Raw genomic sequence first — 57,671 nt, 5'->3', positions numbered from 1 at the left:
CTCTCGCACTGTCAGCCAGGTGGCACTGGATTATAGGGCGAAAGTGGTTGGCTTATACCGGAGTTTGGGCTTTGAAGCTGATGAATTGGCAGTGCTTTCTGCGTTGACGGTGGGGGATAAAGAGGAACTGAGTGATGATATTGTGGAGACCTACTCCGTTTCGGGAGCCAGCCATGTACTGGCACTTTCGGGGTTGCACATAGGTTTTCTGTATGCTTTGCTCTTGTTTGTGCTTCGTCCTTTGTGGAGGCGATGGCGGCGGTTGAAACCTTTGTTGCTTTTGCTTCTGGTCCTTTTCTTGGTGAGTTTTGCTTTTTTCACGGGATTGTCCTCCTCGGTGGTGCGGTCGGTTGTCATGTTCTCTTTGTTGGCGTTTGCCGGTTTGCAGCCGGAAAAGCCGCTGACTCTGAATACGCTGGCGGCAACTGCTTTCCTGATGCTGCTGTGCAAGCCGGCCTGGTTGTTTGATGTCGGTTTTCAGTTGTCATTCTCGGCGGTTACAGCTATTGTACTTGTACAGCCTAAGTTGTATGCCCTTTGGAAGGTTGACAATTGTTTCCTGCGATATTTGTGGGGACTTATGACAGTGTCTGTGGCAGCTCAGCTGGGTACGGCCCCTTTGGTCATTGTCTATTTCTCCCGTTTTTCCACTCATTTTCTGTTGACTAATCTTTGGGTAATTCCCATGGTGTCACTCGTTCTGTATTCGGCGGTCTTTCTGTTGATGCTTACGCCGCTGCCTTTTGTACAACATCTGTTTGCAAGGGTAGTAGAGGCATTGGTACATGTCCAGAATGAAGTGCTTCGCTGGATAGAGCATCTTCCCGGCGCTGCTGTCGATAATATTTGGTTGGATATATGGGGCGTTCTGCTCGTCTATCTGTTCTTGGGGATGGCATATTATGGCTTTCTACGCCTTACGGTACGTAGAGTCTGCTTTGCGTTGCTGGCATTGTTGGCAGTGGTTTCCTGGCATTCCCTTTCCATCATGTCCAATGCTCCCCGGCAGGGGATTGCTTTTTATAGCGTGAGAGGTTGTCCCGTTGTCCATTGTATGGCAGACAACCGTCATTCTTGGTTGGCATGTACCGATAGCTTGCCGGATATGCCGCGTTTGTGCCGTGCCCTTTCTCCGCATTGGAACCGCCTGCATCTGGAGACTCCCCGACTGGTTACCGGAGATTATATAACTCCCGGCTTATCCATGCGCAACCAGATTGTCTCTTATGCCGGTAAGTGCATCTGTCTTCTTTCCGACAACCGTTGGAGAAACAAGAACTCTTCCCGTCCCCTTTTAGTTGATTATCTGTATGTCTCCAAGGGGTATCAAGGTGGGATAGAGGAACTTACTTCGCTCTTTTCCATAGGGATGGTGGTACTTGACGCTTCTCTTTCAGACTATTATCAGAATAAGATTGCCAATAATTGCGTTCGCTTAGGTATTCCCTATCTTCTTCTTTCTCAAAAAGGTTCTTACCGCATATTGTTATAAATCACAAACTTTTCGTACTTTTGCCCCTTCAATTTGTTATAAACGCCAAATAGTAAATAGTCAATCGTCAAATAGTAAATAAAAATATGTTGACCAAAGTAATAGAACAATCCAAGATAGACCATTTCACCAAATGGTTTGACCGTGCAGACAAGATAGTAATCGTTTCACATGTAGGTCCCGACGGGGACGCCATCGGCTCTTCTCTGGGCTTGTGGCACTTCTTCAGTTCGCAGGGAAAGACGGCGAATGTTATTGTGCCGAACGCTTTCCCCGACTTCTTGAAATGGATGCCCGGGAGCAAGGACATCCTTCTGTACGACCGCTACAAGGAGTTTGCCGACAAGCTGATTGCCGAGGCGGATGTCATTTGTTGTCTGGATTTTAATGCTATCCATCGTATAGATGCCATGGGTGACGCTGTTCTTGCATCCCCGGCAAGAAAAATACTGATAGACCATCATCTCCATCCAGAGGATTTCTGCAAGATTATCATCTCCCATCCGGAGATATCTTCCACTTCGGAACTGGTTTTCCGCCTGATTTGCCGTATGGGCTATTTCAGTGACATTTCAAGGGAAGGTGCGGAATGTATCTATACGGGCATGATGACCGATACCGGCGGGTTCACCTATAATTCCAATAATCGGGAAATCTATTTCATCATCAGCGAACTGTTGTCGAAAGGTATTGATAAGGACGAGATTTACCGCAGAGTGTTCAATACTTATTCAGAAAGCCGTCTGCGCCTGATGGGATATGTCTTGTCACAAATGAAGGTCTATCCGGACTATCATGCAGCCTTAATTTCCTTGACTAAAGCCGAACAAAGCCAATTTGACTATGTGCGTGGAGATAGTGAAGGGTTTGTGAACATTCCTTTGAGCATCAAAGGGGTGATTTTCTCTTGTTTCCTGCGTGAAGATACGGAGAAGCCGATGATAAAGATTTCTTTACGTTCGGTCGGTACGTTCCCTTGCAATCAGCTGGCTGCCGAGTTCTTTGGCGGCGGTGGTCATTTGAATGCTTCCGGCGGTGAATTTTATGGAACGATGGATGAGGCCCGCAAGGTCTTTGAGCAGGCTTTGGAGAAATACAAACCGCTGCTGAATGCCAAAGGATAAAAAAAGTTCAGTTGTAAAGGTTAAAAGTTACGAACTTTCTATCCGCAGCTTTCAACTTTCAAGGAAATCAGATACTTTTGTACGAAATTACTAAATAACAGAAATGAAGAAACTTACTTTATTCTTTTTTGCCTTACTTGCAGTTTGTTTAGCCTTCCAGGCATGCGATAATTCTAAAACTTATGCCGAAATGCTTGAGGAAGAAAAAGATGCCATCAAAGCGTTTATCAAAGACAGTAGTATTGTCGTTATTTCTCAAAGTGAATTCTATGCGCAAGATTCGACAACGGATGTAAGCAGGAATGAGTATGTGCAGCTGGCAAGCGGGGTGTATATGCAGATTGTGGATAAAGGTTCGACGAATCCTGCAGATACAGTTAAACCGAATGATTTGGTTTTGGTGCGTTATGAAGAATATGGATTGATAGAAAAGGCGGTGACTTCATCTAATTTGAATAATCCGACAGTTGTGGATGAATTCAGATATACGGTTACTTCTTCATCTATAGCCGGACTTTTTACACAAGGATATATGCTTGCATATTATGGATCGTCCGTGCCTGCCGGTTGGTTGGTCGCTTTGAATTATGTACGTGATGGGGCGCATGTGAAACTGATTGTACCATCTAAGATGGGGCAACAGACTGCCATGCAACAAGTGTATCCTTATTATTACGATATACATAAATTCCAAATTTGGAACTAACCTATAAATTTTAAATCATTAACCTATGACTCTAATCAAATCTATTTCTGGAATCCGCGGAACCATTGGCGGTGGTGCCGGCGAGGGATTGAATCCGCTCGACATTGTGAAGTTCACTTCAGCTTATGCTACCCTGATTCGTAAGACGTGTACTGTAAAAAGTAACAAAATCGTGGTAGGGCGTGATGCCCGCATCTCTGGCGAGATGGTCAAGAACGTAGTAGTCGGTACCTTGATGGGTATGGGCTGGGATGTAGTGGACATTGATTTGGCTTCTACTCCGACTACCGAGCTGGCTGTAACCATGGAAGGTGCCAGTGGAGGTATTATCCTGACTGCCTCACACAATCCCAAGCAGTGGAATGCGTTGAAACTGTTGAATGAAAAGGGCGAATTTCTGAACGCTGCTGAAGGTCAGGAAGTACTCCGCATTGCAGCTGCCGAAGAATTCGATTATGCCGAAGTGGACCAACTCGGCTCGTACCGTCAGGATTTAAGCTACAACCAGAAACATATCGACAGCGTATTGGCGCTTGACCTTGTAGACGTGGAAGCTATCCGAAAGGCAAACTTCCGTGTAGCCATCGATTGTGTAAACTCTGTAGGTGGTATTATTCTGCCGCAACTACTTGAACAACTAGGTGTTCAGCACGTAGAGAAGCTCTATTGCGAACCGACCGGTAACTTCCAGCATAATCCCGAGCCTCTGGAAAAGAACTTGGGTGACATCATGAACCTGATGAAAGGAGGGAAGGCAGATGTTGCATTTGTTGTAGACCCTGATGTAGACCGCCTGGCAATGATTTGCGAAGACGGCAAGATGTACGGTGAAGAATATACACTGGTTACTGTTGCCGACTACGTATTGAAACATACTCCGGGCAATACGGTATCCAATTTGAGTTCGACCCGTGCCTTGCGCGATGTAACTCGCAAGTATGGGCAAGGATATTACGCTTCCGCCGTAGGTGAAGTGAATGTAACTACCAAAATGAAGGAGGTAGGTGCCGTTATCGGTGGCGAAGGAAACGGTGGGGTAATTTATCCGGCCAGCCACTATGGACGTGATGCCTTGGTAGGTATTGCCTTGTTCTTGAGCCATCTGGCACACGAAGGCAAGAAGGTGAGCGAACTCCGTGCATCCTATCCTGCATACTTCATGGCAAAGAATCGTGTAGACTTGACTCCTGAAACAGATGTAGATGCTATTCTTGCCAAGGTGAAGGAGCTGTATAAGAATGAAGAAATCAATGATATAGACGGTGTGAAGATTGACTTCCCCGACAAATGGGTTCATCTGCGTAAAAGCAATACGGAACCGATTATCCGCGTTTATAGTGAGGCCGGTACACCAGAAGCTGCCGAGGAAATCGGTCAGCAGATTATGAAGGTGATTGAAGACCTGGCAAAATAAGACTGATTGTAATGACTGTTATATGTCCCACTTTTCTTTTGGAGAGTGGGACTTTTTTTAGGGAGTATTTATTGCTGCTACAATTCGATGACTTTCTCTATCTCTTCTTCAAAGTTTGGAGTAAAGACTTCCTTGCCTATGCTTTTTTTGATTTCATCAATGCTCCAGAAACGTCCTCCGTCCAGCTCGTCACTGGGATGTATTTCACCGTCGTAGACCGTTTTGTGTACGAAGACCAGTTCCTTTTCGCGGGCAGACTCGAAGACATAATGCAAGACGGTTTCGGGAACAAAGTCGGTAATGCCGAGTTCTTCGCGTACCTCGCGTTTCAGCGCCATCTCTACACTTTCACCTAAATCGACGTGTCCGCCTACGGAGGTGTCCCACTTCCCCGGTTGTATGTCTTTCCATTCGGGACGTTTCTGCAGATACAGCTCACCTTTGGAATTGAATACATGAAGATGGATTACCGGATGCAGCAGTTTGCTACCGTTATGGCATTCGCCACGGGTGGCGGCACCTATGATGTTGCCTTGTTCGTCGACAAGGGGGAACATCTCTTGATTGTTATCGTGGTTCATTGTGTTTAGGGTATTAATAATGATGAATCTCCATAGCTCAGAAAGCGGAAATCATGTGCCAGTGCATAGTTATAAATCTTCTGCCAGTCGCCGTGTACGAAAGCTGATACGAGCAGCAGCAAGGTGCTTTGCGGTTGGTGGAAATTAGTCACCATAGCCTTCACGATTTTGTATTCATATCCCGGGGCGATGATGATTTGAGTGCTGGTATGCAGAGTCTCCATACTATGCTTGTCAAGATAGGCGACAATGGCTTGCAGGGCTTTTACTGCAGGGGTGGTGGCAGCCTTGGCAGACATTTCATAAGGTTGCCATTGGTGGACGTGCAAGTCTTCCTCCGTGGCTTCGGGATTATTCAGTAAGGTGGCTCCGATGTGATAAAGGCTTTCCAATGTGCGCACCGAAGTTGTCCCTACGGCCACTGCCTTGCCGTCGTGCGCTATGAGTTTTTCCAATGTGTTGCGCGAGACGGAGATGTATTCCGTATGCATTTCATGCCCTTCTATTTCTTCACTTTTCACCGGTTTGAAGGTTCCGGCTCCCACATGGAGTGTCAGTTCTTCCAATTCTACTCCTTTATTGCGCAATGCGTCCAATACGCGTGGGGTGAAATGCAGTCCCGCTGTAGGGGCAGCCACCGAACCTTTGATTTTGGAATAGACAGTCTGGTAAGTCTCCTTGTCACTTTCCTGGGTTTCCCGGTTCAAGTAGGGAGGGATGGGCAATTCACCGAAGACCTCGAGAATGTCGGCAAAAGTCACTTCCGGATTATTCCAGCGGAAGTTTACCCAATGGCTGGTTCCGTGGCATTCGCCCCGTTCGGCGGTCAGGGTGAGTGGCTTGCCTTTCACGGTCATCTCACGTCTTAGCATGCCTTCTTTCCATTTTTTCAGGTTGCCGACCATGCAGAGCCAAGCGGTATGCTCGGTTTGCTGGAAGTTGAGGGCATAGTCGTTCGGCTGTATAGGTTCTAGGCAGAATACTTCAATCAGTGCTCCCGTTTCTTTCCGGAAATGCAGGCGTGCTTGGATGACTTTGGTATTGTTGAATATCATCAGGCTTCCCGATGGCAGATACTCCGGCAGTGAAGTGAATCTGTCTTCTGAAACTTCTCCGTGGCGATACAATAACAGTTTGGACTGGTCACGTACGGACAATGGGAACTTTGCAATGCGTTCGTCCGGCAATGGGTAGTTGAATTCGCTGATTCTGATATGTCTGGGGTCTTCTTTCATGATGGCTTTCTCTTTATTATATCGGCTGCAAAGGTACGGATATTTGGGAAGATTTAAAGAATAAGGGAAATAATTCCTAACTTTGCAGGAAGAAAGTAGGAAAAGACAAACTAAAAGATACGTTACTATGAAGATAGGAGATAAAGTTCGTTTCCTCAGCGAAGTTGGGGGTGGTGTTGTGACAGGATTTCAAGGGAAAAACATCGTGTTGGTGGAAGATGCCGACGGTTTTGACATACCGATGCCCATAAACGAATGTGTGGTGATAGAGACCGATGATTATAATATCCCCACTCCGGCAGCCAAAGCGGCTGCCAAGAAGAAGCGGGAAGAAGAGCAACAATTGCGTACGACTGCTACTGCGGCAAGGCCGTCTGCTATGGAGTCTCAGGTTTCAGAGCCTCAAACGGTCCGTTTGGAGAAACCGCAGATATCTGTTTATCGTCAGCCCGAGATGAAAGGCGGAGATATCCTGAATGTTTTTCTGGCTTTTGTTCCGGAGGATATCAAGGCTGTCAGCACTACACCTTTCGAGGCATATTTGGTGAACGACAGTAATTATTATATGTATTATACCTATTCGAGTGCTGAAGGAAAGTCCTGGACAGTCCGTTCGCATGGTTTGATAGAGCCGAATACGAAACTTCTGCTGGAGGAGTTCGAAAAGTCCGAGTTGAACGACCGTGAACGTGTGATGGTACAGCTGGTGGCATTCAAAGATAACCGTGCGTTCACAATGAAACCGGCTGTCAGTGTGGAAGTCCGCATAGATATGGTAAAGTTCTATAAACTGCATACATTCCAGCAGACGGTTTTCTTTGAAACACCGGCCTTGGTGTATGATATTGTCCGGAATGACCAGCCTGCCAAGCAGGTGTATGTTTCGGCAGAGGAACTGAAGGAGGCTTTGCTACAGAAAAAAACGGCAGATACTCCATCCAAACCGCAGACGGTCATCAAACGTGGGGGCAAGAATGGGATTGTCGAGATTGACCTGCATATCGGCGAGTTGCTGGATGACACCTGCGGCATGAGCAACAGTGAAATATTGAATTACCAACTGGACAAGTTTCGTGAAGTGATGGAACAATACAAGAAAAAGCGCGAACAACGCATCGTCTTTATTCATGGCAAGGGGGATGGTGTACTTCGTAAAGCGCTATTGGATGAGTTGAAACGTAAATATTCCAATTGCCGCCACCAGGATGCTTCGTTCCAGGAGTACGGATTTGGGGCGACGATGGTGACGATTAAATAAAATCAAGTATTTGAATAGTGAATAGGGCAGTTCAAACGTTGGAATGCCCTATTCATTATTTTTGATGGCTTATTAGCTAAATATTGTACTATGATGTGATTTTTTGTTTCGTTTTAATAAAGCGGTAACGTATGCTCTTTTATGGCTGAGAAATACGCCTTATACTTGACGGCATTTCGCAAAAATATTTTAAGTTTGTAGATGTATTGAATAAATAATCTAATTACGGGAAACATGGGAGAGAGGATGGATAAGCGAATTCGATTTTACATTTATTGGATATTAGTGCTTGTGTTTCTAGGGGCTTGTGCGCCCGGAGATGAAGAGGACGTATACACAGAGATGAGAGCTTTTGAGGATTTTTCCCGTATAAATGGAGACTCTGTGGCCATTGTGCCCCGAAAGGTGAGGTTGAAGGCTCTTCAAAAGATGGAAGAGGCAAAGGATAGCTTGGTCAAATATAATTATCTGGCAATGACACTGAAAACATATTTGATTACTTCACAGCTTGATTCGGCGCAAATCGTAATCCAGCAGATACATGACTTTATTGAAAGGCAGCATAGTTCTTCTCAAATGGCAGATTTGGAGTCTGAATGTTTCAATATGAAGGGAAATATCTTTGCACGCGTTGGGAATATGGATTCTGCCGAAATTTGCTTCCGGAAGGCTTATGAATTACGGATGAGAGGGACTAGGATTGAAGTGGTGCCGGATATTTTGATGAATCTTGCTGATGCGAATAACCGTTTAGGAAAATTGGATATAGGGGCAGCTTGGTATAGGAGAGCTTTGTTGATGTGCGACTCTTTGCATATGGCTTCTACCAAGAAACCTCCCATTTATTATGGTTTGGCACAAGTATATGTTACCATGCGTGATTTTGAACAGTGTGATTACTATTACAATCTTGCAGGGGAAAGCTATGACAATATGCTGCCTTATGAAAAATATATTTATTTGAATAATAGAGGGACTTCTTACTATTATAGGGAGGATTACCAGACAGCGATAAAATATTTCCAAAAGGTTATTGATTTAGTCGAAGGATATGATGATATGAGTTTTGAACTTAATCTGGGGAGGTTGAATTTAGGAGACTGTTATCTTCAACTGAATATGGTTGATTTGGCTGTTAAATATATAAATGAATGCCAACCTTTTTTTGAGGAAATGGGGGTGAGTACTGCACTATATTATATCGATACGCAGAAAATAGAATTAGCCCTGCTTCAGAAAGACTTTCAAGAAGCACGCCGTTTATTGTCCGAGAGTGTAGTTCCTCCGGGCATCGACCCTGATATGGTACATATCCGTAATAAATACCTTCAGCAGTTTTACGAGGAAACCGGCAACTACAAGAGGGCTTATCACTATCTGCAGAGGAACAACCTGCTTGATGATTCTATCAGGAATGAGCGTGTCCGGATGCGTACGGCAGACTTGACTTTGCGTTATCAGCAGGATTCTACCTTGATGGCACATCGGGTTTTGCTTCAGGAGCAGAAAAACGAGGTGCTGGTGCTGAGGCAGACACAGTTTGTCGTGTTTGCTGTAGCTGTTGTATCTATATTGACGGCGGTTTTTCTTTATCTGTACAGCAAAAAGAAACGTGCTTTGTTGCTTGCACGGAATCATCGCACAGTCTCTACACTTCGTCAGGAGAATATCCGTAACCGCTTGTCCCCTCATTTCATCTTCAATGTGCTGAACTGGGAGATGGCGGAGCGGAATGTAGAAGAAAAGCAAGAGCTTTCGTCGCTGGTAAAACTGATGCGTCGCAATCTGGAATTGGCGGAACAACTGTGTGTAACCTTGGCAGAGGAGCTGGATTTTGTGAAAACATATATTAATCTGGAACGCCGTTCTTTAGGTCCGGATTTTCATTCGGAACTGAAGATAGAAAAGGATGTGCAGCCGGAGCAAATAAGGATTCCGTCTATGATGATTCAAATTCCGGTTGAAAATGCAGTGAAGCATGCGTTGCGCGAGAAGGAAGGTGAACGTAATCTTTGGGTTTCGGTCTGTCGCCGGGGAAACGGTATCTGTATAAAGATAACGGATAATGGTGGCGGTTATCGTCCAGACAGTCGGAACCGGGGCACGGGGACGGGAATGAAAGTCATTATGCAGACCATTCAGATTCTCAACAATAAGAATAAGGAGGCCATTGATGTTTCAGTGCACAATGTCTCTCTACAGAGTGGTGAGATGGGATGTGAGGTGACTTTCTGGTTGCCAGACAACTACGATTACAGGATTTAAAAGAACCGTTTAATCTCGTTTTTTGCAAGGATAGGCATATTTACGGATAAATAGTCCGTAAATGGCTTCTTGTTGCTTTGTATGGGAGCAGGATTATGTATATATTCGCGAAAAGAAAAACATAAAAGAAACATGGATAAATATAAGGTTGCAATAGTTGACGACGATGAGGTGGCTCTTGAGAATCTGAGTTTTGAATTGGGAAAGGATGCACGCTTTTCTTTGAAGGGAACTGCCCGTAATGGCAAGCAAGGGAAAAAACTCATTGCCAAGGTACAGCCGGATTTGTTGTTCTTGGATGTGGAAATGCCGGATATGACAGGAATGGAACTACTGCAGGAAATACGTGGCAGTGTTTCATGGAACATGCGGATTGTTTTCTATACGGCTTATGATAAGTATATGGTTCAGGCTATCCGGGAGGCTGCGTTCGACTATCTGTTGAAACCTTTTGAAGAGCAGGAGTTTCGGGATATTCTTGCACGTTTTGTAGAGCAGGCAGAAGCTGGGCAGAGAATGTCATATCCCATTGGTGCGCCGTTGCATGCCGGACAGACATTTATCGTATTTACGCCAACCAATGATATGCGTGCATTGCGTCCGGCTGAAATCGGTTTTTTTCGCTATTGCTCCGAGCGTAAGCAGTGGGAGGTGATACTAAACAACCAGCCGCCATTGGTGCTGCGTCGCGGAATGACTGCTGAGCAGATTACTCAATATTCATCCAGTTTCGTGCAGATACATCAATCATATATTATCAATATTGATTATCTGATGATTATAAAGGATAGCAAATGTATGCTTTATCCACCATTTGACAAAGTGACGGAACTGCTGGTTTCCAGAAAGTATAAGAAAGAACTGCAAGACAGATTCTGCTTGTAAAGTGATAAGAATTATTTGGTTAGGGAGTTGACGCCGCAGACTTTGGTGGCGTTGACGTAAAGAAAAGGCATTGAACCTTTAAAGTCCAATGCCTTTTTATTTATCAAATACAATTTTCGTATTCATCAGAAGCGAAGCTTATTTCACTTCGATACCTTTGTTCTGCAGTGTGACATTTAATACTCTGGCATAATCGGCATACTGCTTTTCATTCAGAGTCTTTTTCATCAACTTCAGATTACCATAAACTGCATTACGGAGTAACTTCTCCTGATTCTTCTTGGAATTTGTAGCGCGTTCCATCTGTTCTGTAAAATATTCGCAGATGTTTGCCACTTCTTCATGCTGGTTGGAATCCAGATTCAAATACTTGCTCAACTTTGTTATGTTGATGTTACCTTCCCATTTTGCAGTTGTAGGCTGGTTTTCTGCTGCAAATGTTGTAGCAGTCAGGCAGACTGCTGCCACTAATGTTAATCCTAAACGTTTCATAATACCTACTTTTTAATTGTTATTCCTAAAAACTAATTTCAATCTAATACCTATTGAAAACTCTCTAAGCGCTTAGCTTTTTCTTTTACCTATGCAAATGTAGGTATATGTTTTATAACACAAAAATGAATAAGGGAAAAAGTGTAGTTTATACCTTCATTTCTTGACTTAAATCAATTTTATAGTGTGAAAATGCTTTGTTTAGATGCTTTTTGTAATACGAATGTAATGTGGACTAACTGAATTTATATTTGTAGTAATGGATAAAAGGATTTTTATTAGTCAAAATGTTATTGCCAAATAGTTTCGGGTAATTCTATGATTACTCTGCTTTCAGAGCAGACTCCCACAAAGCCTAATCCGCCTATGACGTTGCAAGGCAGACTGATAGGTTCCATTAAAGCATCGTCGTAATCCCCATCATCCAGGCAGTTTAAGGCTTTTAGATAGCGGTATTCGGCTTCAGTGATGCTAAGCAACCGTACGGTGATGGTTTGTTTGCGGGATATATGGTCGTAGTAGTGTCCCTCTATCGGATAATAATCTTGGTAGAGAGGGGTGTATACTTTCAATGTGGCATAAGAGTTACGGAAAGTGTTATCATTGAATATGTTGTATTTGTTATTTATGGTGGGAAACAATTCATTTTCTTCATCATCATAGTTGCTGGGGTGGCCGTCAGTCAGTATAACATCTTCCCGGTTGATGATTTCGTTCTGCCGGGGAGCAAGGATGGTAGTGTCTCTAGGTATGGAGGCCCAATGCCAAGAGCCGTCCTCGTCTTCCACTTTGATGAGGCTGCCGTTTTCATCCTCCAGATATTCTTTCCATTTGCAATAGTAACTACGGTCGTTCCAAATGTCCAGCCGGTAGTAGTTCTTCTCGTTGGGGCGGTCTTGCAATGTAATTTTGTATTGGCGGTAAAGGGTTTTCCCGCTGTACTCGCGCAGGTAGGCCAGGCAAGTATCCACGTGCAGGCTCTCTATCGGTTGTGGCACGGTGACTTCGGCACTGGCATGGTATTTTCCGTTTTCGGCAGTGGCTTCCAGACGTATGTTGTCACCGGGATGCAGTGTGCTGGTCAGACGATATTTCTTGAAACGTATACTTTTCAGTAATGATTCATAAACGTCCTTATCAAGTTCTCCTTCCAGATGCCCATAAATTTCTTCCGGGGAAACCGCTTTCGGAGTTTCTGCTATTTTGCCATTGATGTAGAGGGAAAGAGTTGCTTCGTTCAAATGTTCAATGCTATAGCCCTCGCCTAAGTGGAGATAGACATCATTCTCAGCTTGTCCGGTTTCGAGCAAGGCGTTCATGATGATTTGCGGATCTTGTTGTCCGGGATTGTAAGGAATTTCGTTTTCGCAGGCTGTTAGGAAGCTTACAATAGTTATATATATAATAAGGTGTAATTTCATTTTTGTTTTCATATGCCGGATTTGTTTTTAAAATCTATAAGTATAGGTAACAGAAGGAATACAAGGCAGTATTGTTATTTTCTTGATGACAGTTTGAGCTTTCTTCTGTCCGGTATTTCCATGATAAATACTTTCGTAGAAATCATCGTAGTATACGTTGTATCTATTTTGGTATTTGCTGTAAACGATATTCGGATTCATGGCATTGTATGCATTGTAGATACTGATATTCCAGGTACGAATACCATGTTTGGTCTTCTTGTTGAAGTTGACGCCGAGATTCAAACGATGGCTGGCGGGAAGGCGGTAATTGTTACGCCGGGAGATGTAGCCGGTTTCCTCAATAGAGCCATCGGGTTTGATGATGATTGTTGCCTTTTCGGGGATAGTGATACATCCACCGGTATTGAATATCCAGGAAGCTCCTGCATCAATGCGGTCACTGAACTTATGGCTGAGATTGAGGCTGATGCTGTGGCGGCGGTCATATTTGTAGGGGAACCATCGGCCTTGGTTGATGGTACCGTTCTTAAAACGGTGATCGGTCTTGGATAGGGTATATGCGAGCCAGCCGGTAGTCTTACCCAATGTTTTCTGTGCCATCAGTTCCAGACCGAAGGAGCGGCCTTCGCCCATTTCTACTTTTTCCTCCCAGTTGGTAGAGGTGCCGAAGAAGGATACACCGTCTTGATATTCAAGTATGTGTTTCATCTGTTTATAATATCCCTCGACGGAGAACTCCCAACCCGGCAGTCCGGAATAGTAGCCTCCTATGGAGAACTGGTTGGCATACATCGGACTGATGTCTTTGGTAATGGGTACCCAGAGGTCGGTAGGCATAGACAGCGGAGTAGAGGACAGCAGATGCACATACTGTGCCATGCACGTATAGGATGCTTTGGCAGAATATCCTTGTCCGAGGTCATAGCGGGCGGAAAGGCGGGGCTGCAACGAATAGTAGCTTTTCCCTTGTGTGTGGAACAGCGATGTGCGTACACCTGCATTCAGACTGAGCCTGGCGTTTACATTGAAATTGTCTTCGGCGTAAAGGGAGATTTCTTGTCCGCGCATGGCATGGCTGTTGCTGGTATTGTAAACCGTATCTTCCTGGAGGGCGCCATTATCTATATCTTGTATTTTCGAGGTAGCTATTCCCGGACGGAACGTATGGTGGATGTACTCTGCACCGAACTTGATGTGGTGCTGTGGCATGGGGGTGTAGTCAAAGTCCATACGCGCACTCCAGTCACGGATACCGGAGTTGAACTTGGAGGAGTAATAGTATCTGTCTTGTACTTTATTGGCGACAGTATAGGTATCTTCTATGTTTCCGTCCAGCCCCATCTCATATTTGTTGTATGAGACGGTGGTGTTGCAAAACAGCTTGCTGTTGAATACATAGTTCCAGCGGCCGTAGGCGATGGTGTTTCCCCAATTCAGATGGCTGTTGTCCTTGGAATAATTCTTAATGCTGTTGTCGTAATTGTCACCGTGGTAGTAACTGTCATAATGATAGTGGTCCTTCCCCTTGTAGAAACTGAGGAAGATGCGGCTACGGTCGCTGAATTTATGGTTGACCTTTGCATTGACGTCGTAAAAATAGTAGTTGTATTTGTCGGAATAGGTGTCGTCTTTGTCTACAATGAGATTTTTGAAGAATAGGGTGGGGATGGCTCGTGCGCTGAAACTGAAGGAGGTCCGTTCTTTCCAGATAGGGCCTTCGATATGCAGTTTGTCCGTCAACAGGCCTATGCTGAATGCGCCGTGGTATTTATGCATGTCTCCGTCGTTGGTCCGTACATCTACTATAGACGAAAGACGCCCGCCGTAGCGGGCAGGAAAAGAACTTTTGAAGAGTGTGGTGTTCTTTACCGCTTCGGGCGTAAAGATGGAGAATACTCCCAACAGGTGGTCTGCGTTGTAAACTGGAATTCCGTCCAGCATAACCAGGTTTTGGTCGGGACCTCCCCCTCGCACATACATGCCAGCAAAACCTTCCATGCCGGCTTGCACACCCGGCATCAGCTGAATGGTCTTCAGCAGGTCGGCTTCTCCCAATATGGACGGGGTATGCCTGATTTGTGTCATCGGTATCTCATGCGCTCCCATGGCTGTGCTTTCTATGCCGGCCTCCCGCTTGTCCGAGAGCACTACGACCTCTGCCAGCTGGTTATTACTGTCCAATCTGACGTTGAGCAAGGTGTCTTTCGTCAGCTCGAACCGGCTATGCCGGCTTTCGTAGCCCAGGTAGGAGAAAACCAGTTCCGTTTCCCCTTCCGGCAAGGTGAGGGAATAGAAACCGAAAGGATTGGTGGCAGTACCTGTGGAACGACGACTCTCAAGGATATTGGCACCAATCAGCGTCTCGGAAGACGCTCCGTCGGTCACGTATCCGCTGATGGTGAACTTACGGCTAACGGGTTTCTGCGGCACGGGCCGCTTATGGAGTAGAATGTGCTTTCCGGATATTTCGAACGTGATGGGTTCGTTTTCAAAGGCACGTTGCAATATCTCACTGATGTTCTTTTGTTTCATCTTCAGTGTGATGCGGTGCGTGAGCTTTACTTCTTCCCCATAGATGAAGGAGAATCCGGTTGCATTTTCCAGTTGCTTCACGAAACTCTCTAAAGTTGCGTTACGGATATTCAGGTTTATACGTGTTTCCTTGTTTTGTGCTGGTGCATGGAGTGAGGAGCTTAAAAGAACCACACACATCAGAAGTACGGTTCTGATGCGGTGGTGCGAACAGATAGTAGAGCTGGTCATTGTCAGTTAAGTTTAGTAGTAAGGATAATGGTGTTGTTTTCTTTTTTATAGGTAAAGTTACCGGCTTCCTTCAGTAGGTCGAGGATTTCTGTAAGACTCTCCCCTTCGCGGAAGGTAGCTGTCATGTGATAGTTCTTCAGGCTGTCTCCTTCGATACGTATATCGGTACGGAACGTTTCGGAAAGTTGACGGACGATTTCCTGCAAGGGTTGCTGATCGAATGTCAGTACGCTATGGATTACTTGGGTTTCCTCGGTAGTATGTACGGCTTCTGTGGGAATGGCTTCCCGTTGCGGTGCTACGTATAAGAACTGATAGGCTGCCCAGCTCGTTACACAGAGCAGGACTACGGCTGCGGCACTGGCTGTACGCATCCAGAACCGCTTCATGCTGCGGCGCTTTAACAAACGGCTTTCCAGCAGCTTCCAGCTGTTTTCTGCCGTAAAGCGTCCTCGTGGGGAACGGGTAGAAGCAACCAGTTTGTTCAGTACCTTGTCGAAATTCTCGTTATTCACTTTCATTTTTGGCAATTTATTAAGAGCCTATGACTCCTTTCCTGCATGTAAAGACAGCTGCTTTTCAGGAATTCCCTATGCCTATATCCTGAAATAATGTTAATCTAAAGCTCTTTGTCCGTGAAAGTCCGTCCTGCTTACGTGTGACTTCCTTGCTTCTCTGTTTCAATCAATAGGGAAAGTCTGCATGAGATGTGCATCTCATACATACATACGCGGCTTCTTGCGAGGAAGATAAAGCAGAGTTCACTCCGTCAGCAATGCTTCCTTGAGTCTTGTGAGTGCTTTTTGCAGTTGCGCGTCTACTGTCTTAGTGCTGATGTTCAGCTCCTCCGCCACTTGTGCATAGCTTTGTTTCTCTTCGCGCAGGCGGATGAATACTTCACGGCAACGCTCCGGCAGGCGGTCGAGCGCCTTGACATATCGGGCAAACAGTTCTTCGCTGATAAGAGTGTCTTCGGGGGAATCGGCTTGGTCTGAAAGTTCGGGAAGCTGTTCGGACGAAAGTGTAGGGTGCCGGTTCTCTTTTTCCAGGTAATTGAGGGAGGCGTTTTTGGTAAGGATAAAGCAGTAATCCTCTATGTTGTTCACTTCCGGCAACCGGGCGCGTTGTTCCCAAAGCTTCATGAAGACGTCGAGCACAATTTCTTGCGCCCACTCTTCGTACTTCACGAAATAGCAGGCAATACGGAACAAACGGTCGTAGCACAGATTGTAGAAACTGTGAAAAGCCCGTTCCGAGTCTTCTTCCTTCATTTGGCGCAAGTAGCGTCTGACTTCTTGTTCGGTCATGCAGTCTCCCGGTTTTGCTGTTAATCAATGAACATCAGGTCGCTTATTATGCCGTCCGAAACAAAGATGCCTTCCCGGGTCAGGCGCAGGCGGTCTGCCTGCATCTCCAGTTTGTGGCTTTGGAGGTATGGAGCCGCTATTTTCATGCAATATTGGCATAATTCCGTGCCGAAGGCTTCTTCCGTATATGTCAGGGAGACTCCCCACATGGTACGCAGGGAAGTCATGATGTATTCATTGTAACGGGTCACTTTATCCAGGATTTCTGTTTCGGAGGAACGCTGTCCCTCTTCAATGGACTTTATGTATCTTTCCAGAGAAGCTGTGTTCCATTCCCTTGTCTCCGCATTGAAGGAGTGGGCGGAAGGGCCGCAGCCCAAATACGGAATGCCTTTCCAGTAAGCGGTGTTGTGGCGTGAGTACATGCCGGGCTTGCAGAAGTTGGATATTTCATAATGCTCATACCCCGCGGCTCCCAGGGTGTCCATGAGCGCCGAGAAGAAGCGCAGGCTACTCTCTTCATCTACTTCGCTGATGCGGTGGCTTTGCAGCATTTCGTAGATGCGGGTGCCTTTTTCGTAAGTCAGATGATAAGCGGAGATATGCTCCACATCAAGGCCGACGGCTTGTTGCAGGTCGCATTCCCACCGTTGGTCTGTTTCATCCGGCAGTCCATAGATAAGGTCGATGCTGATATTCCGGAAGCCGGCTTGGCGGAGGCGGTGTACGGCTGCGATGGCTTGCGTGGCATTATGCCGGCGGTTCAACAGTTTCAGGGTGGGGTCGTCGAATGTCTGTATTCCCATGCTTATGCGGTTGAAGGGGAGGGTACGCAGCATGGACACATATTCTTCCGTCAGGTCGTCGGGATTGGCCTCGAGGGTAATTTCTTCGGCATGTTCTGTTCCATACACCTCTTTGATAGTCCGGAATATCTGCTCGAAATCTTCGTGGGCGAGCTGTGAGGGAGTTCCTCCGCCAAAGTAGATGGTCTCTATCGGTTCTTCCTTCAGATAACCCTTGCGGGTTTTCAGTTCAGTGCACAAGGCATGGATGTACTGCAGCTTCAATTCGCTGCGAGTGGTGGAATAGAAATCGCAATAGATACAGCGTGTCTTGCAAAAAGGTATATGAATATAGATGCCTGCCATGGTATGCTTATGGATATTTATTGCAAAAATAGTCTTTTGGCAGGAGAATATATCGGTTTTCGGGACATTTAATGTAATATGGAAGGAGTCAGTGTCTTGGTGTGTATTCTCAGTTTTGTCTGTAATCCGGAAAAATAGAACATTTTTTGAGTCGTATGGAAATTCATTATTCCGAATAAATTCCTTTTCTTTGTTATCAGAAAAAGGAATAGGTGTCTATTAAAATAATGGGTAATATGTTTGAAGGACTTGACTTTTGGTTTGAACAGATTATAGCTTATTGTATTGCCTTTGTACTGGTGCAGTTCATGCAGAAACAAATATAACGGTAAATACTTTAGTCATTTCCGTCGTGGAATGATTTAATCTTGGGCTTTTTTCTTGTGATTTCTGAGTTTCTGGGGCACTAATGACCGATATTTACCCCTTTTTGAAACAATAGTGCCCCCGAAATTACCGGGGATGGGGTAATTTGCAGTATTGAAAAACAAACTTAAATAATATCATGAGAAAAAGTAACTACTTATGGCTGCTGCTGGTGGCAGTTTTATTGCTGCCCGTTCAGGAAATGGCTGCCAAGAAGAAAAAAGAGAAGGAAGTGACAGACCGCGAACTTTGGGTCGGGGTGTTGTATCAAATGGCTGCTCCGGACTGAGCAATATGAGTGAAGGGAAGCTCTAGGAAAATATGCAGGTGGAGCTTAGCCCCACTTGGGATGGACGCGACAAACGGGTGACCTATATGGAATGCTTCGGCCGTTTGATGGCGGGGTTGGCGCCCTGGTTCTCTTTGCCGGACGATGACACTGCCGAAGGCAAACAGCGCAGGCAACTTCGCGAGTGGGCATTGAAAAGTTATGCGCAGGCGGTAGACCCTGAAAGCCAGGATTACCTGCTTTGGTGGAAAGAGGGGCAGCTGCTGGTCGATGCCGCTTATATTGCTGAAAGCTTCCTGCGAGGATACGATGCTTTGTGGGTGCCTCTGGATAGTTTGACTAAACGGCGTTACATTGAAGAGTTCACCCGGTTGCGCCGTGTGAACCCTCCTTATACCAACTGGCTGCTGTTCTCGTCTACGGTAGAATGCTTCCTGCGCAAGGCTGGGGCTAAGAGTGAGGCTTACCGTATTGTCTCCGCTCTGCGCAAGGTGGAAGAGTGGTATGTAGGTGCCTTGCCCCTGGGCTTGTCCGCTGACCATCCGTTCTGGACAGATGCTCCGCAGGCATGGACCTAGAAAAAGGCGTGGAATTATCTGACTACTGTAGCCTTGCAGCCCGATGGTCGCATAGGGTATGTACAGCCGATTGGCGAGAAAGCCATTCACGGACAAGTGGTTGATGCCCACTCTACTGCTAACTTTGGGGTAGGGGTATTTCTGCTGGCAGCTTGTGAGATGGTGCGTTTTTTGAATGCCGACTGATTTGAGAGAGTAAATAAGTGTATATGTTACACAACATATACACTTTCTTTGTATTATAATGTATATAGTGTTAATTTTACACCCGTTAAAAGGTTTAATATAAAAAGATTATGATTGTACGGATGAAAAACACTTTCCGGATGCTTTTGGCGGCAATGCTATTGTCGTTGTTTGCACTTCCGGGATATTCCTGGCAAAAATCCTTTCCCCAAAAAGATTATGTAGCTTATTTCACTGGGAATAGTGGCGATGAAGAAGCTGTCCGCTATGCTGTAAGCATGGACGGTTATACCTACTGGGCATTAAATGATAATGAACCGGTAATCGATTCGAAAGTCATCAGCTCCACCGGGGGAGTCCGCGACCCGCATATCTTCCGTTGCGAGGATGGCAAGACTTTCTATACAAAACCCCATTCAGAACTTTGCTTTGGCGCCCAATAACCTGACGGATGCTCCGCAAATCTGCCTCGACTTTATGAAACAAGTGCCCACTACTTGGGACGAGACCCGTTTCATTGACGGCTATCCAGGGAGACATATTGTTCTTGCCCGTTGTCATGGCAACACGTGGTACATAGCCGCTGTCAATGCAACGACGGAACCTCTGAAACTGAAACTTGACCTTCTTATGCTGGCAGGACAAGAGGTATCTCTGTATAGTGATGACAAGAAGATGCAGCCTCAATTAAAGCTGCAGAAGATAAAGACTGATGGTTCTCTGCAACTCACGGTTCGGCCGCAGGGAGGGGCGGTAATCGTGAAATAAAGAAGGCATGGAGCAACCCTTGTTTTGTAATGATATATTATGACGGATTACTTATTTTTTAAATATTTGATTATCAAGTGTCTATAATTGGCCTAATTCAGCCGTATACTGAATGGCATTCACTATACGACTGAACCCTATTCACTATACGACTGAATGGCATTCAGAATACGGCTGATTGTGACTATCGAACTAAATGTAAATGATTAATACCTACTTAATACCATGAATAGATTCTTGAAATTATTGTCCTTGTGTCTGTTCTTGACACTGACTGTTCCTTTGTGGGCTGTGATGAACGGAGTGGCGAATGAACCCGATTCAGTCTACCTCTTTTCCTACTCCCATGCCGACGGCAGTGGCGGTTTGAAACTAGCCTGGAGTCCCGATGGCAACCGATGGTTCAGTGTGGCAGACGGCAACTCCTTTGTCAACTCCGACTTCGGTCCCTGGGGGCTGGATCTGATAGAGTATGCCAATGGCGATGCGCGCCGCACCGTGTGGGGAGGAGGAACTGGGTGTGCCCATGGTAGACGAACACTATTACGTGGACCCGGGTTGGATGATTCACAATCAGGACTATTAGGGAAAGTAAGGATAAAGGATTAAGGATTAGAGATTAGAAATTCTGTGCTTTTGTGGCTCTGTGTTGAAATTAAAAAATCCGTGTAATTCCGTGCCTGAAAACATAATAACTCAATACCTTAAAAGATATGAAGCAATTATTGACATTGGCATTTGTTGCAGCCATAGCCGGCAATGCATCGGCACAAAAGCAGCAGTCTTTGCATTCGGGTTATCCCATCGACCCGGTGCCTTTCACTTCGGTCAAGGTGACCGACAGTTTCTGGGGACAACGCTTGAAGGCAAACCGTGAGGTAACCATTCCGCTGGCTTTCGGCAAATGCGAGGAGACGGGACGCTATGAGAACTTTGTGAAAGCGGCTCATCCCAGTGACGAATATAAGGTGGAGGGCTTTTCCTTCGATGATACGGATGTCTATAAGACGATTGAAGGGGCAAGCTATTCCTTGCAGACTTACCCGGACAAGAAACTGGAAAAATATATCGACAGCGTGCTCGTCATCGTTGCCGCTGCCCAAGAGCCGGACGGATACCTCTATACGGCCCGCACGATGAACCCGAAACATCCGCACAACTGGTCGGGGCCGGAGCGCTGGTCGGAGGTGGAGAATCTGAGCCACGAGTTCTATAATCTGGGACACATGGTGGAAGGGGCTGTGGCCTATTACCAAGCTACTGGCAAGCGGAATTTTCTGGATATAGCCATCCGTTATGCCGATTGTGTATGCAAGAATATCGGCGAAGGTCCCGGACAGAAGCGTGTGATTCCCGGACACCAGATTGCTGAAATGGCATTGGTGCGCCTCTATATGGTGACGGGCGATAAGAAATACCTCGACCAGGCCAAGTTCTTCCTCGATGCACGCGGTACTACGGCGCGCAAGGATATCTATTTGCAGTCGCACAAGCCCGTGCTGGAGCAGGATGAGGCTGTGGGACATGCCGTGCGCGCAGGCTACATGTACTCGGGCATGGCTGACGTGGCCGCTATCACGGGCGACAGCTCTTATGTCCGTGCCATCGATCGCATTTGGGAGAACATTGTGGGCAAGAAGATATACATTACCGGTGGCATCGGTGCGCGCCATGAGGGTGAAGCCTTCGGCGACAACTATGAACTGCCCAACCTGACGGCCTATAACGAGACGTGCGCCGCCATCGGCAATGTTTATACCAACTACCGTCTGTTCCTGCTGCACGGTGATGCCAAATACTTTGACGTGCTGGAACGTACGCTCTACAACGGTCTGATTTCCGGTGTTTCGCTGGACGGCGGACGGTTCTTCTATCCCAATCCGCTGGCTTGCGACGGGAAGTACCGTTTCAATGCCGACCACACGATTACGCGCCAGCCGTGGTTCGGTTGCGCCTGCTGCCCCAGCAACATCAGCCGCTTCATCCCTTCGCTGCCGGGCTATGTCTATGCGGTGAAGGATGACAAGGTGTATGTCAATCTGTTCCTCTCCAACCGGGCCAAGCTGAAGGTGAACGGGAAGAATGTGGTGCTGGAGCAGGAAACCTCTTATCCCTGGAACGGTGATATCCGCTTGACAGTGGCAAAGGGCAACCAGCCGTTCGTCATGAATGTCCGTATTCCGGGCTGGGTACGCGGAAGTGTGCTACCGGGTGGCTTGTATTCGTATGCCGACGGAGAGGAGCTTGCCTACCGCGTGTCTGTCAACGGTCAGGAGGTGAAGGGAGCACTGCAGAAGGGTTACCTCAGCATCGACCGCCGCTGGAAGAAAGGAGATGTAGTGGAAATTCATTTTGATATGCAGCCGCGTGTGGTGAAGGCCAATGACAAGGTTGCCGCCGACCGTGGCCGTGTGGCCATAGAGTGTGGTCCGCTGGTGTATTGCGCCGAGTGGCCGGACAATGATTTCGATATCTCCACCCTGCTGCTGAACCGGCATCCGAAGTTCCAAGTGGTGGAGCACCCCGACCTGCTGGGCGGTATCAACGAAATTACCACCCGTGCGCAAGCCTTGAGCTATGACGCCACGGGCCGCCTTGCCGCGAAGGATGTGAAGTTGACGTTGATTCCTTATTATGCTTGGGCGCATCGTGGTGAAGGCCGGATGGAAGTGTGGCTGCCGATAGAAGTGGGAGCCGCTTCGGCAGAACTGCAGGAATAAACTATGTATCTGTATCTAAAGATTTTATTATTTTTGTAAACTGTTTCCGTATTACTATAACATTTGACATTACTTATATGAAACAACTGATTACCACCCTTTTATTGTCTTGCGCCTTGGGTGCGCAGGCACAACATGTAATGACCGTTAACGTATCCCGGCCGACAGCCAAGATACAGCCCACGATGTACGGCATCTTCTTCGAAGACATCAACTTCGGTGCCGACGGCGGACTCTACGCTGAACTGGTGAAGAACCGCTCCTTCGAGTTCCCGCAGCCCTTCGTTGGCTGGGTACCCTTTGGCAACGTCACGGTGCAGGACGCCGAGCCCTGCTTCGACCGCAATCCCCACTACGTGCGCATCGTCAACGACGGCCGTCGGCTGCGTGCCGGGCTCGACAACGAAGGTTTCCGTGGCATCGGCCTCAAGCAAGGCGAGGAATACCGTTTCACTGCCTATGCCCGCACTCCCGATGCTCGCCCCATGAAGCTCTCCGTTGAGTTGCTGAACTCCCGCGGCGAGAATCTGTTGACCAAGGAAATCGAAATCAGCGGCAACAGCTGGCAGAAGCAGACCGTCCTCCTCCGCTCCCCCTTCACCGATGCCCACTCGCGTCTGCGCGTGGTGTTGCTGACGGAGGGTACGGTGGACATGGACCACATCTCGCTCTTCCCCGTCAAGACCTGGAAGAACCGAGAGAACGGTCTGCGTGCCGACCTCGCCCAAGCGCTCTATGACCTCAACCCCGGCGTCTTCCGCTTCCCCGGCGGCTGCATCATCGAGGGCAACACCCTTGCCACCCGCTACCAGTGGAAGAACTCCGTGGGCCCGGTGGAGAACCGTCCGCTGAATGAGAACCGCTGGAACTACACCTTCAAGCACAAGGCTTTCCCCGACTATTTCCAAAGTCTGGGTCTGGGCTACTACGAATACTTCCTGCTGAGTGAGGATCTCGGAGCCGAACCGCTTCCCGTTCTCAGTTGCGGCCTCTCCTGCCAGTACGAGAGCAACGAAGTGGTGCCCCTCGACGAGCTCGACCTCTACGTGCAGGATGCCCTCGACCTTATCGAATTCGCCAATGGCCCCGCTACTTCCACCTGGGGAAAGCTGCGTGCCGAGATGGGACATCCGGAGCCGTTCCACCTCAAAATGATTGGCATCGGTAACGAACAGTGGGATAAGGTCTATACCGAGCGTCTGGAAGTCTTTACCAAAGCCATCCGCGCCCACTATCCCGACATCAAGATTGTTGGCTCCTCCGGCCCCAACGCCGATGGTGACAAGTTCGACTACCTCTGGCCCGAGATGAAACGCATCGGTGTGGACCTGGTGGACGAGCACTACTACATGGCCCCCGACTGGTTCTTTGCCAATGCCGCCCGCTATGACAGCTACGACCGCCGCGGCCCCAAAGTCTTTGCCGGCGAGTATGCCTCCCACGACCACCCCACGGGCAAGACCAACAATTTCCTTGCCGCCCTCTCCGAAGCAGCCTTCATGACCGGGCTGGAGCGCAACGCCGACGTGGTGCACCTTGCCACCTACGCCCCGCTCTTTGCCCATGTGGATGCCTGGCAGTGGAATCCGGACCTTATCTGGTTCGACAACCTCCGCATGATGCGCACCCCGAACTATTACGTCCAGCAGATGTATGGAATGAATGCCGGTACCGACGTTCTCCGTCTGCAGATGGACGGCAAGCCGGTGGCTGGGCAAGACAGCCTCTATGCTACGGCCTCCCTTGATGCCCCTACGGGAGAAATTATTCTGAAGCTGGTCAACGCAGGCAGTACCCCGGCCCAAGTGCAAGTTAACTTCAACGGTTTGAGGAAACGCCAACTCATCGGCGGTTCGTGCACGTATCTGCAGAACTGTGACTGGCGTACGGTGAATACCTTGGAACAAGAAGCTCTCGTTCCCCGTATCCGCCCGGTGCAAGTCGGCGCGCAATCCCTCGACTTGGAGCTGCAGCCCCGTTCATTCAGCGTCTACCGCCTGCATTGACATCCCTTTCCGAAAGGTGGAGGGAGATGGCATACAGTTAGTTTTCCCTCCCCTTTCCGGGGCATGAGCCGTGGAAAATTGCTTCCGTGAGCAAATATTCATCCTTTTTGGGCCGATTCTCCTCTTGAAATAGCCCGATTCGCCTTATTTTTGTAACAGCATTCGGAGCATTCCCTATGCTGTTATTACTATTTTTAAACTAATCATCATGAAGAAACATCTTATTACCGGACTGTTTGCAGCCTTGGCCTTGTCTGCCAGCGCACAGTCTTTCAAAGAATGGCTCGACCCTGAGGTCAACGCCGTGAACCGTGCCCCCATGCACACCAACTACTTCGCCTACGAGTCGGCCGATGTCGCCACCCGGGGCTTGAAAGAACAATCGTCCCGTTTCATGACACTGAACGGCATCTGGAAGTTCTTCTGGGTGAAGGATGCCGATGCTCGCCCTACCGACTTCTGGCGTGTGGGCTACAATGACAAAGGTTGGAACGACATCCCCGTCCCCGGCGTGTGGGAACTGAACGGCTTTGGCGATCCTATCTATGTGAATATTGGCTACGCCTGGCGCAACCAGTTCCAGAACAACCCGCCGCAGGTGCCCGTCGAGAACAATCATGTAGGTTCTTACCGCCGTGAGATTACCGTGCCCGCCGACTGGAAGAATAAGGACATCATCGCCCATTTCGGCTCTGTCACCTCCAATATGTATCTGTGGGTGAACGGCCGTTATGTAGGTTATAGTGAAGACAGCAAGCTCGAAGCCGAATTCGACTTGACCCCTTACTTGAAGCCCGGCCAGAAGAATCTGATTGCCTTCCAGGTATTCCGCTGGTGCGACGGTACCTATCTCGAAGACCAGGACTTCTTCCGCTACAGCGGTGTAGGGCGTGATTGCTATCTCTATGCCCGCGACAAGAAACGCATCCAGGATATCCGCGTCACTCCCGACCTGGATGCCGACTACCGCAACGGTTCCTTGAGAGTGCAGCTCGATGTGAAGGGTGGCGGTAACGTCAGCCTTGAACTGCTGGACGCTGCCGGAAAGCAGGTGGCTACAGCTGCTGCCAAAGGCAGTGGCACTGCCCTGATAAATGTGGAGAATCCTCATAAATGGACGGCAGAAACACCCTACTTGTATACCCTGCGTGCCACCCTGCAAGGCAGCAGTGAAGTGATTCCCGTAAAGGTAGGTTTCCGCAAGATAGAACTGAAGGGAGAACAGATACTTGTCAACGGCCAACCCGTCCTCTTCAAGGGCGCCAACCGTCATGAGATGGACCCGGACGGCGGTTATGTCATCTCTCGCGAACGTATGCTGCAGGACATCCAGGTGATGAAGCAGTTCAACTTGAACGCCGTGCGCACCTGCCATTATCCCGACAACAATCTTTGGTATGACCTTTGCGACCAGTACGGTATCTATGTAGTGGCAGAGGCGAATATCGAGTCTCACGGCATGGGCTACGGCGAGCAGACCCTTGCCAAGCGTGATGATTATAGAAAAGCGCACTTGGAACGCAACCAGCGCAACGTGCAGCGCAGTTTCAACCATCCCAGCATCATCTTCTGGTCGCTCGGCAACGAAGCCGGCTATGGTCCTAACTTCGAGGCCGCCTACGATTGGGTGAAAGCCGAAGACCCCAGCCGTGCCTGCCAGTACGAGCAAGCCGGTAAGACAGGCAAGACTGACATTTACTGCCCTATGTACTATGGTTATGAGGGCTGCCGGAAGTATTGTGAGGATGCCTCCATGACGAAACCTCTCATTCAGTGCGAATACGCTCACGCCATGGGCAATTCTGAAGGAGGCTTCAAGGAGTATTGGGATTTGGTTCGCAAGTATCCCAAATACCAAGGCGGCTTTATCTGGGATTTCGTTGACCAGTCTCCCCGTTGGACGGGCAAGAACGGCAAGATGATTTATGCCTACGGCGGCGACTTCAACCGCTTCGATGCCAGTGATGTGAACTTCTGCGATAACGGTCTTATCAGCCCCGACCGTGTGCCCAATCCTCACATGTACGAAGTGGGGCGTATCTATCAGGACATCTGGACTACTCCGGCCGACTTGGAGAACGGTGAAATCAATGTGTTCAACGAGTACTTTTTCCGCGACCTCTCTGCCTATTACATGGAGTGGGAGGTGCTGAAAGGCGGCAAGGCAATTCGTACCGGTCGCGTGGATAATCTGAATATAGCTCCTCGGCAGACAGCCAAGATTAAACTGGATTTGGGCAAGACCTGCCAATGTACCGAATGGCTGCTGAACGTTTCCTATAAGCTGAAGAACCGCGAGGGTCTGCTTCCCGCCGGCCATGTGGTGGCCAAGGACCAGCTGGCACTCAATCCCTACAAGGCTCCTTCCATGGAACTGAAGAACTGCGTGCAGAGCAATGTAGAGGTGGTGGCTCCCCAAGTGCAGGATAACGATTGGAAGTATCTCATCGTTTCAGGTGATGCGTTCCGGGTAGAAATCAACAAGCACAACGGTTACCTGACCAAGTACGAAGTGAACGGACAGAATATGATTAAGGACGGTGAGGCCTTGACGCCCAACTTCTGGCGTGCTCCGACCGACAATGATTTCGGTGCGGGCCTGCAACGCAAGTACATCGTTTGGAAGAATCCGGAAATCAAGTTGACTTCTTTCAACCAGCGTACGGAGAACAATCAGGTCATAGTAGAATCAGCTTACGATATGCCAGGTGTTTCCGCTAAGCTGGCCTTGACGTATGTCATCAACAATGCCGGTGCCATCAAGATAACCCAGAAGCTGATAGCCGACAAAAACGCCAAAGTTTCGAACATGTTCCGTTTCGGTTTGCAGATGCCCATGCCCCGCAGTTTCGAAACAGTCGAATACTACGGACGCGGTCCGGTTGAGAACTATAGCGACCGTAACCATTGCACAGATTTAGGCATCTATCGCCAGAGCGTGACAGAGCAGTTCTATCCTTATATCCGTCCGCAGGAAAACGGAACAAAGACCGATATCCGCTGGTGGAAGATGTTGAATCAGTCTGGCAATGGCATTAAGATTGTGGCCGAAGCCCCCTTCTCCGCATCGGCCTTGCACTATACCATCGAGTCTTTGGACGAGGGTTTGGACAAGCAGCAGGGACACTCGCAAGAAGTGGAAGAGGCTGATTTGACTAATCTCTGTATCGACAAGGTACAAGCTGGTCTGGGTTGTGAGGACAGCTGGGGACGTATTGCGCGTCCGGAGTACCTGGTGCCATACGCTGATTATGAGTTTACGTTCATCCTTTCTCCCGTGCGCCACAGCATCGGAATAGAATAACATTTACTGCGTACTAAACCACTGGTTTCATAACACAGCAGCGGTCGCCCTCCCCATTGGAAAGGCGACCGCTTTGCTATTGATGCTTTGTTTGCTTTTGTATATTTCTTCGTTTATATCATGATACAACTTACCTTTTCCGGCAAATGCAATCTGTCAGATGATCGTTGATAAATCCCGAAGCTTGCAGATGGGCATAGCAGATGGTAGAGCCGAAGAACTTGAATCCCCGTTTTTTCATGTCTTTGCTCATGGTATCTGATTCGGGAGACGATACCGGAATCTCACTCAATGACTGGAAGTGGTTGATAATCGGTGTCCGATCGGGAAAGAAGGATAACGTGTAGTTGTAAAAGCTGCCGAATTCTTTCTGTATGGCAAGAAACAGCCGTGCATTGGTGATGGTCGACTTAATTTTCAGACGGTTTTTCACGATGCCGTCAAAATGCATCAGCCGTTCCACGTCTTCGTCAGTCATTTGCGCCACTTGTGAGGCATCGAAATTGCAAAAGGCTTTGCGGTAGCCTTCCCGCTTTTTGAGGATGGTTATCCAGCTCAGTCCGGCCTGGGCACTTTCCAATACAAGGAACTCGAATAGTGTTTTGTCGTCTGTTACCGGTTTTCCCCACTCTTCATCGTGGTATTTCACATACAGCTCGTCGGTTCCGCACCAGCCGCAACGTCCGTTTATAATGTTTTGCATAAGAGTTATTTTTGTAATGAGATGCTAAGATATTGTTTTCATTGCGAATAAACAAATCTATCTATTCAGAATGGACAGTTTCCATATTCTTTCTTACTTTTGCAAAAAGGTGGTTTGGCAAGAAGGACAAGATAACTCTTGCCAATCTCGGCAAGGCAGGCATCCAGACGGTATGTTACAACCTAATGCCGGTGATTGACTGGATTCGCACGGACTTGCAACATTCCTAGGAAGATGAGACATTTCCTATTCAAGCGTTTGCTGGCGCTATACAAAGGGATAGACTGGGAGGTTTTACGCGAAATATGCGTTATTTCTTGTCTGTCATCATGCAGGTGTGCGAAGAATATGGGATGAATATGTGATACACCCTAATGACCCTCCTTTTCAGGTATTGGGGGTCGCGTATTGTGACAGACGAGGCGGATATTACCTCGATATTGAGGGCAGTGGACAATCCTCATAATGGCCTGACTTTTTATGTCGGTTCATTGGGTACCGGGAACAGAATGATACCCATGAACTGGCAAGGAAGTTTGCCAAGCGTACCCATTTTGTGCATTTGCGCAGTACGAAGGCAATGCCGGCTGTGGTAGACGATGAATTGTACGGAAAATCTGTTTGATTGATTTTTCGTGTAATCCATGTCTAAATAATCTATTAGCGTATGTAAGTCCGACTTAATAGTTGAAAGCCTTGGATTTTACGTAAACCTTGAAGTCTTTGATTCCACCCGGTACCTCGCTTTCCATTCTGGGTAGATATTGTATGCCGGTCAGGGTGCGGGTACTACCCAAGTCAATCACGACAGAATGCGGGTATGGAGTGTCTTTTGTTGTGCTCCAATAGGTTGATTCCTGGAGGTCGAAGATTTTGTCCGCAGAACAGTTGACGTGGGATACGTCTTCGCTGTCGGCATAATTGACAATCCAGGGTTCGCGTGACAGACGTTCCCCATTCTCATCCAGCAGATACATTTCGGCAATGCAAGCCAGGTCTTTTCCATCTTGTGCACTCAAGGCTTCCAGGCAGACATAACGTCCGGTGACGGGTTGGTCGAATTTGCGCTCCTGCCAACCGTTGCCGGGATTGAAGCTGCCGGAGAGGACGGGCTGCTCACCGGACAAGTCGAGATTTTCACCCTCATTGCGGTGTGTCAGCGGTTTGGTAACGAGTAGTTGGTCCAGCAATGGCTCGCTCAGTCCTTCGGACTTAACTTCTTTGGGACCGATGATGTCGAAGACAATCACTTCATTCTCGCCTTTCTTCAACCAGCATCCCGGGATGTAGAGGGTCTGTTGCGGGCCGATTTCCCAAATGCGTCCCATGGCGTGCCCGTTGACGTAGACAAGTCCCTTGCCCCAAGTCTCGAAGTTTAGGAATGTGTCGCTGGGCTTGTTCACCTTAAAGGTGGCACGGTAGCAACCCGGAATGCGTTGTCCTAACTCATCTTTCAGTGAGCCGATGGGCTGGAACTTCATGTTCTTATAGAAATCGTATGTATCTTCGAGATTATAGACTTCCCAATCCTTCAGGTTGCAGGTGAAAGGACGGCCGTCGATGTCTACGGTAAGTTCTACGCTTTGGGTGATACCCTTGAAGTCCTTGATGGCACGTCCAAAGTTGATGCGGCCCATGGCTTCTACCAGAATGTCGAGGCGTGCACCTTTGGGGCAGGCGGGGAATTCCAGTTGCTTTTCACCGTTGCGGCGGTCCAGTTTGCCGATGTATTTGCCATCTAGGAAAACTTGGGCATAATCGTGCGCATCGTTCACAGTGAGCAGGGACGGGGTTTTCATCTCGGGCAGTGTGGTGCGGTAGAGAATACTTCCGAATCCCTGGTTATATTCCTCCATGGTACGGATATTGCAGTCTTTCTTGGCAGCAGGAAGATTGTCGAACAAAGGAGCCATCTCTGTAAATTGGAAAGACGGAATACGGATGGGCTTGATTAAAGCGGGAACTTTAGCCTGCTTCTCGCCGTTCATGTATTTGGACAATGCTTTTCGCAATTCCCAGTATTTGGGAGTGGTCTGTCCCGATTCGCTGATGGGGGCGTCGTAGTCGTAAGAGGTTACGTCGGGGGCGAATCCGGGTGAGTTGGCTCCTGCCCAGTGTCCCCAGTTGGTCCCTCCGTGGGTCATGTAGAGGCTGAAGGAGATGCCTTTGGACAACATCTCGTCAATGCCGGCAATCATGTCGGCAGCCGGACGGGTTTCGTGGTTGGCTCCCCACTTGTCGAACCAGCCGCTCCAGAATTCGGAGCACATCAGCGGGCTATCAGGACGGAGTTTCTTCAGCGGTGCAAACTGTTGGTCGATGTTGGCTCCTGTACCGAAGTTCATGGTCCATACCAGGTCGTGGAGTCCGTTCTTGGTGAAGTTGGACGCCCAGTCGCATTGAAACAGTGCTACGCCGGGGTAATTGGCGCGTACGATGTCGCGGATTTGCGATACGTAACTTTTGTCTTCCCCGTAGGAGCCGTATTCGTTCTCTACTTGTACCATGATGATGGGACCTCCGTTCTGTATGGTCATGTCGGCTACCTGCTCGGCAACGGCTTTTTCAAAGATGCCTACACGTTCTATGAAGTAAGGGTCGGATTCGCGCAGGCGTATGTCCTTCTTCTTGAGCAACCACCAGGGCAGTCCGCCCATTTCCCATTCGGCACAGACATAGGGCCCTGGGCGCAGGATGACATACATATCGTTCTGCTGGCACAAGCGGCAGAATTCTGCCAAGTCATTCTGCCCGGTGAAGTCGAATACACCCGGCTGAGACTCATGAGAGTTCCAGAAGACGTAGAGGCAGACTGTGTTCATGCCCAGTGCTTTGCACATTTTGATGCGTTGGTCCCAATAGGCCTTGGGGATGCGTGGATAGTGCAGTTCTGCGGCTTTGAGACAAACGGCTTGCCGTTCAATAGGAATGTTCCTTTGCCGGCAGAGAAGTCGCCTTGTCCTTCCCATTGGGTACGCGGGTCCCAGCTGTCGCGCCAGGGTATCGTGATTGTTCCGTCCTTGCCGAATTCAAGCGGGAGCCATACGTAGCGCGAGTCCTCAAGGTCTTTCTTTTTCCAGCGGTCGAACATGGCAATGTAGGCATTTCCTTTTCCGTATATTTGCTGCACGTAAGTGCTTTGTGCATAGAAGGTCTTGTCTGCATCAGGACCGGTACATGGATTGCCGATGGTAGTCCATTGCCCCATGATGGAGTCGGCTACAGCCAGCTCGGCAACATTGGGATCCCAGCCGGTACAACCGGAAGAGAGCATATAGTATTTGCCGTTATACTTGAATACGGCGGGTGCTTCGCGGCTTTGCTTCACGAAATTGCGTGTATAGCGACCAGTGGGCTTCAGGTAGTCATCCGTTAGCTCGCTTATATATAAGGTAGCGTTGTTTTCCGAAGAGTAGAACTGATATGCCTTGCCGTTATCATCAATGAACACTGTTTGGTCGCGGCTCATCGCACCGTTGGGACGGAAGCTGCCTACATAGGTGAATGTTCCGGTAGGAGAATCGCTGACCGCTACGCCGGCACATGCCTTACTGTAGTCAGCACTTTCCACATGCGCCCACATGACGAATTTCTTTGTCTTCTCGTTGTAAATCACTTTGGGACGTTCCAGCACCTTGCTGGGGTGCAGGTCGTGTTTCTCGTCGTCTTTCACGGCAGGAAGTACAATACCCTCGAACTTCCAGTTCAGCAGGTCTTTCGAAGAGTAGCAGCTGACACCGGTTACGTCGGTGCGGTAGCATTCCCACGTAGCCCATTCGGGCAGGATGGTTTCTCCTTTTTTGTATTCGCCATACCAATAGTAGGTTCCTTCGTGGTAAAGAAGGCCGCCGCCATGGGCGTTGATGGGATTGCCGTCGGTGTCTTTCCATACTTCCCCTGGTATGATTGCGGCATTTTTCGTTTGTGCTTTTGTTTTTGCAGATGGCAGGCAGCAAAGGCAGGCCAGCAATGCAAAACTCCAAATAATTTTCCTTTTCATTTAAGAATTCGGTATTAGATAATTAATAAATCGTTTATGTTTTGGGCAAAGATATGCGAAAGTTGAGAAATGGAGGGTATGTAAATGTGTCAAAAAGGAGAGATTAGAGCTATAATCTCTCCTTTTTGTGATGTTTTTCTGTCTTTTCTATTTGGTTTGCACTTGTTTCTTAAGTTATAGGTAGGGGGTATTGTGTTTTATAACATGCTTCCCGATGTTGCTTTTCTTTGAATTAATGCCTAATTTGCGCCTCACAAAAAGTTAACGGCATCATCGTATGTCAGGTTATTCACTTAAAATCTTAATATATCATGAAAGTATATCAGACGAATGAAATTAAGAACATTGCCCTCCTTGGCAATGACGGCTCGGGTAAAACCACTCTCACAGAAGCGCTGCTCTTTGAGAGTGGTATTATAAAACGTCGCGGCAGAATTACTGCCAAGAATACAGTCAGCGATTACTTCCCGGTGGAACAGGAATACGGTTATTCTGTGTTTTCCACCGTTTTCCATGTGGAGTGGAACGGTAAGAAACTGAATATCATTGACTGTCCGGGTAGTGATGACTTTGTAGGAGCTGCCATGACGGCGCTCAACGTTACTGATACTGCCATACTGCTGCTGAACGGACAATACGGTCCTGAGGTAGGTACGCAGAACCATTTCCGCTATACCGAGAAACTGGGCAAACCGGTTATTTTCCTGGTAAACCAGCTCGATAATGAAAAGTGCGATTATGACATGGTACTTGAGCAGTTGCAAACCATATACGGTCCGAAGGTGGTGCCCGTGCAATATCCGCTGGCTACCGGACCGAATTTTAATTCGTTGATTGATGTACTTTTGATGAAAAAATATTCGTGGGGACCCGAAGGTGGCGCTCCCACTATTGAAGAGATTCCGGCCGAAGAAATGGAAAAGGCTACAGAGATGCACAAGGCTTTGGTAGAAGCTGCAGCCGAACATGACGAAGGCCTTATGGAAAAATTCTTTGAGCAGGACTCTTTGACAGAAGACGAAATGCGCGAAGGTATCCGCAAGGGACTGGCTTCACGCGGTATGTTCCCAGTATTCTGTGTCTGTGCCGGTAAGGATATGGGTGTACGCCGTCTGATGGAATTCCTGGGTAATGTGGTGCCGTTTGTGGACGAAATGCCACCGGTGCACAATACACGCGGTGAGGTGGTGAAGCCGGATTCTGACGGACCGACTTCCTTGTATTTCTTCAAGACTGCCGTTGAACCGCATATCGGTGATGTCCAGTATTTCAAGGTTATGAGTGGCAAGGTGCACGAAGGTGATGACTTCACCAATGCAGACCGTGGTTCCAAAGAACGCATTGCGCAGATTTATGCTTGTGCCGGTGCCAACCGTATCAAGGTAGAGGAAATGGTAGCCGGTGACATCGGCTGTACGGTGAAACTGAAGGACGTACATACCGGTAATACATTGAACGGTAAGGGCTCTGAAAACCGTTTCAACTTCATTAAATATCCGAACTCCAAATATTCACGTGCTATCAAGCCGCTGAACGAGTCGGATACGGAAAAGATGATGGTTGCTTTGAACCGTATGCGCGAGGAAGACCCGACGTGGGTGATAGACCAGTCTAAAGAATTGCGTCAGACTATTGTACACGGGCAAGGTGAATTCCATTTGCGTACCTTGAAGTGGCGTCTGGAAAACAACGAGAAACTACAAGTCAAGTTTGAAGAACCGAGAATACCGTATCGTGAAACGATTACGAAAGCTGCCCGTGCGGATTATCGTCATAAGAAACAGTCGGGTGGTGCAGGCCAGTTCGGTGAGGTCCACCTGATTGTTGAGCCTTACTACGAAGGTATGCCGTTGCCCGAAACCTATAAATTCAATGGTCAGGAGTTCAAGATGAACGTCAAGGGTACCGAAGACGTTCCATTGGAATGGGGTGGCAAGCTGGTATTTGTCAATAGTATTGTGGGTGGTTCCATTGACGCACGTTTCATGCCGGCCATCTTGAAGGGTATCATGTCACGTATGGAGCAGGGACCGTTGACCGGTTCGTATGCCCGTGATGTACGTGTCATCGTATATGACGGAAAGATGCACCCGGTTGACTCCAATGAAATTTCCTTTATGCTGGCAGGACGGAACGCGTTCAGCGAAGCGTTCAAGAATGCAGGCCCGAAGATTCTGGAACCCATTTATGACGTGGAGGTATTTGTTCCGTCGGACAAGATGGGTGATGTGATGGGTGACTTGCAGGGACGCCGTGCCATGATTATGGGTATGAGCAGCGAGGCCGGTTACGAAAAATTGAGTGCCAAAGTACCTTTGAAGGAAATGTCATCCTACTCTACGGCACTTAGTTCACTGACCGGTGGACGTGCTTCGTTCATCATGAAGTTTGCCAGCTATGAACTCGTCCCGAGTGATGTGCAGGATAAACTGATTAAGGAATTTGAGGCTAAGCAAGCTGAAGAATGACTTTCAGGAGTTGGTAGTTTGGCTGTTGTAACTACCGGCTGCTAATATAACAATTGTTAAAGCCGTTGTTACTTCATGGCAAGTAATGACGGCTTTTTTCATTAACGTAGATTAAGAACATGTGGAATTGTGAATTGAATGATTAATTTTTTATTAAATTTGCAAACCAAAGACTTGTGTTTTTGTTATAATGCTCATAATACAACCTAAAAAATGGTCTTCGGTTAATTTACGAGAACGTCCGGTTAAATCAGGTTAATTGGTTAGGAGTGTTAATTAGGGAGTGTTAATTTTGTGACTATGAAAAAGTCAACTATATGGATATTAGGTGTTGTTATGGGTCTTTCCTTCCTCAGTTTGCTGTATTTGCAGATTGGCTATATTGAGGAGATGGTGAAGATGCGTAACGGACAATTTGAGGAGGCGGTGAAACGTGCGTTGATGGCTGCTTCGAAAGAGGCGGAGTCCGCGGAGGTTGTGCGTTGGCTGAATGAGGATATCTCCGAGGCGGAAAAGAAAGCATGGGAGCAATCGCAAAGCAGTAGCGGAGTGATGCGGACCCAGCGGTTTGTGATGACAGCTCCGGATGGCAGTGTCCGTTCTTCGGTGGAATTGAAGACTTTCAGCAATGAGCCTTCTGAATTGCCAAGAGCAATGATTTCACGCAAACATGGGGTAAAAACAATTCCCCAGACTTCACGCTCGCAGATAGAGATGCTTAAAAATCGCTATCTTTACCAGCGTGCATTGGTAGATGAGGTTGTGTTGCAGATGGTATATAATGCCAGTGACAAGCCGATTGAAGAGCGTGTTAATTTCAAAAGTCTGGACCAGTATCTTAAAGCTGGTCTGATAGAAAATGGTCTCGGTGATATGGACTATCATTTTAAGGTGATAGACCGGGAGGGTAGAGAAGTATACCGTTGTTCGGATTATAGTGATGTTGGGAGTGAAAGTTCTTATTCGCAGCCATTGTTTTTGAATGATCCGCCTGCCCGTATGAGTATCGTCAAGATACATTTTCCGGGAAAGAAGGATTATATCTTTGATTCGGTCAGGTTTATGATACCGTCGATGATATTTACTTTTGTACTGCTGGTGACGTTCATCTTTACGATTTACATCGTATTCCGCCAGAAAAAACTGACGGAGATGAAGAATGATTTCATCAACAATATGACGCATGAATTCAAAACACCGATTTCAACGATTTCGTTGGCGGCGCAAATGTTGAAAGATCCGGCTGTGGGCAAGTCTCCGGCCATGTTCCAGCATATATCGGGTGTTATAAACGATGAGACGAAGCGTTTGAGATTCCAGGTTGAGAAAGTGCTTCAGATGTCAATGTTTGACCGCCAGAAGGCTACATTGAAGATGAAGGAACTGGATGCTAATGAACTGATAACAGGTGTTATCAATACGTTTACGCTGAAAGTGGAGCGTTATAATGGAAAGATTGAATCGGAGCTTGAAGCTACAGATCCCGTGATCTTTGCTGATGAGATGCATATCACTAATGTGATTTTCAACCTCATGGATAATGCGGTGAAGTATAAACGTCCGGATGCGGATTTGCAATTGACGGTGAAGACCTGGAATGAGCCGGGCAAACTGATGATTTCCATCCAAGATAACGGCATCGGCATCAAAAAGGAGAATTTGAAAAAGATATTCGAGAAGTTCTATCGCGTGCATACAGGTAATCTGCACGATGTGAAAGGCTTCGGCTTGGGACTGGCTTATGTGAAGAAGATTATCATGGATCATAAGGGAACTATCCGAGCAGAAAGTGAACTGAACGTAGGAACTAAATTTATTATTGCATTACCTTTATTAAAAAATTGATTGATATGGACGAGAAACTGCGTATTTTATTGTGCGAAGATGATGAAAATCTTGGCATGCTTTTGAGAGAATATTTACAGGCAAAAGGTTACGCCGCCGAGTTATATCCCGATGGAGAGGCAGGATACAAGGCTTTCCTGAAGAATAAATATGACTTGTGTGTATTTGATGTGATGATGCCGAAGAAAGACGGATTCACACTGGCGCAGGAAGTGCGTGCGGCCAACGCCGAAATTCCAATTATCTTCTTGACGGCAAAGACGTTGAAGGAAGATATTTTGGAAGGTTTCAAGATTGGTGCCGATGACTACATCACCAAGCCCTTCAGTATGGAAGAACTGACTTTCAGAATTGAAGCTATTCTAAGACGCGTTCGCGGAAAGAAGAACAAGGAGAGCAACATCTATAAGATTGGTAAGTTTACATTCGATACGCAGAAACAGATTCTGGCGACTGCTGAGAAGCAGACCAAACTGACCACCAAGGAATCTGAACTGCTGGGTTTGCTTTGTGCACATGCCAATGAAATCTTGCAGCGTGATTTTGCATTGAAGACTATCTGGATTGATGACAACTATTTCAATGCACGTAGTATGGATGTATATATCACGAAGTTGCGTAAGCATCTGAAAGAAGATGATTCAATTGAAATCATCAATATTCACGGAAAGGGATATAAACTGATTACTCCGGAGGCTGAGTCTTGATGAGACTTGGCTTGGGAGGAAGAGAAGAAGAGAAAATAAAGAAGGCGGTCTTGCATGTATATGCAAACCGCCTTCTTTATTTCTTTCCTTTTGATATTAGTCGGCAATTCTCTTGTTGATGACAATGTAGGAAATCAATCCCACTACAACCAAAACGGCAGAACTGCCCAAGATGGCATTGTTGTTAACATTGCCGGTAAAAGAACATGCAACCAGGATTACAGCTCCTATTACGACTAATATCAATCCCAGATTTTTTAATAAACCTTTCATGTGTGTGTATTTTAATTAGATTATTATATTCTTTCGTATTCTTGTCACAAAGAAAAGCATAATTCTTTAACAAGCGAAATTATTTTTGCAAAAAATCCATATTTTAATAAAGAATGGAGAATGAGGAATGAAAAATGAAGCTTCATCCCCTTTTTTCTCCTCCCTTAATCTCTAATCCTTAAGCCCTAATCCCTATATCTTAGTCCTTGGTATTGAAGAAAATCTTTCTCAGTACCTCCTGGCTCACACTGAGCTCTTCGATGGTGATGCCTTTCAAGGCTTCTTTGAGGGTCTGGTTGGCAATGACGCGCGCACGTTCTTCCAGTTCCTTGCCGTCCTTGGTCAAATGTATCAGATTGGTGCGGCGATCTTTCTTGTCCGATATGCGCACGACGAGATGCTGACGCTCCATATTGTCTATTAAGCGCGTCATGCTGGGCTTGTCTTTGAAAGTTGCATTACACAACTCTTGTTGTGTCACCCCGTCCTTTTCCCATAAGAAGATGAGGACAGTCCACTGTTCCGGAGTAATCTCCAGACCGTTCTGACGGAAGTTACGGGACAGTTTGCGGTTAATGGCAGCCGACACTTTGCCGTTCAGTATGGCAAAGATAAGGCGGATATCAAAGTTAAATTGCTCTATCATGAAATTATTGTTTAAACAACTTTGCAAAGATAAGGCAAGCTGAAGACAATTCCTATATCCCTACACAAAAAAACATTAAATGTTTGTAGTTCAAAATAAAATGTCTACCTTTGCACCGCATTTTTAAAACGAATAATTTATTTATTTAATTAAACGAGTATGAATCAATACGAAACCGTTTTCATTTTGACTCCCGTTTTGTCTGATGTTCAGATGAAGGAAGCGGTAGAGAAATTCAAAGGCATCCTTACTGCTGAAGGTGCTGAGATTGTAAATGAAGAAAACTGGGGACTGAAGAAGCTGGCATATCCTATCCAGAAGAAGTCAACCGGTTTCTATCAGCTGATTGAGTTCAATGCAGAACCTACTGTCATTGAAAAATTGGAAGTAAACTTCCGTCGTGACGAGCGCGTTATCCGTTTCTTGACTTTCAAACAAGACAAGTACGCTGCTGAATATGCTGCGAAGAGAAGAAGTGTTAAATCAACTAAAAAGGAGGATTAATCATGGCACAACAAGTTCAATCAGAAATCAGATATTTAACTCCACCCTCAGTAGACGTTAAGAAGAAAAAATACTGCCGTTTCAAGAAGAGCGGTATTAAGTACATTGACTACAAAGATCCTGAATTCTTGAAGAAATTCTTGAATGAGCAAGGTAAAATCCTTCCGCGTCGTATTACCGGTACTTCTTTGAAGTTCCAACGTCGTGTAGCTCAAGCTGTGAAGAGAGCACGTCACTTGGCGTTGCTGCCCTATGTAACTGACATGATGAAATAATAGGAGGAGGAAAGTATGGAAATTATATTGAAAGAAGACATCGTAAACTTGGGTTATAAGAACGACATCGTAACAGTAAAGTCTGGCTACGGTCGTAACTACCTCATCCCGACCGGTAAAGCTGTTATCGCTTCACCGGCTGCAAAGAAAATGTTGGCTGAAGAGTTGAAACAACGTGCTCACAAGCTGGAGAAAATCAAAAAGGATGCTGAAGAACTGGCTGCTAAGCTGGAAGGTGTATCATTGAAGATTGCTACTAAGGTTAGCTCCACTGGTACTATTTTCGGTTCTGTTGGTAACATCCAGATTGCTGAAGAGCTGGCTAAATTGGGTCACAATATCGATCGTAAGATTATCGTTGTGAAGGATGCTGTGAAAGAAGTTGGCAACTACAAGGCTATCGTTAAGTTGCACAAGGAAGTTTCTGTAGAAGTTCCTTTTGAGGTGGTTGCTGAAGAAGCATAAATAAGTACGCTATAAATAGAAAGCCCGATTTCTTTGTATAAGAAATGGGGCTTTTTGTTTGTTTGAATCGCAAATTGGCCACTATTTGTAGAACTCGTCAATGGCAGATGCCGTTTCATCAATCTGCTTGATAAATCTGTTGTACATACGGGTTGGACTGTCATGGGTGAAATATATCTGCTGAATTAACTGGATTCCTTCCGGAAATTTAAAGAAAAAAGTCCATTCTTCTGCTGTTGAGTAATCTGCATCATTGGTCAAGAATTTTTGTACCTCCGGTTTATTGATTAATTTATCAACCTTCTTTTGCTTTATTTCCATAAATGAATTAAAGGTTTCATAGGAGCCTTTTATTGCATTGTATGTTTTAATGATTTGAGTCGCAAGTTCCTTGTCTCTGATGGCAGACATGAGCGAGGACGTTTTAAGCATTTCCATTGCATCGTTAATGTAAATGAAGGTCTGTGTCTGAAAGGGTAAATTCCCATATTTCTCTAAAGAGTCGGGTGCTGCCTTTGCAATGTTTTCCTTGTGCTGAAGCAGATATGAAGCTCCTTGTTTTTCAAATTCTTCTCTTTCCATCATCTGTGTCATGTATCCCCGGTTGAGTAACATCTCATTTTTGACCAGTAATAGTGCATCCTTAAGTTCTTTCTGTTTTTTATGTTCTTCAATGAGGTTACTGCCGGTAAAGGTCAGTAAGATGCCTAATACAACTGCTGTGAAGTTACAGATAAAATCTCCCAATCGCCTTTTAACGGTGGGGCAGACAAAGATTTTTTTCAGCTTGTTTTTCATAAGTATGTGATTGAGATTTTATTGGTTGTATTCTTCATCAATGGCTGCAATGACTTTGTCTATTGCTTTCAAATGATTTTGGTAAATATCAGTACTTTGTATTTGGGGGATTTGCTGTATGAGAGCGACTCCTTCTGGATATTTGAAGTAGAAATTCCAATCAATATAGTTGGTGGAATTCATTCTTTTTTTGACATCGGGGACTTTCATCAACTCTTCCAGGCAACGCTGTTTTATGTTGCCGTATGAATCGAAAGCGCTTTGGCTGTTCCTGACTATAGCGTAGGCGGTCAAAATTTGCACAGTCAGTTCTTTGTTTTTGATTTTGGGAATGAGGCCGGAAGCTTTGAGCATTTCCAATGCGTCGTACATTGCATTAAAAGAAATGCTTTGGAAGGGTAATCTATCATATTTTTGTAAAGAATCCGGGTCGGCCTCCTGTATTCTACCTTTGTATTCCAATAGATATAAGGCGCCTTTTTGTTCCAGTTCTACTAATTCTTTTATATATGCTATATCTTCACGGTTCGTTTGCAATTCACTTTTTACCAATAGTATGGATTCCTTCACTTCTTTTTGGGCATTGTGTTCTGTAATCCAGTCGCTTCCTGCAAAGGTGATGATAATACCCAATATGACAGCAAGAAAGTTACGGAAGAAGTCTCCAAATTTATATTCAGTGCTTATTTGTTTTGCTTTTTCTATCAGTTTTGTTTTCATGTTTTTTTGAACGTATGTTTTATCAAAGATAAAGGAAAAATGCAAATAACAAAGAAGGGGCATATCTTATTATTAAGATATGCCCTTGCTTATTGTCAGTCAATAATTTTTAGTTTCTTGGCAATGCTTCTTTTACTACCATCTGGCGGCCTACATATTCTGCTCCATTCAGTTTGTTGATTGCTTGTTGGGCTTCAGCAGCTTCGGGCATCTCTACGAAGGCAAAACCTTTTGATCTGTTTGTATTACGGTCCATAATCAGTTTTACTGATTCTACTGTTCCATACTCTTCCATTACTTGTCTCAAATCTGATTCCCTAACGTTGTAGCTAAGGTTTCCAATGTACATATTCATAAAATACAAAAATAAAAAATTAATAATTCAATAAAGGAGTCTTAGGAAGTTGTAGTCAGAAATGAAAATTCTCAATGTGGTTAATCGAGGAGAGACATAATGAAACGCAGATCGTAATAAACCTCTTATTGTTTTGTTGATGCAAAGTAACGTTTTTTATTTGGTATATGCACTATACTTTATCATTTATCTGCCATATTATACCCTTTTTTGTGAAATAAGACCAAGACTTAACAATTGGAAGGGAAAAGAATGAGAGGATAGGGCATAAAAAAAGTCTGGTGTGCTTGTATGCACGTCAGACTTTCAATTCTCTCGAGTGTTGTACTGAAATTATTCAGCTACAACAGCTGCGCTATCTACTGCTACAGTGTCAGCTGCTGCGGCTGCTGCTGCGGCTTCAGCTGCTGCTGCTTCTACAGCTGCGATTGAGTCAGCGATACGGATAGAATCTGCAGTTGCTTGTTCAGCGTTAGCTGCTTTATTGCCACAAGATGCGAAAGATACTGCTACGATAGCTGCAGCCATCAAAACTAATTTTTTCATTTTCTTTACTTTTAAAACGTAATACAATCAATTGCTTTATTAAAACGTTGCAAAGGTATGTACTTTTTGAATATGTTGTTCTCGAAACCCCAACTTTTTTTATATTTTTTTTGGAGCTTCGGCTGTTTTTATCCCTATCTATATGTTTTACAACATATTAATCTTCGGCAATGCTGTTGTATAAGTATCTCTTGATACTTCTTTTGGGCGTTTTCTCAAATTCTGTTGGATAAAGTTGGATTTGGCTTACTTTTTCATAGGCTGCCACACTATTATTCAGATTTTTGAGATTCTCATCCATAATGGTTTTGAGGTTGTCCGGCTGGTTCAACCCTAAAGAATCCAAGGCTTCATAGTCGGCATAAACCAGTGCCACCAGTCTTTTATTCCGTTCGATGACAAGACTTTCCAGGACGAAAGGCATGTTGTTGAGCCGTGCTTCTATCTCTTCGGGGAAGATATTCTGTCCACTGGAACTGAGAATCATGGTCTTGCTGCGTCCGCGTATGTATAGGTTGTTGTCGTCGTCCAGTGTACCCAAGTCGCCGGTGCGAAGCCATCCGTCTTCGGTGAAGACTTCTTTGGTGGCTTCGGGGTTTTTGTAATAACCCGTCATCACGTTCTCGCCACGTACTTGTATTTCGCCGAGTTTGTCGTCCGGGTTTTCCTTGCAGATACGGGCTTCCATGATGTCGAGTACCCGTCCGGAGGAAGTCGGGACGAATTCATTCCAGGGAGCATAGCTGATGAGAGGGGCACATTCAGTCATGCCGTAGCCGATGGTGAAGGGGAACTTGATGCGGTGGAAGAATTCTTCCACTTCCGGGTTCATGGCTGCGCCTCCTATGATGACTTCCTTGAAACGTCCGCCCAGTGCGTCAATCAGTTTCTTGCGGATTTGCCCGTATATCTGTCCGTCGAGCAAGGGAATGCTGAGCGCCCATTTCATGGTCTTTTTGTTGATGATGGGCTGTATGACATTCTTGTATATCTTTTCAATGACAAGGGGGACGGTGATAATCAGGTTGGGTTTCACTTCCTCGAAAGCTTTCATCAGAATCTTTGGGGAAGGCACTTTTCCCAACAGTGTGACGTGTGTGCCGACGGCCGTGGCGGTAAGGAAATCGAATGCGCAGCCGTATGCATGTGCCAAAGGCAGGAAAGAGAGCACTTTGTCCCCTTTCTTCAGCAGCTCGGTACGTATACCGAAGGTGACGTTGCCGGCCAGGTTGTTTCCCGTCAGCATGACGCCCTTACTGAATCCGGTGGTGCCCGAGGTATAATTCAGCAGCATGACCTTGTCGTTGGAAAGGTCCGTGTAAACGATGTCTTCCTTGCGGAACCCGTTCGGGTAGGTCGCTTCCATTTCATCGCCCAGATGCTTGAGGAAACGCTGGATGGTTTCGCCGTCCCGCTGATACAGACAGCGGAAGTCGCTCAGCGAGAACACACCGCGAATTCCGGTAAGCCGTTCTTCTTCCAGATGTTCCCAAATGGCATCGCTGGTGAAGAGGAACGTCGATTCGGAGTGGTTTACGATATGATGGACATCATTGGGGTTGAAGTCTTGCAGAATGGGGACTACGATACCGCCGTAGGTGATGGTGGCCATATAGGCGATGCACCAGCGGGCATTGTTCTTGCCGATGACGGCTATCTTGTCGCCGCGGCGCAGTTGGCAGTACTTGAAAATAAGGTGCAGTCTGGCTATTTCTTGTGCCACTTCGCCATAAGTATAGCTCTCGTTTTCTCCATAGTTGGTATAGCAGGGGAGGTCCCAATTCTCGCGGAAACTATGCTCGTATAGTTTGATAAAGTTCTCTTGTATCATTGCACAAATTTTAGTTGAGTGTGCAAAAGTAGGAAAAATAGATTAATAATGTATATATTTGCAGCATAAATGTGTTTATAAGCTCATGATAGATACCAATATATTTCAAGATAAGACGGCGGTTTACTATACGTTGGGGTGCAAACTGAACTTCTCGGAGACCTCTACTATCGGTAAAATTTTGCGGGAAGCGGGCGTACGTACGGCGCGCAAGGGTGAGAAAGCGGATATTTGTGTAGTGAATACCTGCTCGGTGACGGAAGTGGCGGACAAGAAGTGCCGCCAGGCCATCCACAAACTGGTGAAGCAACATCCGGGTGCATTTGTCGTGGTGACCGGTTGCTATGCCCAGCTGAAACCGGAGACGGTGGCAAAGATAGAAGGTGTGGACGTCGTGCTGGGAGCCGAGCAGAAGAAGGACTTGCTTCACTACTTGGGCAATCTGCAGAAGCACGAGACCGGCGAGGCCTACACTTCCGCTTTGAAGGATATACGTTCGTTTGCCCCGTCTTGTTCGCGTGGCGACCGGACCCGTTTCTTCCTGAAAGTGCAGGACGGCTGCGATTATTATTGTTCCTATTGCACCATTCCCTTTGCCCGCGGACGTAGCCGTAACGGCAGCATTGCTTCTATGGTGGAGCAGGCCAGCCAGGCGGCTGCCGAAGGTGGAAAGGAAATTGTATTGACCGGTGTCAATATCGGAGACTTCGGCAAGTCTACCGGTGAGACTTTCTTCGATTTGGTGAAGGCGCTGGACGAGGTGGAAGGCATTGAGCGTTACCGCATATCCTCCATCGAGCCGAATCTGCTGACAGATGAAATCATAGAATACGTGTCCCGTTCCCGGCGTTTCATGCCTCATTTCCATATACCGCTGCAGTCGGGCAGTGACGAGGTGCTGAAGCTGATGCGACGCCGTTACGATACCGCCTTGTTTGCCTCGAAGATAAAGAAGATAAAGGAAGTGATGCCCGATTCCTTTATAGGGGTAGACGTGATTGTGGGTACCCGTGGAGAGACGGAGGAGTATTTCGGGCAGGCTTATGAGTTTATCAAGAGCCTGGACGTGACGCAGCTCCATGTCTTCAGCTATTCGGAGCGTCCCGGCACGCAGGCCTTGAAGATAGACCACGTGGTGGCACCCGAAGAAAAGCACCGCAGGAGCCAGCAATTGCTGGAGCTTTCGGACGAAAAGACCCGTGCTTTTTATGCGCGCCATATCGGGCAGACGATGCCGGTGTTGCTGGAACGTCCCAAACCCGGACTGCCGATGCACGGCTTCACTCCCAATTATATCCGTGTGGAAGTCCCTCATGATGCTGCCTTGGACAACCAGCTCGTGTCTGTGCGCCTGGGCGATTTCAATGCCGACGGCACTGCACTCTTGGGAGCAATAGAATGAGGAATGCCGCCTTTGCAACAAATAACTCATAACTTATAACTCATAACTGACGAAGTGAAATCAAAAATTGTCTATTGGCTGACTTATGCGGGCATGTGGCTTGTGGCACTTCTGCCTTTCCGGGCGCTTTATGTGTTGTCCGACGGGCTGTACTTCCTGATGCGCCACGTCGTGCATTATCGGAAGAAAGTCGTTCGCCGCAACCTTCGCAATTCCTTTCCGGAGAAGTCGGAAACCGAATTGATGGAGATAGAGCGCAAGTTCTACCATTATATCTGCGACTATATGCTGGAAGAGGTGAAGATGCTGCGCATGTCTTTCGAGGAGCTCTGCCGCCGGATGAAGTATGATAATAAGGAAGAATACCTTGCCATGATAGAGAAGCATGGAGGCATTGTACTGTTGATTCCCCATTATGCCAATTTTGAGTGGATTATAGGCATGGGGGCCATCATGCATCCGGGCGACATCCCGGTGCAGGTGTACAAACCGCTAAGCAATAAGTATCTGGACGAGATGTTTAAGCATATCCGCGCCCGGTTCGGAGGATACAATGTGGCGAAACATTCCACGGCACGCGAAGTGATAAAGCTTCGCCGTGAAGGCAGGCGGATAGCCATCGGCCTGATTACAGACCAGTCGCCCAACCGCAGCGAGGCCCATTATTGGACCACTTTCTTGAATCAGGACACCGTGTTCATGGATGGCGCCGAGCGCATTGCCAAGCTGATGGACTTCCCCGTCTTTTATTGTGAATTGGAACGGACATCCAGGGGATATTGCAAAGTGCTCTTCGATTTGGTTACCGAAACTCCCAAGCAGACGGCGGATGGCGAGATAACCGAGTGCTTTGCCCGTCGTCTGGAGCAGACCATCCGGCGCGAACCGGCTTATTGGTTCTGGTCTCATAAACGCTGGAAAAATAAACGAAAAGAATCTGTGCAACATGGATAAGATTGCTGTTGTCATATTGAATTGGAACGGATGTGATATGCTCCGTTCCTTCCTTCCCTCTGTTGTGCGTTTTTCGGAGGCGGATGGTGCTGTGGTGTATGTGGCGGACAATGGCTCTACGGATGCCTCCGTGGCAATGCTCCGTCGCGAGTTTCCTTCTGTGCACTTGATTCTGCTGGAAGAGAACCACGGTTTTGCCGACGGATACAATCTAGCATTGAAGCAAGTGGAGGCAGAATATGTAGTGCTGCTCAATTCCGATGTAGAGGTCACCGAGCACTGGCTTGTCCCGTTGGCAGAGTATATGGATGCCTATCCGGAGACGGCCGCTTGCCAGCCGAAGATACGCAGTTGGCGTAACAAGGGGCAGTTTGAGTATGCCGGAGCTGCGGGAGGTTTCATCGACCGCTATGGCTATCCCTTCTGCCGCGGCCGTATCATGGGCGTGGTAGAAGAGGACAAGGGGCAATACGACACGGTGATACCCATTTTCTGGGCTACGGGGGCGGCTCTGTTCATCCGTCTGGCAGACTACCGGGAAGCGGGTGGGCTGGACGGACGTTTTTTTGCCCACATGGAGGAGATAGATTTATGTTGGCGGCTTCGTGCCCGTGGCAGACAGTTGGCATGTATACCGCAGAGTGTGGTATTTCATGTGGGAGGGGCCACTTTGAAGAAGGAGAATCCGCGCAAGACCTTCCTCAATTTTCGTAATAACCTTGTCATGCTTTATAAGAATCTGCCGCAGGAGGACTTGGCGTCCGTGATGCGTGTACGTGCGGTGCTCGATTATGTGGCTGCGTTCAGTTTCATGCTGAAAGGCCAGTTACCCAATGCTTTGGCCGTATTCCGTGCGCGCCGTGCCTACCACTCCCTCCGCACTTCATTAGCAGCGTCCCGCAAAGAGAATCTGAAAAAAACTACGCTTGCCGTAATACCGGAACGGACAAAAAACAGTATATTGGCGCAGTTTTATCTGCATGGAAAGAAATTCTTTTCCCAATTGTAGGAACTGTTGCCTTTTATAATTGTTCAATCTATTAAAGGTTTTGAATTATGGAAAAACTAGTTAGAAAAATCGGATTAGTGGCACACGACGCCATGAAGAAAGACCTCATCGAGTGGGTACTGTGGAACTCGGAATTGCTGATGGGGCATAAATTCTATTGTACGGGCACCACGGGTACCCTTATCCTCGAAGCCCTCCGGGAGAAACATCCTGATGTGGAGTGGGATTTCACTATCCTTAAATCCGGTCCTTTGGGCGGTGACCAGCAGATGGGCTCGCGCATTGTGGACGGAGAGATTGACTATCTTTTCTTTTTCACCGACCCGATGACCCTTCAGCCGCACGATACGGATGTGAAGGCGTTGACCCGCCTTGCCGGTGTGGAGAACATCGTGTTCTGCTGCAACCGCAGTACGGCAGACCATATCATTTCCAGCCCGTTGTTTGTCGACCCGACGTATGAACGCACTGTTCCCGATTACAGCAACTACACCAAGCGGTTTGCAAATAAGCCGGTGGTGGCCGAAGCGGTGGAATCGGCAAAGAAGCGGAAACGGCAAAAATAAGGATGAAACTCGGTTCTACTGGGCATTCTTAATCTATCGCTACCCTTCGTTCATGGACAGCCCACACTGGTGCGATAGCCCACCCTTGCCGTTTGAAGTCATAGAGTTGCACAATAATGGTGTTGGTGAATCTGCCCATTCTATGTCGTTGAGGTATTGGTAGGGGAAGCGGAACTCTGTGAGGTTTATTTTCAATAGTTCATTCCTTCTGAAGTCTGCATAGTTGTATGGGTTTGTAAAGTCGTAAGGGGTGGGCAGGTAGAGGGCATTTCTCCAATGAAACTCGGAGCTGTATTTGATAGCAAGCGGCCGGTAGCAGGAAGAGAGCGACGATGGGGAGTAATGCCAGTCGTTGTATAGCGTTTCTCATTGACTTTTTGTTGATGATGGGGCAAAGGTACGGAATATTGGTATCAATGGTCGTATTCTACGGCAGAAAAGTTGCTGCATGCTCACTGCAGAACTTCTGTATACATTTTGCAGTGCTACTGCATATCTGTTGCAGCGTCACTGCAAAGCTATTGCAGTACTACTGCAAATATATGTGCAGTGTTACTGCAAACCGTTTGCAGCGCCACTGCAAAAAGCATGCAGTGTCTTTGCAGTGGGAAGTGTCTGTGTATCAATAGTGAATGGGGTGATTCGGCAATCTGTCATTCTCCGCGGCGTTGGCATATCTCCACTCCTGCAGCCTCTATATCCGCGCCCATCGGTGGATTGCGCTTTGCCAGCTTGAGGGTTATCTCTTCTATCTGCGGGAAGTCGTGGAACAATCGGTTTATAATTCGCCCGCATACATGTTCCAATAGTTTGGAAGGAATGTCCATCTCTGCCTTCACAGCTGTATGTACATCGGCATAGCTCACGGTGTCGGCTACGTCGTCCGTTTCTGCCGCACGCCGGATATCAACTTGCAGGCGCAGGCTGACGGTAAACTCATTGCCTACCACGGTTTCTTGTTCGCCCACGCCGTGATGGGCGAAGAAGCGAAGCGTGTCAAGGAAAATATAACTGGTCATTACTTGTAGATTGTTTTCTGCAAACTTACTGATATTTTGTGGTACGGGCAAATCAGTATCCGGTTATTACGATTCAGGTTGCGGATTGTATTCTGTAAAATATAAAAATAGCGCGAAATTGTTTTTTATAGAATACAATTATGTGAGGGTCGGAATAAACTTATCGAACTATTTTAGGCACGGAATTATGCGGGTTATCACGGTTGCTTTCAATATTATCCGTGATTGTCCATGTAATCCGTGCCTAAAATAATACTTTGCTAAGAATCCTTTCTTATCTTCCGGTGCTTTCTATCATGCTCCTTATTTTCTCGTTCAGGCTTTCTGCCTTCATCAGTTGTTCCAGTGTCAGGTGCATGCGCCAGCGCCAGTAGTGCCGCGGGTTGGCAGGAATATTGATGCGTTCTTCCTGCACGTTCGGGTTGCGCCATTTGCCGTCCATGGACATCCAGTCTTGCAGGGAGAGGATGCAGAGGATGGAGTTGCTATGGAGGTGATTGCGAACCACTTCTTCGCAGAGCTCCGGCGTGGCCGTTGCCGGTGCGGCACCGTAGTGTCCGAGCATGGTGTTGTAGTAACGCTGCGTCTGTTGTAAGTCTTCTTCCCACCAGCCGCGCAGGGTAGACATGTCGTGCGTGGAGATGGTGCAGACCGAACGGTACGGATACCAGTCTGTGTGGCCGAATTCTTGTTTCGGATCTTTCGGCATACGTTGTATCTCCAGGGAAAGGATACGCAGGTCGTTCATCACCCATGCCACGCAATCGGGAATCATGCCTAAGTCCTCACCGCATACCAGCATGCGCGTGGACTGTGTCAGTTGCGGCAGTTTCTTCATGGCTTGCTGTCCCCAGAAGTCGTTGTGGCGATGATAGTAGTACTGGTCATACAGCCGGTTGAAGGCAGCCTTCTCCCAATCGTTCAGTGCGCGGTAGATGTAGTCGTGCTGCACGCCGATGCGCGGATGGTATTCGTGCGGATTGTTGCGGTCGGGCACGAACAGCACATCGCTGATAAGGGCGTAAAGCCCGTCACGAATCCAGATGCTGTCATCGTCCGTTTTTCCGACAAAGTAGGCTTCCACCTTGCGCTGGGTGTCGAACTCGGGACGCATGCGGTAAACCTCCCACGTGTCTGTCGGCTCTATGAAGGTCTGTTTCACATAGTCTGTATGCGGGCCGAAGATTTGTCCGAGGAAGTACTCATGGATATAGGGCTTCAGGAAGAAGTCTTCGCGGAATGCCAGCCCGTAGCTTTCTATCTCCTCACGCGTCATGGGCAGGGCAGGGACGAATTGTCCCAACAGCCCGTGTACGGCGTGCATCGGTATCTCCCAAATGCGGAAGAAGCCGAGGATGTGGTCTATGCGGTAGGCATCGAAGTATTCCGCCATTTTGTGGAAACGCTTCATCCACCAGGCATAGCCATCTTTCTCCATGACATCCCAGTTGTAGGTGGGAAAGCCCCAGTTTTGCCCGTTTACGGAAAAGTCATCGGGCGGTGCGCCGGCTTGGCCGTTCAAGTTGAAGTAGTGGGGTTCCTTCCAGGCTTCCACACTGTTGCGGCTGATGCCGATGGGGATGTCGCCTTTCAGCACTACACCGTTGGCGCGCGCATGTTCGGTGGCGGCAAGCAGTTGCAGGTGCAGATTGAACTGGATGTAGTAGTAGATGGCGATATGCGGATAGTCGGCAGAGTCCGGCCGGCACAATATCTCTATCTCCTTGGCATCGTAGGTGGCATACTTGGGCCACTCGTGGAAATTCGGGGTCTTGTAGGCATCACGCAGGTAGCTGAAGACGGCATATGGCTGCAACCATTCCTTGTTGGCTTCGTAGAAATTACGGAAAGCATCCGATGCCAGCACCTTTTCCCCTTCCTGCTTGAAGATGAGGTGGAAGTATTCCCACTTTGTCTTGTTCACAGCTTCGTAGTCCACGGTGGGCAGGGCATTCAGTTCCTTCTGGCGTTTGTTGAATTCGGCCATCACCTTCTTGTCCTTCAAGCTGCCCAACTGCTTCAGGTCGGCGTACATGGGATGGAAGGCATAGATGGAGATGCTACTGTAAGGGTAGGAGTCTGTCCAGGTATGCGTCATGGTAGTGTCGTTGATGGGCAGAATCTGCACCGCCTTCTGATTGGTGGCAACTGCCCAGTCAATCATGCGCTTCAAGTCGCCGAAATCGCCTACACCGAAGCTTTTCTCGGAGCGTAGGGAGAATACGGGTACGGCTACTCCGGAACCTTTCCATGCGGGAAGATTGAAGTATACATAACGGTCGCCGACAGCCAGCGTTTCGTTGGCGGCTATCTGCGGGTCGGCCATATAGCGGTTGGGATTGTTCTCCCAGGCCACGGCACGGCGCTCTTTCTTGTTGTAAAGGACGAATTTATACTCCAGCGGGAAGCTGATTTTACCGGCATCCACTTCTACCTGCCATTCGGGGAAGTCGATGTCGCTCATAAGGGCAGCTTTGTCCGGGTTCCAGTCACCCAGCGCCTTCTGGTTTCCGCAAAGTGCCAGGCAGTGGTCATTGTCTATGCAGGGGGCGTACGCCTTTATCAGCAACCCCTTTTTGTAGCTTTTCGGGGCGGCACTGCGTTCGCGATGCGCCAGCAGGGATTCTGTGAAAGCGGATGTATAAAAATACTGCTGCTCGGGCAGATTCTTCCAACAATCTTCTATGCGGTAAACTTTCTTCGGATTGTCTGCAACGTGCAGGATGCGTGGCAGGCTGTTCCACTCTGTCCGTATGGTTCTGCCATCTTGATAGATGTGGTAACTGTATTCGACGCTTCCATTGCCGGGAATCTGGATATCCACTTCCGCGGTCCAGTGAATGCCGTCTACAGTGTGCAGGGGTGTGGCTTTGTCGGGCTGGTTGTTGCCAAGTTCCGGGATGGAACCCAGGACTCTGACTTCTTCACCCCAGCTGGTGCGATACTCGATATTGAATATTAGTGTCATATTATATTAGATTTAGAAATAGCAATAGCTGCAATGATTATGCAAGTATAGAAATTATTCCTCATAATCATGCAGCTACCGTTATCTAAGTCATTTAAATTCCTATGCAAACGTTTGTGCTTGCCGTGGGATTATCCACAGCGGGAAGCTCCGCACGTCTTGCAGATGAGGCAACCTTCTTGGTAAACCAGTGTTTCGTTGCCGCAGTTGGGGCATTTCTTGCCTTTGGCTTCCGTGCCGTCCTGAATGTATTTCTTCAGGGCGCGTTCCACACCGTTCTTCCAGGTGTTGATGTTTTCGCTGTCCAGTTGCAGTGAACCTACCAGCTTGATGACCTGCTCGATAGGCATGCGATAGCGCAATACACCGGAAATCAGCTTGGCATAGTTCCAATACTCTTTGTTGAACTTCTCGGACAGACCCTCGATGGTAACTTTGTATCCGCGCTTGTTCTCGAACTGGAAGTCGTAACGCTTGTTTCCGTGCTCATCCACATTCTTGATGATGTGGCCCGACACCACATTCTTCGGCAGGATGATGCCTTCGTCATCGTCCAGCACACCGGTGAATATCTCGTAGGGATGATTGTCCAGCAAGCCGACGAATGCCACCCATTTCTCCTTGTTGTTCTGGAAGCGGACAACGTCTGCATCCAATATTCTGGGACGTGTTTCAACGACCGTAGGCGGTTTGCACGGGGGAAGCTCAGACTTTTTGTCGCTCTTGGTAGAGATGAGTACACCGGAACGCGAACCGTCGCGGTAAACCGTACAGCCCTTGCAGCCGGATTTCCATGCTTCTACATACAGACGGTTCACGAGGTCTTCGTCTACGTTATTCGGCAGGTTGATGGTTACGCTGATAGAGTGATCCACCCATTTTTGGATACGTCCCTGCATCTTGACTTTCATCAGCCAGTCCACGTCGTTGGAGGTTGCTTTATAATAAGGTGATTTCTCTACCAGGGCATCCACTTCTTCCTGCGTGTAGCGTTTGGCGGGGTTGTATCCTTGTGCTTCCATCCAAGTCACGAACTTGGGGTGGAACACGATATATTCTTCAAAGGCATCCCCGGTTTCGTCGATGAAGTCCACATGGACGTTCGTATCGTTGGGATTCACTTTGCGGCGGCGCTTGTACACGGGCAGGAATACGGGCTCGATACCGGAGGTGGTTTGGGTCATCAGGCTGGTGGTTCCGGTCGGGGCGATGGTCAGACAGGCAATGTTGCGGCGTCCGTACTTCTTCATCTCCTCGTACATTTCCGGGTCGGCTTCGCGCAGGCGGTTGATGAACGGATTGTTCTTTTCGCGTTCTGTATCGTATACCTCGAATGCGCCGCGTTCTTTGGCCATTTCTATGGATGAGCGATAGGCGTTGAGTGCCACCGTCTTGTGTACTTTCTCCGAAAACTCGGTTGCTTCTTCAGTACCATAACGCAATCCCAGGGCGGCAAGCATGTCGCCTTCTGCCGTGATGCCTACACCGGTACGGCGGCCTTGGGCGCTTTTCTTGTAAATCTTCTGCCACAAAACGCGTTCTGTATGTTTCACGTCTTCACTTTCGGGGTCGGCATCTATCTTGCTCATGATGCGTTCTATCTTTTCCAGCTCAAGGTCGATGATGTCGTCCATGATGCGTTGGGCCAAAGCTACATGCTTCTTGAATAGCTCAAAGTCAAAGTAGGCGTCCGGCTTGAACGGATTGACCACGTATGAGTAAAGGTTGATGGCGAGCAGACGGCAGGAGTCGTACGGGCACAGTGGAATTTCGCCGCATGGATTGGTGGATACGGTACGGTAGCCCAGGTCTGCATAGCAGTCGGGCACGGATTCCTTTAATATGGTATCCCAGAACAATACACCGGGTTCTGCCGATTTCCATGCATTGTGCACAATCTTTTTCCATAATGCGGATGCGTCAATGTCTTTTTGAAATGCCGGCTCTGTGGCGTCAATCGGATATTGCTGTGTATATGGTTTGCCTTCGATGGCGGCCTGCATGAAGTCGTCGGTCAGTTTTACGGAAACGTTGGCTCCGGTCACTTTGCCCTCAGTCATCTTGGCATCGATGAAGGCTTCCGAGTCGGGGTGTTTGATGGATACGCTGAGCATCAGTGCGCCGCGGCGTCCATCTTGAGCCACTTCGCGTGTAGAGTTTGAATAGCGTTCCATGAAGGGGACCAAGCCAGTGGAGGTCAGTGCCGAGTTCTTTACCGGTGAACCTTTCGGACGGATATGGGATAAGTCGTGTCCCACGCCGCCACGGCGTTTCATCAGCTGTACTTGTTCTTCGTCTATCTTGAAGATGGCACCATAAGAATCCGCTTCGCCGTCCACACCGATAACAAAGCAGTTGGACAGAGAGGCTACCTGATAGTTGTTCCCGATTCCGGTCATCGGGCTTCCTTGCGGAACAATGTACTTGAAGTGGTCGAGTAAGCCGAAAAGTTCCTCTGAACTTAATGGATTGGGGTACTTGGCCTCAATGCGGGCTATCTCATTGGCTATTCGCCAATGCATGTCTTCCGGAGACTTTTCGTAAATATTTCCGAAAGAATCTTTGACTGCATATTTGTTTACCCAAACTCTGGCAGCCAACTCGTCGCCTTGGAAGTATTTTAAAGATTCTCCGTAGGCTTCGTCATAAGAATAATTTTTCTTTTCCACAGTGTTGTATCTCTTAGGATTAGTTACAAATAAGTAAAATTGTAGAAGTTGTACTTACTTGTTAACAAACGCATTTGCAAAGCTATGAATGTTTTTCAATTTGGCAAAATTAAAATGAATATTTTTATTAACCGGTGGATAGTTTTCTGTTGATTGGTGTTAATTTGTTGGTTTATAATGTTTTAATGCTTTGAGTAAACGAATAAGTTTTCCAAAATGGAATTTATTAACAACTTGTTGGGCTGAAAGGTTCTCGGTTTAGTCGAACATAAGGTTACTTTTATCTGCTCGTAAAGATAATAATTGTTCATTTCTTGTTGAAAAGATGTATTTTATTCCGGATATATGATGATGAAAAAAGTGTGAACTCTTGAATGAATTTTTCGTGGATTACATTATCTTTGCAAAAAAAGAAAGAATGGAAAGCTTGAAACAAAGGAGAACAATCCGAAAATACCAGCAGAAGGATATTTCTGCTGATTTGTTAAATGATTTGCTTGAAACCTCTTTCCGGGCTTCTACAGTCGGAAACATGCAGGTTTATAGTGTGATTGTGACGCGTGATGCAGAGCGTAAAGCCAAACTGGCGCCTGCACATTTCAATCAGCCGATGGTTCAGACGGCGCCGGTAGTGCTTACTTTCTGCATAGATTTGTGCCGTTTCAGCAAGTGGTGTGAGCAACGTAAGGCTGAGCCGGGATACAACAACTTTGAGTGGTTTGTGACGGGGGCTGTCGATACCTTGCTGGTGGCACAGACTTTTTGCGTGGCTGCCGAGAAGAAGGGGTTGGGCATTTGCTATCTGGGAACTACCACTTACAACCCTCAGATGATTGTCGAAGCGTTGAAGTTACCGGAATTGGTGTTTCCCATCACGACAGTCACAGTGGGATGGCCTGCCGAACAGCCGGAACAAGTGGACCGTTTACCGCTGGAGGCCATTGTACACGAAGAGTTTTATCATGATTATACTCCTCAGGACATTGACCGGTTGTATGCCTATAAAGAATCGCTTCCTGAGAACAAGCAGTTCATCTTGGAGAACAATAAGGAAACGCTGGCGCAGGTTTTTACAGATGTGCGTTATACGAAGAAAGACAGTGAGACAATGTCGGAGAATCTTTGGAAGATAATGAAAAAGCAGGGATTTTGAAAATTAAGGATTAGGGAAGATTAGGGATAAGGGGTTAAGCTAATGCATACTTAGCTGCATTTAATCCTTTATCCTTAATCCCTAATCCTTTATTCTTATCCTTTTTTCAGTGCGGCTTGAATCTCGTCGATTTCCGCACGGAATGATTTGTCTACCTCTTTCAGCTCTTTGATGGTTTTGCATGCATGCAATACAGTGGCATGGTCTTTATGTCCAATTAGCGCACCAATTTTTGCAGTAGAGAACTCTGTATAGTTTTTGGCTAAATACATGGCTATTTGTCGTGCTTGCACCACTTCCCGCTTTCTGGATTTTGTGTGGATGGTGGCTGTTTCCAATCCGAAATGCTTGCATACGGTGTTGATGATTTCATCGACAGTTACTGCTTTGCTTTCACTGTTCACCACCTTGCGTACGATACGTTGCGTCAGTTCCAGGTCTATTTCTTTATTGTATATGGTGGAATGTGCCATAATGGAAATGACGATGCCCTCCAGGTCACGTACACTGTCGCCCACGTTTTCTGCAATATAGTCAATCACTTCTTGGGGGAACTGCAGGCCGTCACGGTGTATTTTGTTGCGCAGAATGTTCTTGCGGAGCTCTACGGTAGGTTTCTCCAGCTCAGCTACCATTCCCCATTTAAAACGTGTGATCAGACGCTCTTCCATGCCTTGTAGCAATACCGGTGCACGGTCGGAGGTAAGGATAAGCTGCTTGCCGTTTTGATGCAGATGGTTGAAGATATGGAAGAATGTATTCTGCGTTTTGGTTACGCCGGCAAATTCCTGAATATCATCAATGATTAGAACATCAATGGTCTGGTAGAAGTTGATGAAGTCGTTAGTCGTATTGTTACGTACGGAATCGGTGTATTGCACTTGGAATAGGTGTGCAGATACATACAATACCCTTTTCTCCGGGTATAGTTCCTTGATTTTGGTTCCGATAGCATTGGCAAGATGGGTTTTGCCTACACCTGATGCTCCGTATAGGAACAGCGGATTGAAGATTGTTTTAGCCGGATTGAGAGCGACAGCTTCTGCAACGCTGCGCGACAGCTTGTTGCTGTAGCCTTCGATGAAGGTTTCAAAGTTGTATTCTGGATTAAGGTGCGGGTCAAGTTCGGGGACGGGAATCTGTGGGATCCTTTTGTCCATCACTTGTTTTTGCGGTATGATGGTACGTTGTGTAGACTCCAGGTCGACGGTTTTCCGCGAACTCTTGTCTACCATTACGTTATACATCAATTTAGTTCCCTCACCAATGACCTTATAGAGAGTCTTGCGCAACAAATCAACAAATTTGTCCTCCAAAAACTCATAGAAGAACTGGCTGGGCACTTGTACGACCAGCGTTTTGTCTTCATATTTTAAAGGTATGATGGGAAGAAACCATGTTTTGTATGTCTGCTCCGGAACATTGTCTCTGATGATTTCAAGACAGCGGTTCCACAGCCCGACATGATCTATTTCACTCAT

General features: G+C 47.3%; 41 protein-coding genes and 8 pseudogenes (1 of these 49 running past the window's edge). 28 read left to right on the top strand and 21 right to left on the bottom strand.

Annotated elements, in window-relative coordinates; translation table 11 throughout:
- The 4 genes from JXR92_RS00245 to glmM form a co-directional block, all read left to right on the top strand.
- A protein-coding gene (locus JXR92_RS00245) for a ComEC/Rec2 family competence protein (protein ID WP_138345031.1) crosses the window boundary here: on the top strand, positions 1 to 1,492 show its 3' portion. Its footprint begins 545 nt before the window's first position; 1,492 of the gene's 2,037 nt are visible here — the last part of the coding sequence; its start codon lies off the left edge, out of view; its stop codon occupies positions 1,490 to 1,492.
- Between the two features lie 86 nt (positions 1,493 to 1,578).
- Positions 1,579 to 2,616, top strand: a complete 1,038-nt coding sequence (locus JXR92_RS00240) for a DHH family phosphoesterase (RefSeq protein WP_117600850.1) — start codon at positions 1,579 to 1,581, stop codon at positions 2,614 to 2,616.
- Between the two features lie 103 nt (positions 2,617 to 2,719).
- A complete protein-coding gene (locus tag JXR92_RS00235) occupies positions 2,720 to 3,322 on the top strand; it encodes a DUF4827 domain-containing protein (protein ID WP_117600851.1) in 603 nt (200 codons plus the stop codon).
- A 25-nt stretch (positions 3,323 to 3,347) separates the two neighbouring features.
- Positions 3,348 to 4,736, top strand: coding sequence for a phosphoglucosamine mutase (gene glmM, locus JXR92_RS00230; protein WP_117600852.1), 1,389 nt, complete (start codon positions 3,348 to 3,350; stop codon positions 4,734 to 4,736).
- A gap of 77 nt (positions 4,737 to 4,813) precedes the next feature.
- On the opposite strand, the gene JXR92_RS00225 is transcribed toward glmM, so the two are convergent.
- Both JXR92_RS00225 and JXR92_RS00220 read right to left on the bottom strand, forming a co-directional pair.
- Positions 4,814 to 5,317, bottom strand: a complete 504-nt coding sequence (locus JXR92_RS00225) for an NUDIX hydrolase (RefSeq protein WP_098032152.1) — start codon at positions 5,315 to 5,317, stop codon at positions 4,814 to 4,816.
- Between the two features lie 5 nt (positions 5,318 to 5,322).
- Entirely contained in the window at positions 5,323 to 6,552 is a 1,230-nt protein-coding gene (locus JXR92_RS00220) for an S-adenosylmethionine:tRNA ribosyltransferase-isomerase (protein ID WP_117600853.1), read from the bottom strand.
- Positions 6,553 to 6,679: 127 nt separating this feature from the next.
- Between JXR92_RS00220 and JXR92_RS00215 the strand changes: the two genes are divergently transcribed.
- The 3 genes from JXR92_RS00215 (at position 6,680) to JXR92_RS00205 (ending at position 10,960) form a co-directional block, all read left to right on the top strand.
- Positions 6,680 to 7,810 carry a DUF2027 domain-containing protein gene (locus tag JXR92_RS00215; RefSeq protein ID WP_117600854.1) on the top strand — a complete coding sequence of 377 codons (1,131 nt, stop codon included), beginning with the start codon at positions 6,680 to 6,682 and terminating at the stop codon, positions 7,808 to 7,810.
- A 234-nt stretch (positions 7,811 to 8,044) separates the two neighbouring features.
- Positions 8,045 to 10,075 (top strand): tetratricopeptide repeat-containing sensor histidine kinase, encoded by a 2,031-nt coding sequence (locus tag JXR92_RS00210; RefSeq protein ID WP_138344961.1) that lies wholly within the window; start codon positions 8,045 to 8,047, stop codon positions 10,073 to 10,075.
- Between the two features lie 132 nt (positions 10,076 to 10,207).
- A complete protein-coding gene (locus JXR92_RS00205) occupies positions 10,208 to 10,960 on the top strand; it encodes a LytR/AlgR family response regulator transcription factor (protein ID WP_117600855.1) in 753 nt (250 codons plus the stop codon).
- 138 nt (positions 10,961 to 11,098) lie between these two features.
- Here the strand turns inward: JXR92_RS00205 and JXR92_RS00200 are convergent, their stop codons facing one another.
- The 6 genes from JXR92_RS00200 to hemW all read right to left on the bottom strand — a co-directional run bounded on the left by JXR92_RS00200 (position 11,099) and on the right by hemW (position 18,097).
- The gene (locus tag JXR92_RS00200) at positions 11,099 to 11,452 is read right to left on the bottom strand and encodes a hypothetical protein (protein WP_057097580.1); all 354 of its coding nucleotides are present in this window, start codon (positions 11,450 to 11,452) and stop codon (positions 11,099 to 11,101) included.
- A gap of 290 nt (positions 11,453 to 11,742) precedes the next feature.
- A complete protein-coding gene (locus JXR92_RS00195; protein WP_117600856.1) occupies positions 11,743 to 12,885 on the bottom strand; it encodes a DUF4249 domain-containing protein in 1,143 nt (380 codons plus the stop codon).
- A gap of 15 nt (positions 12,886 to 12,900) precedes the next feature.
- Positions 12,901 to 15,639, bottom strand: coding sequence for a TonB-dependent receptor domain-containing protein (locus JXR92_RS00190; protein WP_226791219.1), 2,739 nt, complete (start codon positions 15,637 to 15,639; stop codon positions 12,901 to 12,903).
- Positions 15,640 to 15,641: 2 nt separating this feature from the next.
- On the bottom strand, positions 15,642 to 16,160 hold the full coding sequence (locus JXR92_RS00185) for a DUF4974 domain-containing protein (protein ID WP_117600857.1): 519 nt from the start codon (positions 16,158 to 16,160) through the stop codon (positions 15,642 to 15,644).
- A gap of 240 nt (positions 16,161 to 16,400) precedes the next feature.
- Entirely contained in the window at positions 16,401 to 16,946 is a 546-nt protein-coding gene (locus JXR92_RS00180) for an RNA polymerase sigma-70 factor (RefSeq protein ID WP_009037909.1), read from the bottom strand.
- A gap of 20 nt (positions 16,947 to 16,966) precedes the next feature.
- Positions 16,967 to 18,097 carry a radical SAM family heme chaperone HemW gene (gene hemW, locus JXR92_RS00175; RefSeq protein ID WP_138344964.1) on the bottom strand — a complete coding sequence of 377 codons (1,131 nt, stop codon included), beginning with the start codon at positions 18,095 to 18,097 and terminating at the stop codon, positions 16,967 to 16,969.
- A 505-nt stretch (positions 18,098 to 18,602) separates the two neighbouring features.
- Between hemW and JXR92_RS00170 the strand changes: the two are divergent.
- The 8 genes and pseudogenes from JXR92_RS00170 to JXR92_RS00135 form a co-directional block, all read left to right on the top strand.
- Positions 18,603 to 19,264: pseudogene (locus JXR92_RS00170) on the top strand (DUF2264 domain-containing protein); the annotation flags it as partial.
- Between the two features lie 66 nt (positions 19,265 to 19,330).
- Positions 19,331 to 19,516 (top strand): annotated as a pseudogene (locus tag JXR92_RS00165) (glycoside hydrolase family 88 protein); the annotation flags it as partial.
- 110 nt (positions 19,517 to 19,626) lie between these two features.
- Positions 19,627 to 19,920 (top strand): annotated as a pseudogene (locus JXR92_RS00160) (family 43 glycosylhydrolase); the annotation flags it as partial.
- Positions 19,919 to 20,284: pseudogene (locus JXR92_RS00155) on the top strand (glycoside hydrolase family 97 C-terminal domain-containing protein); the annotation flags it as partial. The pseudogenes JXR92_RS00160 and JXR92_RS00155, both read left to right, overlap by 2 nt.
- A gap of 225 nt (positions 20,285 to 20,509) precedes the next feature.
- A pseudogene (locus JXR92_RS00150) lies at positions 20,510 to 20,740 on the top strand (hypothetical protein); the annotation flags it as partial.
- Positions 20,741 to 20,997: 257 nt separating this feature from the next.
- A complete protein-coding gene (locus JXR92_RS00145) occupies positions 20,998 to 23,004 on the top strand; it encodes a glycoside hydrolase family 127 protein (RefSeq protein WP_117599974.1) in 2,007 nt (668 codons plus the stop codon).
- Positions 23,005 to 23,081: 77 nt separating this feature from the next.
- Entirely contained in the window at positions 23,082 to 25,010 is a 1,929-nt protein-coding gene (locus tag JXR92_RS00140) for an alpha-L-arabinofuranosidase C-terminal domain-containing protein (protein WP_119961179.1), read from the top strand.
- A 208-nt stretch (positions 25,011 to 25,218) separates the two neighbouring features.
- The gene (locus JXR92_RS00135) at positions 25,219 to 28,314 is read left to right on the top strand and encodes a glycoside hydrolase family 2 TIM barrel-domain containing protein (protein ID WP_117599976.1); all 3,096 of its coding nucleotides are present in this window, start codon (positions 25,219 to 25,221) and stop codon (positions 28,312 to 28,314) included.
- Positions 28,315 to 28,444: 130 nt separating this feature from the next.
- Here the strand turns inward: JXR92_RS00135 and JXR92_RS00130 are convergent, their stop codons facing one another.
- Complete coding sequence (locus JXR92_RS00130) at positions 28,445 to 29,017, bottom strand: DNA-3-methyladenine glycosylase I (protein ID WP_138344967.1); 573 nt, start codon at positions 29,015 to 29,017, stop codon at positions 28,445 to 28,447.
- A 128-nt stretch (positions 29,018 to 29,145) separates the two neighbouring features.
- Between JXR92_RS00130 and JXR92_RS17505 the strand changes: the two are divergent.
- A pseudogene (locus JXR92_RS17505) lies at positions 29,146 to 29,245 on the top strand (mannonate dehydratase); the annotation flags it as partial.
- An 18-nt stretch (positions 29,246 to 29,263) separates the two neighbouring features.
- Positions 29,264 to 29,603 (top strand): annotated as a pseudogene (locus JXR92_RS00125) (mannonate dehydratase); the annotation flags it as partial.
- A 94-nt stretch (positions 29,604 to 29,697) separates the two neighbouring features.
- Here the strand turns inward: JXR92_RS00125 and JXR92_RS00120 are convergent.
- Positions 29,698 to 33,017 (bottom strand): annotated as a pseudogene (locus JXR92_RS00120) (beta-galactosidase).
- A 311-nt stretch (positions 33,018 to 33,328) separates the two neighbouring features.
- On the opposite strand from JXR92_RS00120, the gene JXR92_RS00110 reads away from it, so the two are divergent.
- The 3 genes from JXR92_RS00110 (at position 33,329) to rprY (ending at position 38,037) form a co-directional block, all read left to right on the top strand.
- Positions 33,329 to 35,485 (top strand): elongation factor G, encoded by a 2,157-nt coding sequence (locus JXR92_RS00110; RefSeq protein WP_117599978.1) that lies wholly within the window; start codon positions 33,329 to 33,331, stop codon positions 35,483 to 35,485.
- A gap of 300 nt (positions 35,486 to 35,785) precedes the next feature.
- Positions 35,786 to 37,330 (top strand): sensor histidine kinase, encoded by a 1,545-nt coding sequence (locus JXR92_RS00105; RefSeq protein WP_117599979.1) that lies wholly within the window; start codon positions 35,786 to 35,788, stop codon positions 37,328 to 37,330.
- Between the two features lie 5 nt (positions 37,331 to 37,335).
- Positions 37,336 to 38,037 (top strand): response regulator transcription factor RprY, encoded by a 702-nt coding sequence (gene rprY, locus JXR92_RS00100; RefSeq protein ID WP_005830176.1) that lies wholly within the window; start codon positions 37,336 to 37,338, stop codon positions 38,035 to 38,037.
- A gap of 96 nt (positions 38,038 to 38,133) precedes the next feature.
- On the opposite strand, the gene JXR92_RS00095 is transcribed toward rprY, so the two are convergent.
- Complete coding sequence (locus JXR92_RS00095) at positions 38,134 to 38,310, bottom strand: hypothetical protein (protein ID WP_165491355.1); 177 nt, start codon at positions 38,308 to 38,310, stop codon at positions 38,134 to 38,136.
- 199 nt (positions 38,311 to 38,509) lie between these two features.
- Positions 38,510 to 38,956, bottom strand: coding sequence for a MarR family winged helix-turn-helix transcriptional regulator (locus tag JXR92_RS00090; protein WP_005830183.1), 447 nt, complete (start codon positions 38,954 to 38,956; stop codon positions 38,510 to 38,512).
- Positions 38,957 to 39,115: 159 nt separating this feature from the next.
- Here JXR92_RS00090 and rpsF point away from each other — a divergent pair, with 159 nt between their 5' ends.
- Genes rpsF through rplI form a run of 3 tightly spaced genes read left to right on the top strand, consistent with a single transcriptional unit; the run spans position 39,116 to position 40,200 of the window.
- Positions 39,116 to 39,460, top strand: coding sequence for a 30S ribosomal protein S6 (gene rpsF / locus JXR92_RS00085; RefSeq protein ID WP_025832522.1), 345 nt, complete (start codon positions 39,116 to 39,118; stop codon positions 39,458 to 39,460).
- A 2-nt stretch (positions 39,461 to 39,462) separates the two neighbouring features.
- A complete protein-coding gene (gene rpsR / locus JXR92_RS00080) occupies positions 39,463 to 39,735 on the top strand; it encodes a 30S ribosomal protein S18 (protein WP_004288442.1) in 273 nt (90 codons plus the stop codon).
- Positions 39,736 to 39,750: 15 nt separating this feature from the next.
- Positions 39,751 to 40,200, top strand: a complete 450-nt coding sequence (rplI, locus tag JXR92_RS00075) for a 50S ribosomal protein L9 (RefSeq protein WP_025832525.1) — start codon at positions 39,751 to 39,753, stop codon at positions 40,198 to 40,200.
- A gap of 81 nt (positions 40,201 to 40,281) precedes the next feature.
- Here rplI and JXR92_RS00070 read toward each other — a convergent pair whose 3' ends face one another.
- From JXR92_RS00070 to JXR92_RS00050, 5 genes are all read right to left on the bottom strand, one after another.
- Positions 40,282 to 40,998 carry a hypothetical protein gene (locus tag JXR92_RS00070; RefSeq protein WP_138344969.1) on the bottom strand — a complete coding sequence of 239 codons (717 nt, stop codon included), beginning with the start codon at positions 40,996 to 40,998 and terminating at the stop codon, positions 40,282 to 40,284.
- An 18-nt stretch (positions 40,999 to 41,016) separates the two neighbouring features.
- Entirely contained in the window at positions 41,017 to 41,718 is a 702-nt protein-coding gene (locus JXR92_RS00065) for a hypothetical protein (RefSeq protein ID WP_117599981.1), read from the bottom strand.
- A 109-nt stretch (positions 41,719 to 41,827) separates the two neighbouring features.
- The gene (locus JXR92_RS00060) at positions 41,828 to 42,073 is read right to left on the bottom strand and encodes an RNA recognition motif domain-containing protein (RefSeq protein WP_005830186.1); all 246 of its coding nucleotides are present in this window, start codon (positions 42,071 to 42,073) and stop codon (positions 41,828 to 41,830) included.
- A gap of 333 nt (positions 42,074 to 42,406) precedes the next feature.
- Positions 42,407 to 42,619 (bottom strand): hypothetical protein, encoded by a 213-nt coding sequence (locus JXR92_RS00055; RefSeq protein WP_005833237.1) that lies wholly within the window; start codon positions 42,617 to 42,619, stop codon positions 42,407 to 42,409.
- A 157-nt stretch (positions 42,620 to 42,776) separates the two neighbouring features.
- Positions 42,777 to 44,450, bottom strand: a complete 1,674-nt coding sequence (locus JXR92_RS00050) for a long-chain fatty acid--CoA ligase (protein ID WP_117599982.1) — start codon at positions 44,448 to 44,450, stop codon at positions 42,777 to 42,779.
- Between the two features lie 85 nt (positions 44,451 to 44,535).
- Here JXR92_RS00050 and mtaB point away from each other — a divergent pair, with 85 nt between their 5' ends.
- From mtaB to JXR92_RS00030, 4 genes are read left to right on the top strand one after another with little or no spacing between them, the layout of a single operon-like run.
- Positions 44,536 to 45,852: a tRNA (N(6)-L-threonylcarbamoyladenosine(37)-C(2))-methylthiotransferase MtaB gene (gene mtaB, locus JXR92_RS00045; protein WP_044469108.1), complete on the top strand. Its 1,317-nt coding sequence runs from the start codon at positions 44,536 to 44,538 to the stop codon at positions 45,850 to 45,852.
- A gap of 54 nt (positions 45,853 to 45,906) precedes the next feature.
- Positions 45,907 to 46,806, top strand: coding sequence for a lysophospholipid acyltransferase family protein (locus tag JXR92_RS00040; protein WP_016273035.1), 900 nt, complete (start codon positions 45,907 to 45,909; stop codon positions 46,804 to 46,806).
- Positions 46,799 to 47,815: a glycosyltransferase family 2 protein gene (locus JXR92_RS00035; protein ID WP_005830203.1), complete on the top strand. Its 1,017-nt coding sequence runs from the start codon at positions 46,799 to 46,801 to the stop codon at positions 47,813 to 47,815. The genes JXR92_RS00040 and JXR92_RS00035 overlap by 8 nt, the downstream gene beginning before the upstream one ends.
- Positions 47,816 to 47,862: 47 nt before the next feature.
- Positions 47,863 to 48,381: a methylglyoxal synthase gene (locus tag JXR92_RS00030; RefSeq protein ID WP_005830204.1), complete on the top strand. Its 519-nt coding sequence runs from the start codon at positions 47,863 to 47,865 to the stop codon at positions 48,379 to 48,381.
- Between the two features lie 653 nt (positions 48,382 to 49,034).
- On the opposite strand, the gene folB is transcribed toward JXR92_RS00030, so the two are convergent.
- The 3 genes from folB to JXR92_RS00015 form a co-directional block, all read right to left on the bottom strand.
- A complete protein-coding gene (gene folB, locus JXR92_RS00025) occupies positions 49,035 to 49,400 on the bottom strand; it encodes a dihydroneopterin aldolase (RefSeq protein WP_005830212.1) in 366 nt (121 codons plus the stop codon).
- 274 nt (positions 49,401 to 49,674) lie between these two features.
- Entirely contained in the window at positions 49,675 to 52,368 is a 2,694-nt protein-coding gene (locus tag JXR92_RS00020; RefSeq protein WP_138344971.1) for a 4-alpha-glucanotransferase, read from the bottom strand.
- Between the two features lie 131 nt (positions 52,369 to 52,499).
- Positions 52,500 to 55,037 (bottom strand): adenosylcobalamin-dependent ribonucleoside-diphosphate reductase, encoded by a 2,538-nt coding sequence (locus JXR92_RS00015; RefSeq protein ID WP_131225403.1) that lies wholly within the window; start codon positions 55,035 to 55,037, stop codon positions 52,500 to 52,502.
- Between the two features lie 418 nt (positions 55,038 to 55,455).
- Between JXR92_RS00015 and JXR92_RS00010 the strand changes: the two genes are divergently transcribed.
- The gene (locus JXR92_RS00010; protein ID WP_131225402.1) at positions 55,456 to 56,190 is read left to right on the top strand and encodes an NADPH-dependent oxidoreductase; all 735 of its coding nucleotides are present in this window, start codon (positions 55,456 to 55,458) and stop codon (positions 56,188 to 56,190) included.
- A gap of 95 nt (positions 56,191 to 56,285) precedes the next feature.
- On the opposite strand, the gene dnaA is transcribed toward JXR92_RS00010, so the two are convergent.
- The gene (gene dnaA / locus JXR92_RS00005; RefSeq protein ID WP_117599991.1) at positions 56,286 to 57,671 is read right to left on the bottom strand and encodes a chromosomal replication initiator protein DnaA; all 1,386 of its coding nucleotides are present in this window, start codon (positions 57,669 to 57,671) and stop codon (positions 56,286 to 56,288) included.

Origin of the sequence: Bacteroides parvus, from assembly GCF_017309675.2 — a bacterium.
In the GTDB taxonomy this organism is placed as follows: domain Bacteria; phylum Bacteroidota; class Bacteroidia; order Bacteroidales; family Bacteroidaceae; genus Bacteroides; species Bacteroides uniformis.
The sequence above is the reverse complement of the archived record's forward strand: the minus strand, read 5'-3'. Positions and strand labels throughout refer to the sequence as shown.

Bases quoted from the DNA above. Each gene is read 5' to 3' on its own strand.
- JXR92_RS00240 (WP_117600850.1), top strand. From the start codon at position 1,579: ATGTTGACCAAAGTAATAGAACAATCCAAGATAGACCATTTCACCAAA.
- JXR92_RS00235 (WP_117600851.1), top strand. From the start codon at position 2,720: ATGAAGAAACTTACTTTATTCTTTTTTGCCTTACTTGCAGTTTGTTTA.
- glmM (WP_117600852.1), top strand. From the start codon at position 3,348: ATGACTCTAATCAAATCTATTTCTGGAATCCGCGGAACCATTGGCGGT.
- JXR92_RS00225 (WP_098032152.1), bottom strand. From the start codon at position 5,317: ATGAACCACGATAACAATCAAGAGATGTTCCCCCTTGTCGACGAACAA.
- JXR92_RS00220 (WP_117600853.1), bottom strand. From the start codon at position 6,552: ATGAAAGAAGACCCCAGACATATCAGAATCAGCGAATTCAACTACCCA.
- JXR92_RS00215 (WP_117600854.1), top strand. From the start codon at position 6,680: ATGAAGATAGGAGATAAAGTTCGTTTCCTCAGCGAAGTTGGGGGTGGT.
- JXR92_RS00210 (WP_138344961.1), top strand. From the start codon at position 8,045: ATGGGAGAGAGGATGGATAAGCGAATTCGATTTTACATTTATTGGATA.
- JXR92_RS00205 (WP_117600855.1), top strand. From the start codon at position 10,208: ATGGATAAATATAAGGTTGCAATAGTTGACGACGATGAGGTGGCTCTT.
- JXR92_RS00200 (WP_057097580.1), bottom strand. From the start codon at position 11,452: ATGAAACGTTTAGGATTAACATTAGTGGCAGCAGTCTGCCTGACTGCT.
- JXR92_RS00195 (WP_117600856.1), bottom strand. From the start codon at position 12,885: ATGAAAACAAAAATGAAATTACACCTTATTATATATATAACTATTGTA.
- JXR92_RS00190 (WP_226791219.1), bottom strand. From the start codon at position 15,639: ATGACCAGCTCTACTATCTGTTCGCACCACCGCATCAGAACCGTACTT.
- JXR92_RS00185 (WP_117600857.1), bottom strand. From the start codon at position 16,160: ATGAAAGTGAATAACGAGAATTTCGACAAGGTACTGAACAAACTGGTT.
- JXR92_RS00180 (WP_009037909.1), bottom strand. From the start codon at position 16,946: ATGACCGAACAAGAAGTCAGACGCTACTTGCGCCAAATGAAGGAAGAA.
- hemW (WP_138344964.1), bottom strand. From the start codon at position 18,097: ATGGCAGGCATCTATATTCATATACCTTTTTGCAAGACACGCTGTATC.
- JXR92_RS00145 (WP_117599974.1), top strand. From the start codon at position 20,998: ATGAAGCAATTATTGACATTGGCATTTGTTGCAGCCATAGCCGGCAAT.
- JXR92_RS00140 (WP_119961179.1), top strand. From the start codon at position 23,082: ATGAAACAACTGATTACCACCCTTTTATTGTCTTGCGCCTTGGGTGCG.
- JXR92_RS00135 (WP_117599976.1), top strand. From the start codon at position 25,219: ATGAAGAAACATCTTATTACCGGACTGTTTGCAGCCTTGGCCTTGTCT.
- JXR92_RS00130 (WP_138344967.1), bottom strand. From the start codon at position 29,017: ATGCAAAACATTATAAACGGACGTTGCGGCTGGTGCGGAACCGACGAG.
- JXR92_RS00110 (WP_117599978.1), top strand. From the start codon at position 33,329: ATGAAAGTATATCAGACGAATGAAATTAAGAACATTGCCCTCCTTGGC.
- JXR92_RS00105 (WP_117599979.1), top strand. From the start codon at position 35,786: ATGAAAAAGTCAACTATATGGATATTAGGTGTTGTTATGGGTCTTTCC.
- rprY (WP_005830176.1), top strand. From the start codon at position 37,336: ATGGACGAGAAACTGCGTATTTTATTGTGCGAAGATGATGAAAATCTT.
- JXR92_RS00095 (WP_165491355.1), bottom strand. From the start codon at position 38,310: ATGAAAGGTTTATTAAAAAATCTGGGATTGATATTAGTCGTAATAGGA.
- JXR92_RS00090 (WP_005830183.1), bottom strand. From the start codon at position 38,956: ATGATAGAGCAATTTAACTTTGATATCCGCCTTATCTTTGCCATACTG.
- rpsF (WP_025832522.1), top strand. From the start codon at position 39,116: ATGAATCAATACGAAACCGTTTTCATTTTGACTCCCGTTTTGTCTGAT.
- rpsR (WP_004288442.1), top strand. From the start codon at position 39,463: ATGGCACAACAAGTTCAATCAGAAATCAGATATTTAACTCCACCCTCA.
- rplI (WP_025832525.1), top strand. From the start codon at position 39,751: ATGGAAATTATATTGAAAGAAGACATCGTAAACTTGGGTTATAAGAAC.
- JXR92_RS00070 (WP_138344969.1), bottom strand. From the start codon at position 40,998: ATGAAAAACAAGCTGAAAAAAATCTTTGTCTGCCCCACCGTTAAAAGG.
- JXR92_RS00065 (WP_117599981.1), bottom strand. From the start codon at position 41,718: ATGAAAACAAAACTGATAGAAAAAGCAAAACAAATAAGCACTGAATAT.
- JXR92_RS00060 (WP_005830186.1), bottom strand. From the start codon at position 42,073: ATGAATATGTACATTGGAAACCTTAGCTACAACGTTAGGGAATCAGAT.
- JXR92_RS00055 (WP_005833237.1), bottom strand. From the start codon at position 42,619: ATGAAAAAATTAGTTTTGATGGCTGCAGCTATCGTAGCAGTATCTTTC.
- JXR92_RS00050 (WP_117599982.1), bottom strand. From the start codon at position 44,450: ATGATACAAGAGAACTTTATCAAACTATACGAGCATAGTTTCCGCGAG.
- mtaB (WP_044469108.1), top strand. From the start codon at position 44,536: ATGATAGATACCAATATATTTCAAGATAAGACGGCGGTTTACTATACG.
- JXR92_RS00035 (WP_005830203.1), top strand. From the start codon at position 46,799: ATGGATAAGATTGCTGTTGTCATATTGAATTGGAACGGATGTGATATG.
- JXR92_RS00030 (WP_005830204.1), top strand. From the start codon at position 47,863: ATGGAAAAACTAGTTAGAAAAATCGGATTAGTGGCACACGACGCCATG.
- folB (WP_005830212.1), bottom strand. From the start codon at position 49,400: ATGACCAGTTATATTTTCCTTGACACGCTTCGCTTCTTCGCCCATCAC.
- JXR92_RS00020 (WP_138344971.1), bottom strand. From the start codon at position 52,368: ATGACACTAATATTCAATATCGAGTATCGCACCAGCTGGGGTGAAGAA.
- JXR92_RS00010 (WP_131225402.1), top strand. From the start codon at position 55,456: ATGGAAAGCTTGAAACAAAGGAGAACAATCCGAAAATACCAGCAGAAG.
- dnaA (WP_117599991.1), bottom strand. From the start codon at position 57,671: ATGAGTGAAATAGATCATGTCGGGCTGTGGAACCGCTGTCTTGAAATC.